Origin of the sequence: Paraburkholderia sp. MM5482-R2 (assembly GCF_050436125.1) — a bacterium.
GTDB lineage: Bacteria > Pseudomonadota > Gammaproteobacteria > Burkholderiales > Burkholderiaceae > Paraburkholderia > Paraburkholderia tuberum.
On record NZ_JBNDLP010000003.1, the window covers coordinates 1660221 to 1717891 of the forward strand.

General features: G+C 65.3%; 46 protein-coding genes and 2 pseudogenes (2 of these 48 cut by a window edge). 30 read left to right on the forward strand and 18 right to left on the reverse strand.

Annotated elements, in window-relative coordinates; genetic code table 11:
- From OKW37_RS29770 to OKW37_RS29800, 7 genes and pseudogenes are all read left to right on the forward strand, one after another.
- On the forward strand, positions 1-771 hold the end of the coding sequence (locus OKW37_RS29770) for a S10 family peptidase (protein ID WP_429403042.1). It extends 1044 nt beyond the left edge of the window; only the last 771 of its 1815 coding nucleotides appear in the window; the start codon falls outside the window, past its left edge; it ends in the stop codon at positions 769-771.
- Positions 772-865: 94 nt separating this feature from the next.
- Positions 866-1402 (forward strand): FadR/GntR family transcriptional regulator, encoded by a 537-nt coding sequence (locus OKW37_RS29775; protein ID WP_429403043.1) that lies wholly within the window; start codon positions 866-868, stop codon positions 1400-1402.
- Entirely contained in the window at positions 1399-2142 is a 744-nt protein-coding gene (locus OKW37_RS29780) for a (Fe-S)-binding protein (protein WP_018425278.1), read from the forward strand. The genes OKW37_RS29775 and OKW37_RS29780 overlap by 4 nt, the downstream gene beginning before the upstream one ends.
- Positions 2139-3543, forward strand: a pseudogene (locus OKW37_RS29785) (lactate utilization protein B). The gene OKW37_RS29780 and the pseudogene OKW37_RS29785 overlap by 4 nt, the downstream one beginning before the upstream one ends.
- Complete coding sequence (locus tag OKW37_RS29790) at positions 3530-4114, forward strand: LutC/YkgG family protein (protein WP_429403045.1); 585 nt, start codon at positions 3530-3532, stop codon at positions 4112-4114. The pseudogene OKW37_RS29785 and the gene OKW37_RS29790 overlap by 14 nt, the downstream one beginning before the upstream one ends.
- A 69-nt stretch (positions 4115-4183) precedes the next feature.
- Positions 4184-5953, forward strand: coding sequence for a VRR-NUC domain-containing protein (locus OKW37_RS29795; RefSeq protein ID WP_429403046.1), 1770 nt, complete (start codon positions 4184-4186; stop codon positions 5951-5953).
- The gene (locus OKW37_RS29800; protein WP_429403047.1) at positions 5950-8211 is read left to right on the forward strand and encodes an ATP-dependent DNA helicase; all 2262 of its coding nucleotides are present in this window, start codon (positions 5950-5952) and stop codon (positions 8209-8211) included. Before OKW37_RS29795 ends, OKW37_RS29800 begins: the two co-directional genes overlap by 4 nt.
- A 46-nt stretch (positions 8212-8257) precedes the next feature.
- Here the strand turns inward: OKW37_RS29800 and OKW37_RS29805 are convergent, their stop codons facing one another.
- From OKW37_RS29805 to OKW37_RS29815, 3 genes are all read right to left on the reverse strand, one after another.
- Positions 8258-10915, reverse strand: coding sequence for a mechanosensitive ion channel domain-containing protein (locus OKW37_RS29805; protein ID WP_429403048.1), 2658 nt, complete (start codon positions 10913-10915; stop codon positions 8258-8260).
- Between the two features lie 416 nt (positions 10916-11331).
- Positions 11332-12759: a sigma-54-dependent transcriptional regulator gene (locus tag OKW37_RS29810; RefSeq protein ID WP_184059977.1), complete on the reverse strand. Its 1428-nt coding sequence runs from the start codon at positions 12757-12759 to the stop codon at positions 11332-11334.
- Positions 12760-12778: 19 nt separating this feature from the next.
- Positions 12779-13048, reverse strand: coding sequence for a hypothetical protein (locus tag OKW37_RS29815; protein WP_143037282.1), 270 nt, complete (start codon positions 13046-13048; stop codon positions 12779-12781).
- 1035 nt (positions 13049-14083) lie between these two features.
- Here OKW37_RS29815 and OKW37_RS29820 point away from each other — a divergent pair.
- From OKW37_RS29820 to OKW37_RS29830, 3 genes are all read left to right on the forward strand, one after another.
- Positions 14084-14353, forward strand: coding sequence for a hypothetical protein (locus tag OKW37_RS29820; protein ID WP_184059979.1), 270 nt, complete (start codon positions 14084-14086; stop codon positions 14351-14353).
- 181 nt (positions 14354-14534) lie between these two features.
- The gene (locus OKW37_RS29825) at positions 14535-15737 is read left to right on the forward strand and encodes an AAA family ATPase (protein ID WP_429403049.1); all 1203 of its coding nucleotides are present in this window, start codon (positions 14535-14537) and stop codon (positions 15735-15737) included.
- 291 nt (positions 15738-16028) lie between these two features.
- On the forward strand, positions 16029-17468 hold the full coding sequence (locus tag OKW37_RS29830) for a nicotinate phosphoribosyltransferase (RefSeq protein ID WP_184059984.1): 1440 nt from the start codon (positions 16029-16031) through the stop codon (positions 17466-17468).
- A 125-nt stretch (positions 17469-17593) separates the two neighbouring features.
- Here the strand turns inward: OKW37_RS29830 and OKW37_RS29835 are convergent, their stop codons facing one another.
- Positions 17594-18226 carry a LysR family substrate-binding domain-containing protein gene (locus tag OKW37_RS29835; protein ID WP_429510001.1) on the reverse strand — a complete coding sequence of 211 codons (633 nt, stop codon included), beginning with the start codon at positions 18224-18226 and terminating at the stop codon, positions 17594-17596.
- Between the two features lie 313 nt (positions 18227-18539).
- Here OKW37_RS29835 and OKW37_RS29840 point away from each other — a divergent pair, with 313 nt between their 5' ends.
- The gene (locus tag OKW37_RS29840) at positions 18540-19019 is read left to right on the forward strand and encodes a nuclear transport factor 2 family protein (RefSeq protein ID WP_090809781.1); all 480 of its coding nucleotides are present in this window, start codon (positions 18540-18542) and stop codon (positions 19017-19019) included.
- A pseudogene (locus OKW37_RS29845) lies at positions 19020-19163 on the forward strand (2-oxoglutarate-dependent dioxygenase); the annotation flags it as partial.
- Positions 19164-19202: 39 nt separating this feature from the next.
- Here OKW37_RS29845 and OKW37_RS29850 read toward each other — a convergent pair.
- The 3 genes from OKW37_RS29850 to OKW37_RS29860 all read right to left on the reverse strand — a co-directional run bounded on the left by OKW37_RS29850 (position 19203) and on the right by OKW37_RS29860 (position 22586).
- Positions 19203-19640 carry a GNAT family N-acetyltransferase gene (locus tag OKW37_RS29850; protein ID WP_429403051.1) on the reverse strand — a complete coding sequence of 146 codons (438 nt, stop codon included), beginning with the start codon at positions 19638-19640 and terminating at the stop codon, positions 19203-19205.
- A 327-nt stretch (positions 19641-19967) separates the two neighbouring features.
- Positions 19968-21407, reverse strand: a complete 1440-nt coding sequence (locus OKW37_RS29855) for an MFS transporter (protein ID WP_429403052.1) — start codon at positions 21405-21407, stop codon at positions 19968-19970.
- Between the two features lie 294 nt (positions 21408-21701).
- Positions 21702-22586 carry an isocitrate lyase/PEP mutase family protein gene (locus tag OKW37_RS29860; protein WP_090810512.1) on the reverse strand — a complete coding sequence of 295 codons (885 nt, stop codon included), beginning with the start codon at positions 22584-22586 and terminating at the stop codon, positions 21702-21704.
- Positions 22587-22796: 210 nt separating this feature from the next.
- On the opposite strand from OKW37_RS29860, the gene prpR reads away from it, so the two are divergent.
- The 3 genes from prpR (at position 22797) to ahpF (ending at position 27301) form a co-directional block, all read left to right on the forward strand.
- Positions 22797-24818 carry a propionate catabolism operon regulatory protein PrpR gene (gene prpR, locus OKW37_RS29865; RefSeq protein WP_429403053.1) on the forward strand — a complete coding sequence of 674 codons (2022 nt, stop codon included), beginning with the start codon at positions 22797-22799 and terminating at the stop codon, positions 24816-24818.
- A 148-nt stretch (positions 24819-24966) separates the two neighbouring features.
- Entirely contained in the window at positions 24967-25530 is a 564-nt protein-coding gene (ahpC, locus tag OKW37_RS29870) for an alkyl hydroperoxide reductase subunit C (RefSeq protein WP_090809789.1), read from the forward strand.
- Positions 25531-25702: 172 nt separating this feature from the next.
- Entirely contained in the window at positions 25703-27301 is a 1599-nt protein-coding gene (gene ahpF / locus OKW37_RS29875) for an alkyl hydroperoxide reductase subunit F (RefSeq protein ID WP_429403054.1), read from the forward strand.
- A 111-nt stretch (positions 27302-27412) separates the two neighbouring features.
- Here the strand turns inward: ahpF and OKW37_RS29880 are convergent, their stop codons facing one another.
- Positions 27413-27826 carry a DoxX family protein gene (locus OKW37_RS29880; protein ID WP_018425254.1) on the reverse strand — a complete coding sequence of 138 codons (414 nt, stop codon included), beginning with the start codon at positions 27824-27826 and terminating at the stop codon, positions 27413-27415.
- A gap of 97 nt (positions 27827-27923) precedes the next feature.
- The gene (locus OKW37_RS29885) at positions 27924-28649 is read right to left on the reverse strand and encodes a pirin family protein (protein WP_429403055.1); all 726 of its coding nucleotides are present in this window, start codon (positions 28647-28649) and stop codon (positions 27924-27926) included.
- A gap of 137 nt (positions 28650-28786) precedes the next feature.
- On the opposite strand from OKW37_RS29885, the gene OKW37_RS29890 reads away from it, so the two are divergent.
- On the forward strand, positions 28787-29698 hold the full coding sequence (locus OKW37_RS29890) for a LysR family transcriptional regulator (RefSeq protein WP_429403056.1): 912 nt from the start codon (positions 28787-28789) through the stop codon (positions 29696-29698).
- 14 nt (positions 29699-29712) lie between these two features.
- Here OKW37_RS29890 and OKW37_RS29895 read toward each other — a convergent pair whose 3' ends face one another.
- Entirely contained in the window at positions 29713-30729 is a 1017-nt protein-coding gene (locus OKW37_RS29895; RefSeq protein ID WP_429403057.1) for a 1-aminocyclopropane-1-carboxylate deaminase, read from the reverse strand.
- Positions 30730-30869: 140 nt separating this feature from the next.
- Here OKW37_RS29895 and OKW37_RS29900 point away from each other — a divergent pair, with 140 nt between their 5' ends.
- The 9 genes from OKW37_RS29900 (at position 30870) to OKW37_RS29940 (ending at position 43236) form a co-directional block, all read left to right on the forward strand.
- Positions 30870-31385 (forward strand): Lrp/AsnC family transcriptional regulator, encoded by a 516-nt coding sequence (locus tag OKW37_RS29900; protein WP_026226668.1) that lies wholly within the window; start codon positions 30870-30872, stop codon positions 31383-31385.
- A 147-nt stretch (positions 31386-31532) separates the two neighbouring features.
- Positions 31533-32291 carry a peptide-methionine (S)-S-oxide reductase MsrA gene (gene msrA, locus OKW37_RS29905; RefSeq protein ID WP_429403058.1) on the forward strand — a complete coding sequence of 253 codons (759 nt, stop codon included), beginning with the start codon at positions 31533-31535 and terminating at the stop codon, positions 32289-32291.
- Positions 32292-32646: 355 nt separating this feature from the next.
- Positions 32647-33546 (forward strand): MipA/OmpV family protein, encoded by a 900-nt coding sequence (locus tag OKW37_RS29910; protein ID WP_184060007.1) that lies wholly within the window; start codon positions 32647-32649, stop codon positions 33544-33546.
- A 119-nt stretch (positions 33547-33665) separates the two neighbouring features.
- Positions 33666-35786: a catalase HPII gene (gene katE / locus OKW37_RS29915; protein WP_429403059.1), complete on the forward strand. Its 2121-nt coding sequence runs from the start codon at positions 33666-33668 to the stop codon at positions 35784-35786.
- Between the two features lie 259 nt (positions 35787-36045).
- The gene (locus tag OKW37_RS29920; RefSeq protein WP_429510063.1) at positions 36046-39639 is read left to right on the forward strand and encodes a response regulator; all 3594 of its coding nucleotides are present in this window, start codon (positions 36046-36048) and stop codon (positions 39637-39639) included.
- 34 nt (positions 39640-39673) lie between these two features.
- Positions 39674-40519, forward strand: a complete 846-nt coding sequence (locus OKW37_RS29925) for a CheR family methyltransferase (RefSeq protein WP_429403062.1) — start codon at positions 39674-39676, stop codon at positions 40517-40519.
- Positions 40520-40529: 10 nt separating this feature from the next.
- The gene (locus OKW37_RS29930; RefSeq protein ID WP_429403063.1) at positions 40530-41174 is read left to right on the forward strand and encodes a chemotaxis protein CheB; all 645 of its coding nucleotides are present in this window, start codon (positions 40530-40532) and stop codon (positions 41172-41174) included.
- A 9-nt stretch (positions 41175-41183) separates the two neighbouring features.
- The gene (locus OKW37_RS29935) at positions 41184-42311 is read left to right on the forward strand and encodes a hybrid sensor histidine kinase/response regulator (protein ID WP_429403064.1); all 1128 of its coding nucleotides are present in this window, start codon (positions 41184-41186) and stop codon (positions 42309-42311) included.
- A 100-nt stretch (positions 42312-42411) separates the two neighbouring features.
- The gene (locus OKW37_RS29940; protein WP_429403065.1) at positions 42412-43236 is read left to right on the forward strand and encodes a helix-turn-helix transcriptional regulator; all 825 of its coding nucleotides are present in this window, start codon (positions 42412-42414) and stop codon (positions 43234-43236) included.
- A 69-nt stretch (positions 43237-43305) separates the two neighbouring features.
- On the opposite strand, the gene OKW37_RS29945 is transcribed toward OKW37_RS29940, so the two are convergent.
- Entirely contained in the window at positions 43306-44247 is a 942-nt protein-coding gene (locus OKW37_RS29945) for a LysR family transcriptional regulator (protein WP_429403066.1), read from the reverse strand.
- 192 nt (positions 44248-44439) lie between these two features.
- Between OKW37_RS29945 and OKW37_RS29950 the strand changes: the two genes are divergently transcribed.
- The 3 genes from OKW37_RS29950 to OKW37_RS29960 all read left to right on the forward strand — a co-directional run bounded on the left by OKW37_RS29950 (position 44440) and on the right by OKW37_RS29960 (position 47587).
- The gene (locus OKW37_RS29950; protein WP_429403067.1) at positions 44440-45639 is read left to right on the forward strand and encodes an aromatic amino acid transaminase; all 1200 of its coding nucleotides are present in this window, start codon (positions 44440-44442) and stop codon (positions 45637-45639) included.
- Positions 45640-45737: 98 nt separating this feature from the next.
- Entirely contained in the window at positions 45738-46532 is a 795-nt protein-coding gene (locus tag OKW37_RS29955; protein ID WP_090809816.1) for a class II aldolase/adducin family protein, read from the forward strand.
- Between the two features lie 71 nt (positions 46533-46603).
- Positions 46604-47587, forward strand: a complete 984-nt coding sequence (locus OKW37_RS29960) for a 2-dehydropantoate 2-reductase (RefSeq protein WP_184060025.1) — start codon at positions 46604-46606, stop codon at positions 47585-47587.
- 107 nt (positions 47588-47694) lie between these two features.
- Here OKW37_RS29960 and OKW37_RS29965 read toward each other — a convergent pair whose 3' ends face one another.
- The 3 genes from OKW37_RS29965 to OKW37_RS29975 all read right to left on the reverse strand — a co-directional run bounded on the left by OKW37_RS29965 (position 47695) and on the right by OKW37_RS29975 (position 51302).
- Positions 47695-47889, reverse strand: a complete 195-nt coding sequence (locus tag OKW37_RS29965; RefSeq protein WP_429403068.1) for a hypothetical protein — start codon at positions 47887-47889, stop codon at positions 47695-47697.
- A 21-nt stretch (positions 47890-47910) separates the two neighbouring features.
- Positions 47911-49647, reverse strand: coding sequence for an FAD-dependent oxidoreductase (locus OKW37_RS29970; protein WP_429403069.1), 1737 nt, complete (start codon positions 49645-49647; stop codon positions 47911-47913).
- Positions 49648-49775: 128 nt separating this feature from the next.
- Positions 49776-51302, reverse strand: coding sequence for a PLP-dependent aminotransferase family protein (locus tag OKW37_RS29975; protein ID WP_429404316.1), 1527 nt, complete (start codon positions 51300-51302; stop codon positions 49776-49778).
- Positions 51303-51492: 190 nt separating this feature from the next.
- Between OKW37_RS29975 and OKW37_RS29980 the strand changes: the two genes are divergently transcribed.
- Entirely contained in the window at positions 51493-52242 is a 750-nt protein-coding gene (locus OKW37_RS29980; RefSeq protein ID WP_429403070.1) for an SDR family oxidoreductase, read from the forward strand.
- 202 nt (positions 52243-52444) lie between these two features.
- Here the strand turns inward: OKW37_RS29980 and OKW37_RS29985 are convergent, their stop codons facing one another.
- The gene (locus OKW37_RS29985) at positions 52445-53146 is read right to left on the reverse strand and encodes a carboxymuconolactone decarboxylase family protein (protein ID WP_429403071.1); all 702 of its coding nucleotides are present in this window, start codon (positions 53144-53146) and stop codon (positions 52445-52447) included.
- Positions 53121-53549: a (R)-mandelonitrile lyase gene (locus OKW37_RS29990; protein WP_429403072.1), complete on the reverse strand. Its 429-nt coding sequence runs from the start codon at positions 53547-53549 to the stop codon at positions 53121-53123. The genes OKW37_RS29985 and OKW37_RS29990 overlap by 26 nt, the downstream gene beginning before the upstream one ends.
- A 114-nt stretch (positions 53550-53663) precedes the next feature.
- On the opposite strand from OKW37_RS29990, the gene OKW37_RS29995 reads away from it, so the two are divergent.
- On the forward strand, positions 53664-54569 hold the full coding sequence (locus OKW37_RS29995) for a LysR family transcriptional regulator (protein WP_429403073.1): 906 nt from the start codon (positions 53664-53666) through the stop codon (positions 54567-54569).
- A gap of 64 nt (positions 54570-54633) precedes the next feature.
- On the opposite strand, the gene OKW37_RS30000 is transcribed toward OKW37_RS29995, so the two are convergent.
- Positions 54634-56613, reverse strand: coding sequence for an AI-2E family transporter (locus tag OKW37_RS30000; RefSeq protein WP_429403074.1), 1980 nt, complete (start codon positions 56611-56613; stop codon positions 54634-54636).
- Between the two features lie 389 nt (positions 56614-57002).
- Positions 57003-57671 carry the 3' portion of a UbiA family prenyltransferase gene (locus tag OKW37_RS30005; RefSeq protein ID WP_429404318.1) on the reverse strand. 546 nt of this gene lie beyond the right edge of the window, so the window shows 669 of its 1215 coding nt (coding positions 547-1215); its start codon lies beyond the right edge, outside the window; the stop codon is at positions 57003-57005.

A 57671-nucleotide genomic window follows, 5' to 3' on the forward strand; every position in this document is an offset into this window, starting at 1 on the left:
CTGCCGAGTTTCGCGGCGATCGCGTGGTATCACGACAAGGTCACACCGAAGCCCGCGAGCCTGCCGGCCTTTCTCGACGAAGCACGCGCGTTCGCCCGCGGACCCTATGCGCAGGCGCTCGAACAGGGCGATGCGCTGCCCGACGATCAGCGCGACGCGATCGCCGCGCGCATCGCGTACTTCACCGGATTGGACGTAGGGTTCGTGAAGCGTAACCGTCTGCGTCTTTATCCGTCGCGTTTTCGAAACGAGTTGCTGCGCAACGAGTCGCGCAGCGTGGGCCGCTACGATGCGCGTTTCGAAGGCCTGAACTACGACGATGCATCGGAGGATCCGGACTTCGATGCGTCGGTGAGCAGCGTGTCGAATGCGTTCAATGCGGCGCTTCATCAGCATCTGTCGGACGACCTGCACTACACGCCAACCGACCGTTACCTGGTGTTCAGCGACGACGCGTTGAAGCAATGGGACTGGAAACATCGCGAATGGTGGGGCGAACGGCTGGAGCTGCCCTACGCGGGCGGCGATCTGGCTGAAGCGATGCGGCAGAATCCGCAGTTGCGGGTGTTATCGCTGAACGGCTACTTCGATCTCGCCACGCCGTTCTATGCGACCGAATATGCGCTCGCGCATCTCGGCCTCGATCGGTCGCTGCGCGAGAACGTGCGCATCGCCTACTATCCGACCGGCCATATGGTGTATCTCGACGATGCCGCGCTGCACGCGATGAAGCGTGACCTCGTGAGCTTTTATACGGGGCAGCCGCGTTGAGATCGGCGAATCGTCGCATGGTGTCGAACGGTATAATTCCCGCACCCGTGGAGTAGCCGCGCGCTCTGTCAACCGGCTTCATCGTTCGCCGCTTATGCCATTCACCCCGATTCCGTCCTTCGCGCGCAAGCGCATTTCCGACGTGGTGTCCGACCAGATCAAGCAACTGATCTCGGAGGGCACGCTGATGCCCGGCGACCGTCTGCCGGCCGAGCGCGATCTCGCGGCGCAGCTCGGCGTGTCGCGACCATCGCTGCGCGAGGCGCTGATCCGGCTGGAGGCGGACGGTTACATCGAAACGTCGGGGCGCGGCGGTTTCACGGTGGTCGACGTGACCGCGCCCATCATCTCGAAGCCGCTTGCCGAACTGTTGCTGCAGAATCCGCGCACCAGTGCCGACATTCTGGAGTTGCGCCAGGGGCTCGAAGCGATTTCGTCGGTCTATGCCGCGCAGCGCGCAACCGCCACCGATCTGAAGAAAATCCGCGCGGCGTTCGAGGCGTTAAAGGCCGCGTCGCTCTCGCGCGATCGCGCGAATCTCGCCGAACTCGATGCCGCGTTTCATCTCGCGATCGCCGACCACGCCGGTCAACAGACATCGTCCCCGCCGCTTTTCCTGAAGAGCCTATGAAAGTCGCGCTGTTTATCCCGTGCTTTATCGACGCGTTCTATCCCGAGGTCGGTATCGCGACGCTCGAACTGCTCGAACGTTTCGGCATCGAGGTCGACTATCCGCAGCAGCAGACCTGCTGCGGCCAGCCGATGGCCAATAGCGGCGCGCATGCGGACGCCGCCGCCACGGAGCGACTATTCGCGCGCAACTTCGCGGGTTACGACTACATCGTCGGGCCGTCCGCGAGTTGCATTCATCACGTGCGCGAACATCTGACCGCGCTCGAGCAGACCGACGAAGTGAAGAAAGTACGCGCAGGCGCTTACGAACTGGTGGAGTTTCTGCACGACGTGATCGGCGCGCGCGAATTTCCGTGGGCCGAGTTTCCGCACCGCGTCGGTCTACACACCAGTTGCAGCGCGCTGCGTCATCTGAAGCAGGCGTCGGCGTCGGAAATCGCCGGCACGCCGTTTTCGAAGCCGCGCGCGTTGCTCGAAGGCGTGAAGGGCATCGAGTTCGTCAAGCCGGCGAGGCCCGACGAATGTTGCGGTTTTGGCGGCACGTTCTCGGTCACCGAAGAGGCGGTGTCGGTGCGCATGGGGCAGGACAAGGTGCGCGACCATCTGGATGCGGGCGCCGAGTACATCGTTTCGGGCGACATGTCGTGCCTGATGCACCAGCAGGGTTGCGCGGAACGCATGAAAGCCGACGCGCGCTTCATTCATATCGCGCAGGTTCTCAATGGAGCACGCGCATGAGCGGCGACCATCACCGCATCGATCACGCCAAAGCCGCGGGTTCTTTCATCAGCAAGACCGAGCATGTCGCGTTTCACGACAAGCGTCTGTGGGACCTGCGCGAGAAGCGCGACGCGCAGGCGCACGGCATTGCCGAATGGGAAACCGTTGCGCTCGCTGGCGTCGGGCATCAAGGAACACACGCTGTCGCATCTGGCCGACTACCTGGAGCAGTTCGCGGCGGCGGCCGAGGCCAATGGCGTGGTCGTGCATTGGGCAGCGAGCGCGGAAGAGCACAACGCGATCGTCCACAAGCTGATGTCCGAGCGCGGCATGACGACGCTCGTGAAGAGCAAGTCGATGCTGACCGACGAATGCCGGATGCGCGAGTATCTCGAACCGCGCGGCATTACCGTGATGGAAACGGACCTCGGCGAGCGCATCCAGCAGCTCGATCATCAGGACCCGAGTCATATGGTCGTGCCGGCCGTGCACAAGCTGCGCGCGGACGTGGCCGAGCTGTTCGGCCGGACCATCGGCACCGATCCGACCAATAGCGATATCCACTATCTGGCCGAGAGTCAGCGCATGAATACGCGGCCGTATTTCGTGCGCCAGAAAACGGCTGGCATGACCGGCTGCAATTTCGCGGTGGCGGAAACGGGCACGGTCGTCGTCTGCACGAACGAAGGCAATGCCGATCTTTCGGCGAACGTGCCGCCGCTGCATATCGCATCGATCGGAATCGAGAAGCTGATACCGAAGGTGTCGGATCTCGGCGTGTTCGTGCGCATGCTGTCGCGCAGCGCATTGGGTTCGCCGATCACGCAGTACACGTCGCATTTTCGTGCGCCGCGGCCAGGCACCGAGATGCATTTCATCCTCGTCGATCATGGCCGCTCCGAACGGCTCGCGATGGAGGACTTCTGGTACTCGCTCAAATGCATACGCTGCGGCGCGTGCATGAATACGTGTCCGGTCTATCGACGCAGCGGCGGCCTGTCGTATGGCGGCACCTATTCGGGGCCGATCGGCGCGATCATCAATCCGACGTTCGATCTGAAACGCTATAGCGCGTTGCCGTTCGCATCGACACTCAATGGCAGTTGCACGAATGTGTGTCCCGTGAAGATCAACATTCACGAGCAGATCTATAAGTGGCGCGCGGTGATCGCGGAGCAGCACGAAGTGCCGTTCGTGAAGCAGGAGGTCCTGAAGATGGCGGGGCGTCTGCTATCGAGTCCGACCTTGTATCGCGCGACGGTGTCGTCGATGGGCAGCGCGTTGCGGCGGCTGCCGAATTTCGTGCTGTACAACCCGCTGAATATCTGGGGCCGGCAGCGCGAATTGCCGGAGGCGCCGAAGATGACTTTTCATGCCTGGTACAAAAAGAATCGCGGAGGCGGCGATGACAACGCGTGAGGCTTTTCTCGCCAAGGTGCGCGCCGCCCAACCGGCCGCGCGGCCGCGTCCCGACGTGCCGCTGTTCGAGGCGGTTGGCGGCGATCTGCGGGCGCGTTTCACGGCGGCGTTGCAAACAATGGGCGGCACGTGCGTCGAAGCGGCCAGCGCGAGCGACGTCAGCGATCTGATCCGCGAGCGTTTTGGCGCGGCGGCATCGATCGCATCGGCGAGCGCCGAAGTGCCGGGCACGCGCGTGATCGGCGCGGATACGGACCCCGCATCGCTGCAGGACGTCGACGTCGGTTTGGTCCGTGCGCGCTTTGGCGTCGCCGAAACCGGCTCGGTGTGGTTCAGCGAGCGCGAATATGTGGTCAATGCATTGGGCTACATCGTCCAGCATCTGGTCGTGCTGCTCGATCCGGCGCACTTGCTGGATGGACTGCAAGACGTCTATCGTCGCGACGATTTCCGCAGGGCGCGCTACGCGGCGCTCGTTACCGGCCCTTCGGCCACCGCCGATATCGAGGGCGTACTGATTCGCGGCGCGCAGGGCGTGCGCTCGCTGACGGTCGTGTGGCTCGCGGGCTGATGCGCGGCGGTTGCAGCGCCGGACTTTGCTATCATCACTGTATAAACATACAGGTCCCGCACAAAGTCCGTGGCAACCGTCGCTCGCTCAGAGATCCGCTCTGAAGCCCCTTACTACCTGCTGAATTTCGAGCGCGCGCTTGCGTGGCTCGCCGCGCGTTACGACGATCTGCTCGACGACGAAGAGCACGCTTTTCTGGAAACTTTCGCGACGTTGCCGCAGGCATCGCGTGCGCTGCTCGTGCGCATGCTGATGCGCAAAGGCATGCTGTTCCGCGCGAGCCGCCTGGCTTACGACGAAATCGGCTGTCCGTTGCAGGCGGCGATGCCGATGACGGTGCATCGTTGGATCGACACCGAGCCGGCCCTGTCTCTCGACGACCTGTTTGCGCTCAGCACGCGCGCGCAATTGCTGGACATCTTCGCGGACGCGATCGCGCGGATTCCCGGCGCAAAGGCTTTGCGCAAACCGGATCTGCTCGAAACGCTGCGCGAGTTTTACGAAACCGCAAGCGGCGACGCGCAAGCGTGCACATCACGTCCGCTCGCCGCCTGGCACGACGCTTCTACGGACCGCGTGCTGCACGTCGCGATCGCGCCGTTGTGCGATCGCTTGCGCCTGATGTTCTTCGGCAATCTGCATCAGGACTGGTCGGAGTTCGTGCTCGCCGATCTTGGCGTGTTCCAGTACGAGAAGGTCGCGTTCGGGCCTTTGTCGCGCGCGTTCCAGCAACGCGCGGACGTCGACGTTTATCTCGCGCTGCACGCGTGCCGCGAAGCGCTCGAATGGCTACCGGTCGGCACCGGCACCCCCACCCTTCACGAACTGATCGCGACCGTCCGCTCGATAGGCACCGCGAATCCGTGGCTCGAAACGCGTCGCGCGAAACTACTGTTCCGGATCGGCCAGGATTGCGAGCGGCGCGGGCAATGGGACACCGCGCTCGCGGTGTACGACGCGTGCGCTTGGCCCGGCGCGCGTCTTCGACGCATGCGCGTGCTCGAGCGCAGCGAGCGTCACGGCGAAGCGCTGGCGCTGGCCTCGCAGGCCGATGCCGCGCCTGAGAGCGAAGAAGAGGCGCAGCGCGTCGCCCGGATGTTGCCGCGCTTGCGGCGCAAGTGCGGCGAGCCGGTGCCGCGCGCAGCAGCGGCGAGGCCTGTGGAGCGCGGCACGCTGGTGCTGCCGAAGCCTGATACGCCGGTGGCCGTCGAGTACCTGGTGCGCGATCATTTGAGCAGCGACGCCGCGCCGGTGCACTACGTCGAGAACGCGCTGATCAATTCGCTGTTCGGCCTGCTGTGCTGGGAGCCGGTGTTCACGGCGTTGCCCGGCGCGTTTTTTCATCCGTTCCAACGCGGACCGGCCGATCTGCACGCGCCGGACTTTCACGCGCGTCGCGCCACGCAGTTCGCCGCGTGCTTCGCGCAGCTCGATAGCGGCGTCTATCGCGACACGATTCTGCGGCACCTGCACGACAAGGCCGGCATGCAGTCGCCGTTCGTGTTCTGGGGACTGCTGACGCCCGAGCTCATCGCGCTCGCGCTCGACTGTCTGCCCGCCGCGCATCTGAAGCTGTGCTTCGAGCGCTTGCTGCGCGACATTCGCGGCAATCGTTCGGGCTTGCCCGACCTGATCCGATTCTGGCCGGCCGAGCGTCGCTATGAACTGATCGAGGTGAAAGGCCCCGGCGATCGTCTGCAGGACAACCAGATCCGCTGGCTCGCGTACTGCGCGCAGCACGGCATGCCGGTGCGCGTCGTCGACGTGCGCTGGGCCGGGCAAGAAGCGCAGAGCGAAGCGGACGCCGCGACGCAAGCCGCAGCGGAGCGCGTCGTATGAGCTACGTGGTGGCCGTCCGCGCGATGTGCGAATTCACCGCTCGGCGCGGCGATCTCGATCTGCGCTTCACGCCCGCGCCGACTTCGCTCGAAGGCATCGCGGGTCATCAGATGGTCGCCGGCCGTCGCACGAGCGGCTACGAAGCCGAACTCACGCTGACCGGCACACATCGCAGTCTGACCGTGCGTGGCCGCGCGGACGGCTACGACGGAATCGCGAACCGGCTCGAAGAAGTGAAGACGTATCGCGGCGATCTCGCGCGTATGCCCGCGAATCATCGCGTGCTGCATTGGGCGCAGGCACTCGTGTATGGGCATCTGCTGTGCCGGGCGCGCGGGCTCGGCGAGCTGACGATCGCGCTCGTCTACTTCGATATCGGCAGTCAGAAGGAAACCGTGCTGACGCAGCAGCACAGCGCGCGCGAACTCGAAATCTTCTTCGTCGACCAGTGTGAACGATTTCTCGATTGGGCCGTGCAGGAAGACGCGCATCGCGTCGCGCGCAACGCGGCGCTCGTCGCGTTGCAGTTTCCGTATGGGCGGTTTCGGCGCGGGCAGCGCGAGCTCGCGGTGGCCGTGTATCGCGCGGCACGCGACGGCAAGCCGTTGATGGCGCAGGCGCCGACCGGTATCGGTAAGACGCTGGCGACGATTTTTCCGTTGCTGAAAGCCTGCGGCGAAGAGCGGCTCGATCGCGTGTTCTTTCTGACCGCGAAGACGCCGGGCCGCGCGCTCGCGTTCGATGCGATCGACTCGCTGCACCAGAGCGCGCCGTTGCCGCTCAGAACGCTCGAACTCGTCGCGCGCGACAAAGCCTGCGAGCATCCGGACAAAGCCTGCAACGGCGAGTCCTGTCCGCTCGCGCGCGGCTTTTACGACCGTCTCGATGCGGCGCGCGCCGCCGCGTTGGCGACGCCACGGCTCGATCGCGCGGCGGTGCGCGAGGCTGCGCTCACGCACAATATCTGTCCGTACTATCTGTCGCAGGAGCTCGCGCGCTGGGCCGATGTGATCGTCGGCGATTACAACTACTACTACGACGGGAGCGCGATGCTGCATGCGCTCACGCAGATCAACCAGTGGCGCGCCGGCGTGCTGGTCGACGAAGCGCACAACCTGCTCGAACGCGCGCGGCGCATGTATACCGCGTCGCTAGATCAAAGCGCGTTCCGGCTCGCGCGCAAGAGCGCGCCGGTGGCGCTGAAGAAGCCGCTCGAACGCTTGCAGCGCGAGTGGAATGCGGTGAAGCGCACGCAGACGTCCAGCTATCAGGTGTACGCGGAGGTGCCCGGCAAATTGCTGTCCGCCGCGCAGAATCTGATCGGCGCGGTAACGGATCAGCTCGCCGACGCGCCGTTGTCGATCGACGAACATGCGCTGCGGGTTTTCTTCGACGCGATGCACTTCGTCGCGCTCGCCGAGCAGTTCGGCGAGCACTCGATGTTCGACGTGACATTGAGCGCCGACCGCTACGCGCCGCGCGACAAAACCAGTGCGACGCTCTGCGTGCGCAACGTGATCCCCGCGCCGTTCCTCGCGCCACGCTATGCGGCCGCGCGTACCACGGTGATGTTCTCCGGCACGCTGAATCCGCAGCATTTCTATCGCGACACACTTGGGCTAGCCGAGGACACGCAATGGCTCGACGTCGAGGGACCGTTTCGCGCGGAGCAGTTGCAGGTGCACGTGGCCGCTCATGTGTCGACGCGCTGGCGTGACCGCGAACGCTCGCTCGCGCCGATCGTGGAGCTGATCGCGAAGCAGTACGACTCCCAGCCCGGCAATTATCTCGGGTTCCTGAGCAGTTTCGACTATCTGCAACGCGTGGTCGCGCTGCTGCGCGAGCGGCATCCCGGCTTGCCGGTGTGGGCGCAGGAACCCGGCATGGACGAAGCCGCGCGCGATGCGTTTCTCGCGCGCTTCAGGACGATGAATCAGGGCATTGGCTTCGCGGTGCTCGGCGGCGCGTTTTCGGAGGGTGTCGATCTGACCGGGCAGCAACTGATCGGCGCGTTCGTCGCGACGCTCGGTCTGCCGCAGATCAACGACGTCAACGAGCAGATGCGCCGCGCGCTCGATGCGCGCTTCGGCAATGGCTACGACTACATGTACCTGTATCCGGGTTTGCAGAAAGTCGTGCAGGCGGCGGGGCGCGTGATCCGCACCGAAGAGGACCGCGGCGTCGTGCATCTGATCGACGACCGCTTTCGCAGGCCGGAAGTGCGGCGCCTGTTGCCGCGCTGGTGGCAGGTTCGCTAGCGCCGCGCCGCGCTAGCGAACCTTTACGCGCGCGACGCGCGACGCGTCACGCGTGCGGCGAGGTCGAGCCCGGATTGCCGGGCGTACCAGGGCCGCCGGCCGGGCTCGGATCAACCGGGATCTGGTCGTCGAGCGGCGCGTCGCCCTTGTGCGGAGCGTGACCGTCCCCCGCGGCGTCGCCGTCCGGCCGGTCGCCATGGCGTTCGCGCGGCAGGCCCGTATCGAACCTGGCCTTGCTCGCCGGGTCCCACGTGAGCAGATGACGCTGCGGATTCGCGATCTCGATGCCGAGTTCGCTGAAGCGCTCGAGGATGCGTCGGTTGAATTCGCGTTGCACGCCCCAGCGCGACGTATCGCGGCATTGCATCTGGCCGGCCAGCGTGATCGCCGAACCGTCGACCGCATCGACGCCCCAGAACGAGAAGTCCGCCAGGATGCCGTCCTTGAAGTTGTCGTCCGTGCGCAGCGATGCGCCGATTTCCTTCAGCGTCTCGATCGCGCGCTCGACGTCCTGGCCGAACACGATATTCACGCGCACCGCCGCGTTGCCGATGCCGCGATTCGTGTTGTTCACGGTCGACACCGAACTGAACGGCACCGTAAACAGCGAGCCGTCGCCGCCGCGCAGCCGCACGGTGCGAATCGACAGATATTCGACGGTGCCCGACACGCCCGCGAGCGTGACCCAGTCGCCGACCTGCATCGCGTTTTCCATCAGCAGAAAAATGCCGGTGATGAAGTCCTGCACGAGCTTCTGCGAGCCGAAGCCGAGCGCGACGCCGAAGATGCTCGCGCCCGCGAGCAGCGGGCCGATGTTCACGCCGAGTTGGCTCAGGCCGGTCAGCACGACGACGAGCGCGATCACGCAGAACAGCGCGGTGCGCAGCATCGGCATCAAGGTGCGCAGACGCGCGGCGCGCACCAGATCGCCGCTGCTCGTCCAGTTATCGAGGCGACGTTCGGCCGACACGTTGACGATCTCCCACACCACCAGCGCGATGATCGCGGCGACGGCGATCGTCGCGAGCGCCGAGGCGAGCCGGTGGCCGATCGTGCCGCTGCGGAACAGATCGACGACGTCGACGCCCCACGCCTGCAACAGCACCAGCGCGGTGACGCTGCCGATGATCCAGCCGATCACGCGCCGCAGCGCCGGATAGTATCGGTAGGCGTGCTGATGCACGAGCGAGTGTGACGCATCGTCCTGCACATGGAAGATGCGCGCGAGCGCGCCGAAGATCACGATCGACACGAGCCGCGCGCCGATCAGTATCGCGAGCGTCATGCCGCCGATATTCACGAGCGCGTGATAGCCGTTCCGTACGTCGAAGGCCCAGACGAACCACAGGCCCATCACGATGACCACGGTCACCACGGCCCACGCGTCCGCGAACGCGTTGCCGAACATCTCCAACGACTCGTGAGCGGCGAAGCGATTGCGGATCCTGTTGGCGACCGGTTTCGCGCAGTGCAGCACGAGGATCGAGATCATCACGTGACCGGCGAGTGCGACCACTTTCAGCAGCGCGAGATGCGCGGCGTCGTTCATGCCAAGCGCCTGCGCGACTTCGGCTAGCGCGACGCCGGCGCCGACCACGCTGACGATTCGCACGATCCAGCCGAGCACGAACGCGGCCCACGCGTCGCCCATGCGCAGCAGCCGCAGACGCGGTGCGCTCGGCTGCAGGAAGAACGCGCCGACGATCACGACGCAGCGGCACACCACATAGACGTCGATCAGAGAATCGAGCGCGCGATCCTGCGGCGTGCCGTTGCCGGTGAAGATCGACATCAGCGCGCTCGCCGCGCCGAGGAACACCGCGATCGGCACGAGCCGCACCAGCGTGATCAGCAACGCGCGGGGCAGACGTTGCAGCAGCGTCCAGTGGTGCGTCGCGTTGCGCTTGCCTTCGGCTTCGATGGCGCGGCCTTTGGCGGATGGCGTCGCGTACGGCGCGGCCGGGCGAGTCGTGACGGCTTGCGCCTCCGCTTCGAGCACTGACGGCGCTGATGACAGCGGGGGCAGCGGCGGCGTGCTGGTCGGCGGATGACCTGCCGGCGCGGCGCCGGCGGCGTGCGCGGGCGGCGGTGAGTTGTCGTTGTCATCCTGCAGCGCGGCTTCGCGGCGCGCGGCGATCACCCGATAGACGCGCCGCAGCAGCCGCCGCGCCAGCCATTCGAGCACCAGAGCGGGGATCAGCGCGGCCAGCAGCGACCACAGCACCTCGAACAGCACCGCGCGCGCGTGCGGATTGGCGAACTGCCAGTTCCACCATGCGCGCACCGACGCGACGTCGAGCAGCGCGGCGATCGAGCCGCGCAGCGAGGTCGCGAGATGGCCGGCGTAATGCGCGCCCTCGCGCGCGAGTTGCGAGGCGAGGCCATTGGATTTGAACGCGTCCGGCACGAGCGCGGCTGCGCCGCTTGCGGCGGCGGGCGCCGACGCCGCCGCCGGCGCGGATGCGGGCGGCGCGCTCAACGCGCCGGCCGCGGCGATCGCTTGCAGCGTATCGGCGACTTGCGCGCGGCGTTTGGGGTCGTTCAGGACAGCGAGCGCGTCGCGGGCCTGCTGAGGTGTCAGCGTGACGGCGGCGGAAGCGGGTGTCGCGGGCGTGGGATGGGCAGGTTCAGGCGCGGCGGCGAAGACGGGCGCCGCGCCTGTGAGCAGAAAAATGAAAAAACAGACACGCAGAAATTTTTGCATAGGGTGTAAAGCGGGATGAAGCCAGTGCGGACGATTGTGCCGGAACATGGGCTGTTTCAGCGGGGTGACCCGGGACCGACACGGGGCGGGGCGCTGAAGTTCCTGCGGCGGAGGCCCGCCGGACGGGCGAAAGGGCCGCGAGAGCGGCGCCCGTCAGGCGGGGCGGTGACCCGACAGGATAGCCGATGATGGCCGGCAGGCCTGTCGAAGGCAGCAGAAAGCTTGCCCGGAAAGCCCCGTGGGCGGGGCGGCGCAGGAGGTAGGAGGCCGCTTGCCGGGTGGCAATGCTGGCGGCGGCGCGAGGATGTTCTCGACGACCACGCTGCGTGCGGGCAGAGCGCGGAAAGTCGGGAATGCTCAATCGCCGTGACCGTGCGCTGCTAAGCGTTCACTACAAAAAACGCTTAAATCCGCGCTTATGCCACTGAAGAGGTCTGGCGCTCTGCTTCGTCATCGGCATGGGGGCCGCTGCTCGCGCCGCGTCCGGCCGGCTCCTGATGCAGCCGGTTCGCGTGCATCAGCCGGTACAGCGTCGCGCGCGAAATGCCGAGTTCGGCCGCCGCATCGGACAGCTTGTAGCCGTGCCGCAGCAGCGCGTTCTCGATCGCATCCTTTTCGGCCTTGCTGCGGATTTCCGCCAGCGTGACCGCCGGGCCATTGTCAGCTTCGGGTAGGCCGAGGTCGCTCGCGGTGATGAAGCGGCCCTCGCTCATCACGACCGCGCGGCGCACGCAGTTGATCAGCTCGCGCACGTTGCCGGGCCACGGATAGTTCGACATCGCGACGATCGCGTCGCTCGACAGGCCGCGCAGCTTGCGCGCGCCGTCCTGCTTGTACATGCTGAGCGCGTAATTGGCGAGTAGCTTGATGTCGCCGCCGCGCTCGCGCAATGGCGGCTCGACGAGGCGCAGCACGCACAGCCGGTGATAGAGGTCGGAACGGAAACGCCCGGCTTCGACGGCGCGCTCCAGATCGACGTGGGTGGCCGAGATCACGCGCACGTCGACGCTGATCGGACCGTTGCCGCCAAGCCGCTCGATCGTGCCTTCCTGCAGGAAGCGCAGCAGCACCGCCTGGCATTCGTGCGGCATGTCGCCGATTTCGTCGAGAAACAGCGTGCCTTCATGCGCGCTCTCGATCCGGCCGAGCTTGCGTTGCACCGCGCCGGTAAAAGCGCCGCGCTCGTGGCCGAACAGTTCGGCCTGCAACAGGCTCGGCGGAATCGCCGCGCAATTGATCGCGACGAACGTGCGGCCCGCGCGCGGCGAGCGGTCGTGAATAGCACGAGCGGTCAGCTCCTTGCCGGTGCCCGATTCGCCCGCGATGAACACCGGCGCATCGGTCACGCCGCATTTGTCGATGCGCCGGTAGAGCTGCTGCATCGGCTCGCATTGCCCGACCATGCCGTGGCGGCCGAGCGACGGCTCCGGCACGACGCGCGGCTGACGCAGGCTCGACAGCCCATGCGCGTGGCCGAGCGCGAACACGAGCCGCTCGTTGAGCCACGGCTGCGTGACGAAGTCGAAGCAGTAATCGAGGATGAAACGGCTGACCAGCTCGTTGTCGGCCTGGCCCGGCACGATCTGCGCGACCCAGTTGGTTTCGACGCGGCGCATGCACAGCGCGAGCGCGGACAGCTGCTGTGACGTGCAATCTTCGGGCAACTGAACGAGACCGACCTTGATGTTGCCGCGTTCGATCATGCGTTCCGCCACGGCCGTGCTTTTTGCGTGCACGGCTTGCCATCCCGACGCGGCCAGAAACTCGACGAGTATCTGGTCGGGCGCGTTCGCCACGTACAGAACCGTGCGTTCCATATCGGCCGGCGTGCAAGTCGTAGTCATGGTTCCCCCCGTTCGATCCTCAGGACTGCCGTGCGACGTTGTGAGATTCAGGCGGCCAGTTGCTGCACTCCGGCTGCGACGCATTCACGACAGCAGCAATCACGAACAAGGGACACGCTTCAAGCGCGGCGCGAACCGGAACGCGCTGCATGGCGGACCGATTCATGCAATGGCGGCGACCTTGTCGTTCATTGCTGAAACTGCCCGGCGATTTTTTCCCCGAACCGTGAAAACCACTTGAACCGTGGCTTGCCTCGTTGACCTGATAGAAGCGCTCTGATTGGCGCATGGCCTAACGATAAGCGAAAGCGCCTGAAAGCGCCAGACAAAGAAACATGGATGAAGAATGCGTCTTGGATTTTCGGATTAACACGGATCACTAATGAATAAGCGGTCAAGGCCGGTTATGCGCGCAATCGCACATTGCGTAGCAATTGTCCTGGTATTAAGGCGTGACTAAAACGGACGGGGCGCGAGCAGTCGTGTTTCACAGTTGCGACAGATTGGACAGCGCGAGTCGAATGCGCTTTACCGCGCCGGGTGGGGCGCTTTGCCAACCGGAAGGAGCGGCGAAGCCGCGTGTGGCCGGCCCCGCGGCCAGTCAGCAGGCTGGCGAGACGGAAGCGGGAGGCGCGCTTTGCGGCCAGCGCGCGGCGACTTGGCGTGTCAGAAACGAATCAATGCGCGCCACGCCAAAAATCGGGCCGGTTCGCACTGCGTCAAAAGCAAACCGATTTCTCGCCAGAGTGAAGCTTTGGCGGGTGCCTTACAAATTCGAATGCGTGTTGGCATAACCATTGCAATAAGGTCTGCACAGAAAAATGTTTTGCCGCCAGGTCGACGGTACGGGGAAAACCGGATTAAAAAAGACCGGCGGTAAAAAAGTCACTCGCAGACATGGTCGGGGAAGCCATCAGGTGTTTGCGGGAGCGCGGCGGGGCCTTCTAAATACGTTAGCAAACGGGTGAGTGGCGGACCGGTTTGGCGGCCATTCAAAACCGGACGAAAAAAGGCAACGACTTCGCCGTTTTTCCTTTTCGACTTTTTGTCCTCACGACGCGAAAAGGGTGGCGATAACGACAGGCAACGCGCTGGCAACGTTCGCGAGCGACGCGCCGCAAAGGGAAGGGGCAGCGCCGGATCAGGATCGGCCGGCGCGATGAAGCGGGGAGAGACGCTAGTCTCCACAGAGAGACGAATGTACGAGGTGAACCAGGGGCCGTGTCCGTCGGTTGGCACGGGCACGGCGACCTGGCCCAACGGCCGGGGCGCTGAGACCAGACGGCGTGACCTGGCGCAAATCTGCTCGACATCGGGGGCTGACATGAAACCACAACTGATTCGCAGGCCGGCCGCTTCGGGAGGAACCAGAAGCACTTACCGGCGGTATGTCGCGGCATCGCGCGCGCGCTTTTTCGCGCAGGCGGCGGGCTCGTCGGTCGATCTGCTGACGCTCGTCGTCGCCGAGGCGCTCGAGCGCCGAGCGCAAGCCGAGATCCGCCGCGACCTGCTGCGCGACGCGCTGTACGCCATGCCGGTGCGCGCTGAACGCAGCGCGGCGCAGCGGCGCGACGACGATGAAACCGACGTCTGACGCTTGCCGCTCGTCGGCTCGCAGCGACCGCGCAGGAATTCGATAACACCGTTTGCCGGCTCATGGTTTTCACGGGGGAGCGTCGCGGTAAGGAACTCGCGCCGAAGCCTGCGTCGTCAATCGTGAACAGACGACTGGAATAAAAGCCCGCGCATGACGCGCCAAGCGCCGCAGAGCTGCCATGATCGACATCTTCCTGATTGCCGCGAGCATCGAAAACGCGCAGCGAATCGTCGTGCGGCTCGAAGAGAGCGGCGTGCGTTACCGGCTGCGCACCGCGTTCGGCCCGGCCCGGCAACTGCCGATGCACGCGCGCGTGGTCCGCGGCGCCGACCTGCTGATCGTCGACGACGCCAATCTGAGCGTCCGCGGACTAGACGGCATCGAGGAAACGCTCGCCTGCGCGCCGACGCTCCATTGCATGCTGGTGACGCCGGCGCCGTCCACCGCGCTGATCGGCGCGGCGCTGCGTGTCGGCGTTCGCCAGGTGCTGTCGTGGCCGCTCGATCGTCAGGCCGTCGTCGATGCGCTTGCGCAGATCGAAGCGCGGCGCCGCGAGCCCGAGCGGCGCCACGCGCGCGTGGTCACCCTGGCGTCGAGCAAGGGCGGTAGCGGCACCACGCTGATCGCGGTCAACCTCGCGTGCGCGCTCGCCGCGCGGCGTGAGCGGCGCGTGCTGCTGATCGACCTGAGCCAGCAATTCGCCGACGCGAGCCTGCTGATGGCGAATCGCCCCCCGCCCATGACGCTCGTCGATCTGTGCTCGCGCAACGAGCAACTCGACCCGGCGCTGTTCGACGCGTGCGCGATGCACGTGTGCCCGAACCTGGATCTGCTCGCCGGCGCCGGCGATCCGTTGAAGGCCGCCGAACTGCTGCCCGGTCAGCTGGACCGGATTCTGACGCTGGTGCGCGAGCGCTACGACGCGGTGCTGATCGACGTCGGCCCGAGCCTGAATCCGTCGACGATCCGCGCGCTCGCGCATAGCGACGCGATCTGCATGGTGGTGCGGCAGAACCCGCTGTACCTGCATGGCGCGCGCCGCATGCTCGATATCTTTCGCGAACTGGGGCATCCGTCCAGCAAGGTGCGGGTCGTCGTCAACCAGTACGACAAGGACGCGCAGATCAATCTGCCGATGCTCGAACGCACGCTCGGCGCGAGGGTCGCGCATCAACTGCCGCGCGACGATCAGCACGTCAACGATGCGCTCAGCCGCGGCGTGCCGCTCGTCGCGTGCGCGCGCGACAGCGGGCTCGCGCAAGGTATCGTGCTGCTCGCGAACATGCTGTGGCCCGGGGGTGCGGAGCGCCGCAGGAGCATGCTCGGCAGGTTGCTCGCGACGTGGCCGAATCTGCCGCCGCAATTGAAGCCGGGGGGCTAGGACGACATCTACTCGCTGCTCTAGCCCGGTCTTCTACTGGTGAACCTCGAGATCCGGAGGATGATTGTCTGCGGCTGCAGTTGGCGCTGCGGGCCAGACTCATCCTGCGCGAAGAGAAGCTACAGTCCGACGACGAGCGCTATCGCGCATACCGTAGTAAGGTGAGATACAGAGTCATCCCCGGCATAGTCTGTAGGCGTAGAGCCGCGGCATCAGAGTTTCGAAAGCGTCGGGCAGGCTCGCGCCGTCCGGTCACTCCAGCGAGAAAATCACGTGAGCGCAGCACCGTCCATGCAAAACGCGCAGGGTTTCAGCGACCTCGCGTCGATCCTGTCCAATCCGATTCTGAATACGGATTCGTACAAGGCATCGCACTATCTGCAATATCCGCCCGACGCGACGGCGATGTTCTCGTACATCGAATCGCGCGGCGGACGTTACGGCCGCACGCTGTTCTTCGGCTTGCAGATGCTGCTGAAGGAGTACCTGTGCCGGCCGGTTACCGGCGCGATGATCGACCAGGCGCGGACCTTCTTCAGCGCGCACGGCGAGCCGTTCAACGAGGCGGGCTGGCGCTACGTCGTGCAGCGATACGGCGGCCATCTGCCGGTGCGGATTCGCGCGGCGCCCGAAGGCTCGGTCGTGCCCACGCACAACGTGCTCCTCACCGTCGAATGCGACGATCCGCAGGTGTTCTGGCTCACGTCGTATCTGGAGACGATGCTGATGCGCGTGTGGTATCCGATCACGGTCGCGACGCAAAGCTGGCATCTGCGCCAGACGATCCGCGCCTATCTGCTGAAAAGCAGCGACGATCTCTCGCAGCTACCGTTCAAGCTGCATGATTTCGGCGCGCGCGGCGTGTCGAGCGCGGAGTCGGCGGCGATCGGCGGCGCGGCACATCTCGTCAGCTTCATGGGCTCGGATACGGTGCTCGGCGTGGTTGCGGCGAATCACTACTACCGCGACCGCATGGCCGCGTTCTCGGTGCCGGCGGCCGAGCACAGCACGATCACGTCGTGGGGCCGCGAGCGCGAAGTCGACGCGTATCGCAACATGATCGCCCGCTTCGGCAAGCCGGGCGCGATCGTTTCGGTGGTGTCCGACTCTTACGACCTGTTCGCCGCGCTGAACGCATGGGGCGGCGAGCTGAAGCAGGCCGTGCTCGATTCCGGCGGCATGCTCGTGATTCGCCCGGACTCCGGCGATCCGTGCACGATCGTCCTGCACACGCTGCGCTCGCTGGAGGCTTCGTTCGGGTCGCAGACCAACAGCAAGGGGCGGCGCGTGCTCGACCATGTGCGCGTGATTCAGGGTGACGGCGTGAACCCGGATTCGATCGTCGCGATCCTCGCCGCGATGGACGAGGCCGGCTTCGCCACCGACAACATCGTGTTCGGCATGGGCGGTGCGCTGTTGCAGCAGATCAACCGCGATACGCAGCGCTTCGCGATGAAGTGCTCGGCGATCCGGCTAGGCGACACGTGGCACGATGTGTCGAAGGATCCAGTCACGGATCACGCCAAGCGCTCGATGAAAGGCCGGCTCACCTTGCTGCGCCATCGCCGCACCGGCGAGTACCGGACGGTCACGTTGCCGATCGCGTGGGACGGGAGCACGGTGGAGGGCGAGTGGGACGAAGCGCTCGAGACGGTGTTCGATGCGGGCCGCTTGCTGGTCGATACGTCGCTGGCCGAGATTCGAGGCCGCGCCTATGCGGACGAAGGTTGATCCAGCTTTCTGACGCATCGGCATGGTCACGAGCGTTGGTCATCAGCGCCCAGTGCTGCATGAAGGGCAGACCTACCGCAATATCCGACAGGACGGCGACCCCGATCAACGTAGCGACGCTGCCGTCAGCGTGAATCTTTATCATCGCGCGCGAAGCGCAGGAACGCCTTGACGGCGGGCGCTCTCTCGTGCCGACGAAACGCGAGCGCGATTTCGGACGCAATCGCCTGACCGGCTATGTCACGGTAGACGACGCCCGGCAGCGCGATGCAATCGGCGAGCGTATGCGGCACGGCCGACACATAACCGCCGAGCGACACGCAGGCGAGCACGGCCGCGAGCGTACCCGGACGCGGCCCGAGCCGAGGTGAGAAGCGCCCGCGCCGCGCGACTTCGAAGGTGCCTGACTCCTGTTCGGGCAGCACGAAACACTGGTCGCGCAGTTGCGAGGGCCGCACGCTGGCCGAGTCCGCGAGTGGCGAATCGGCTGGCAGCGCGAGCACGAAGCGGTCGCGATGCACGGTCGTGGCCTGAATGCCGACTGCGAGCGGCATCGGCGGACGCACGTAGGCCGCGTCGAGCAGTCCGTCGCCGAGCATCACGGCGACCGCGTCCATCGGCACTTCGCGGATCGATACCTCGACGCCCGCATGCGTGCCACGAAAGCCGCCGACCACCTTCTGCAACACGCCCGCGTACGCGGCCGACGCCACATAGCCGATCTCGATGCGTCCCACCTCGCCGCGTCCGGCGAGCAACGCGCGCTGCGCGGCACGCTCGAAATGCAGCTTCGCCGCGGGTTTTGCGGCGGCGCTGGGGGTAGCGGCGCTCGTCGCGGCGTCGGTGGCGGCGGTGGTGTGGAAGCTCGCCGGGCGGGGGAGGTGGTGCGCTTCAAGGGAGCGGTATCGGAAGGGTAAAAGCCGTCGTCGGCTCGCGCCGGCCCCCTTTCACGCCGTTTTCCGATATCGTGTGCGCCATCCCCGCCGCCTACCGCGCGCGGGCTGTTTTTCCGGAGCGCGACACGACGCTGCGCGTGCATGACGCGCTCCCGCAATACACCATACGACATCAATGAGCCATCCCAACACCGAGCTGATCGAACGTTTCTACACCGCCTTCCAGCAACGCGACGCCGAGACCATGGTCGCCTGTTATGCCGACGACGTCGTCTTCAGCGACCCCGCTTTCGGCGAGCTGGTCGGCGACGAAGCGCGCGACATGTGGCGCATGCTCGTCAAGCATGCGCAAGACTTCACGCTGAGCTTCAGCGACATCGAGGCGGACGACCATACCGGCCGCGCGCAGTGGGTGGCGCGCTACCGTTTCGTCCAGACGGGGCGCGACGTCGTGAACCGGATCGAGGCGCGTTTCGTGTTCCGCGATGGGCTCATCGTCGAGCATCGCGACCGCTTCGATTTGTGGCTGTGGATGCGCCAGGCGATGGGCGTGCGCGGCACGCTGTTCGGCTGGTCGCCGTTCGTGCAGCGGATGCTCCGGCAGCAGGCGCGCCGAGGGCTGCTGCACTATCGCGGGCAGTTGACGCGCGACTAGGCGCGCGCGGGCGGCGCGGTGTATTTCTGCTACATGAACGGCCAGCGCCAGCTCGATCCGTCGACTCTGCACGGCGGCGCGCCGGTGCTTGCCGGCGATAAGTGGATCATGACGAAGTGGATGCGCGAGCGCGCGTACGGCTGAGGCTGGGTCACATCAGTGGGAGGCGTGCCGAGGCGGGGCCTATTCGGCCACTTTGTAAACATCCGGTCGATGCAGCTCCATATACCGCTCGGGGTTCTCGAGCGACGTGAACCCATGCGGCGCATAGACGTGATGCGCGTCGGTCGTGACCAACATGATTCTGCGCAGCGTGACGAGCGAAGGGCTCGCAAAGATATGTTTCATCAACGCCGACGCATAGCCCTGGCCGCGATACGCGGGCAGCACGAACACGTCGCATAGGTAGGCGAAGGTCGCCTCGTCGGTGACGAGGCGCGCGAACGCCATCTGCTTGCCATCGACAAACCCGCCGAAGCACAGCGACCCGGCGACGGCGCGCTCGAAGGTCGCGCGTGGCATGCCTCGCGCCCACGGCGTTTCCTGCGACAGGAATGTGTAGACGAGGTCGAGGTCGAGATCGTCGATGCGGCTGGAAATCGTCAGTTCGCCTGCTTGCACGGCACGTCTCCTTTTGATCGCGCTGCGCTTGCGCGTCCCATAGGGTCTGTTCACGCTAATAACGGGCTTGCGCTGGCCGCCAGAAGGGCCGAGCGCAAGGATTGCGACGCAACGAATACTCGACGTATTCGCAAGGAGCATGACGCGGCGATCGGCCCTTCTGGCGGCCAGCCCCTTGAAGGTTTTTTTAAAACAGGGGAACGTGCCTTTGCGCCCGTATTGCGGCGTCGGTCGTCGCTTGTTTGGCTCGGCCAAACGGCGCTCCTCTCTCCTTGCACTACGCGCGCAAAGGCACGTTCGCAAGCCCGTTATTAGCGTGAACAGACCCTAGCTCTTCGCCGGAGTTTCGCCGCCGCGCGAACCCCCACCGATACTCTGCCCAGCATTGCGGGCGAGCCCCATATATCCAAGCACGGACAGCAGCGTCAGCACGCCCGCGAACAGGAACGCGAGGCGGAAATCGTCGAGCGTGAACACGTGGCCGGTCGTCTCGCCGTTGAACAGCGCCGCGACGCGCAGCGACACCGCGCCGAACGCGATGCCGAGACCGATCGTCATCTGCGCGGCCGCGCTCCACAGCGTACTCGCCGCGCTCATCTGCGGCTGCGGGATGTCGGCGTAGGCGAGCGTCGCGAGCGTCGAGAACTGCATCGAGCGCGCGACGCCGTACACGAACACGACGATCAGCACGAACACGAGCGGCACGTCCGGCGTCAGCAGTCCGCACGCGATGATGAAAATGCCGGCCACCGCCACGTCGACGATCGACACCATCCGGAAGCCATAGCGCTGCAGGATGCGCGTGGTCAGCGCCTTCATGCCGAGATTGCCGAGCGCGCTCGCGAGCAGCAGCAGCCCCGAGCGGAACGCCGACAGCCCGAAACCGACCTGGAACAGCAGCGGCATCAGATAGGGCACCGCGCCGATGCCAATGCGCGTGAACGAACCGGTGATGACCGTCACGGAAAACGTCGGCACCTTCAGCGTCGATACGTCGACGAGCGGATACGGATGACGCTTCGCATGCTGGAACGCGAGCGCGCCGACCAGCAGGCCGCCCGCCACGATCGAGACCGCGAGCCACGGATTGGTGGCCGGCTGGCTCGCGAGTTCCGCGCCGTACAGAATCGCGGTCAGCGCGACGCCGCTCAGCAGCAGGCCGACGACGTCGAGCGGCTTGCGTTCAGTGCCGCGCAGGTTCGGCACGATGGCGAGCGCGATGGCAATCGCCGCGAGGCCGAACGGCACGTTCAGCAGGAAGATCCAGCGCCACGACGCGTAGGTCGTGATGAAGCCGCCGATCGGCGGGCCGACCACCGGCGCCGCGATCGCCGGCCATGTGATCGTCGAGATCGCCTGCATCATGCGAGCTTTCTCGGTGCTGCGGACCACGATGAGACGGCCGACCGGCACCATCATCGCGCCGCCGATGCCTTGCAGCAGCCGCGCGGCCGTGAACTCGGGCACGTTCTGCGACAGTCCGCACAGCACCGACGCGACCGTGAACACGCCGATCGCGCTGACGAACACGGTGCGCGCGCCGCAGCGGTCGGCGACCCAGCCGCTCGCCGGGATGAAGATCGCGAGCGCGAGCATGTAGGCGGTCATGCCGAGACTCAGGCTGTTCGGGCCGACGCCGAACGAACGCGCCATCTGCGGCAGCGCGGTGGCGATCACCGTGGTGTCGAGGTACTCCATGAAGAAGGTAGCCGCGACGATGTACGGCAGCCAGCCGACGTGCGCGGTGCGGGTGCCGCTGCGGTTCATCGGGCGAGCTCCCGTGCTGCGCGCGTGCGCGCTGAAAGACAATTGACGAGCCCGCGCGGGGCGCGTGAAGAGTTTGACTTCATGGTGCTTGCGACTACCTTTCGTTTGCGTTTTTGTGCTTCTGCCGGCAGCCGGGAGAGCGGCCCCGCGGACGAGGCCGGCGCCGCGAATGGTCGCGGCGGGCTGACGCGAACATCAGCGTGCCTGATTGCCAGCCCTGAATCCTAACGCAATAAAGGGTCCCATATCGCGCAGGCATGCAGCGCGTCGCACCGCTGCGCCGCCGCCCGAGCGTCAGTCCTTCCCCGCGTACTCCTTGTCCAGCCGGTCATATAGCGGCTTGTTGACGAGCCGCTGGCGCTCGCTGAATGGCGCGACGATCGTCGCGTCCTCGTCGAGGCGGCCGTTGCTTTGCAGCGTGCCGAGCGCGCGCTGCATGCCGAGCACCGCGCCCTGCAGCGCCGCATTCGCGTACAGCACGATGCCGTAGCCGAGCTTCGCGAGCGCGTCGCGCGACTGCACCGGCGTCTTGCCGCCGATCACGATGTTGATCAGCTGCGGCACATTGAACAGCCCCGGCAGACGCTCGATGTCGGCGAGCGATTCGGTCGCCTCGATGAACAGGATGTCGGCGCCCGCCTCGATGAAGCGATGACCGCGCTCGATCGCGTCCTCGATGCCGTGGACCGCGGCCGCGTCCGTGCGCGCCATGATCTGCAGGTTCGCGTCTTCGCGCGCGTCGACAGCCGCGCGGATCTTGCCGACCATCTCGCTCGCCGCGACGACTTCCTTGCCCGAGAAGTGGCCGCATTTTTTCGGCATCACCTGATCTTCGAACTGGATCACGTCGGCGCCGCTGCGCTCGAGCACGCGCACGGTCTGGCGCACGTTCAGCGCGTTGCCGAAGCCGGTGTCGGCATCGACGATCAGCGGCAGCGCGACCGCGTCGCGGATGCGCGCGGTGTGCTCTGCGACTTCGGCAAGGCCGATGAAGCCCAGGTCGGGTAGACCGAGCGACATGTTGGTGACGCCCGCGCCGGTGATGTAGACCGCCTCGAAGCCGGCGTCCTCGATCACGCGCGCGCTCATCGCGTTGAACGCGCCGGGCACGAGCAGGCCCTGACGCTGATTGACTTTGGCGCGGAACGCGGCGCGGCGGGTGGCGGAAGTGGTGGTCATGATGGAGGTCTCCAGAAGGGAAATCGGTAAGGGAACGCGGCCTACATTCTGCAGGAAGCGTGCCATTGAACGGCATTGAACGGCAGTTCGCCGGTCGTGCCGCTGGAACAAGGGTTTGCGCGATATGACCTCCTGCCTGGACGTTCATGGCACAATCGGTGAAACGTTTCATGAAACGTTTCGAGGAACGTTTCAATCAAGGAGAGCTGCGTGTCCACGTTCACCCCATTTGTCGCGAATCCTGGCCCCGCCGTCGATGCCGGGCGGCCCGGTGTCGCACTCGTCAGTATCAGCCGACTGCAGTCGCTTTGCGAGGCGGTGGCGCCGCGCTACGCGGGCCGGGCGAAGTTCTTCACGGTGCGGGAGGGCTACGGCGCGGCCGTCGCCGCGTTGCAGGCTTACGTGGACGCAGGTTCGGTCGACGTCGTACTGTCCGCCGGCTCGAACGGCGCGTACCTGCGCGAGAACCTCAGCGTGCCGGTGGTAATGGTCAAGGTGAATGGCTTCGACGTGTTGAGCGCGATCACGCGCGCGACCGCCACATGGCCGCAGGCGCGCATCGGGCTCGTGCTGCACGAAGCAATCGCACAGGAGCTGGCCGACCTGAGCCCGCTCTTGAACGTCGATCTGCGGCAGCGCGCGTATCGGTCGCTCGACGAAGTGCGGCTCGCAGTCGATGAACTCGCCGTGCAGGGCTGCCGCGTGGTGGTCGGCGCTGGCATGGCCTGCGATCTGGCGCAGGAGGCCGGCATGGAAAGCGTGTTCCTGTATTCGCTTGCCGCGGTCGAGGAAGCGTTCGAGCGCTCGGTCGAACTGGCGCGGGTGAGCCGCCAGAAGGAATCGAAGCGGGTGCGCCTGAACACGATCGTCGCGCATCTGCGTGACGGCGTCGCCGCGTTCGACGAAGCCGCCCAGCTCGAAGCCGTCAACCCGGCAATGCTCGAACTGCTCGGTCTAGGCGCCGCGCAGGCGGTCCCAAACGACGACGAAGACACCCCCGCGCGAGTGGCGCGCGCGCTCGCGCCGCTGCTGCGCGAGACGCGCGCCGCCGACCAGCCGGTCGACGAACGCATCGAACAGATCGGCGGCCGCGCACTGATCGTCGGCTGTGTGCCGATCGTCGAGCAGGGCGCACGCGCCGGTTTCGTCGTGACGGCGCAGGACGCGCTCGTTGCGCAGCGGATCGACCGTTCGCTGCGCACCAGCCAGCGGCCGAGGCATCTGGTCGCGCGGCACCGGCTCGACGATCTGATCGGCGCTTCGGCGGCGCTCGAGCGCGTGCGCCGGCTCGCGCGCGCCGGCGCCGCTCACGACGCGACCGTGCTCCTGAGTGGTGAAAGCGGCACCGGCAAGGAACTGGTCGCACAGGGCATCCACAACGCGAGCCGGCGGCGCGGCAATCCGTTCGTCGCGTTCAACTGCGCGGCGGTGCCCGAGGGGCTGATCGAAAGCGAACTGTTCGGACACGAGGAAGGGGCGTTCACGGGTGCGCGGCGCGGCGGCAAGCCGGGGTTGTTTGAAATCGCGCACACCGGCACTATTTTTCTCGATGAGATCGGCGAAATGCCGGCCGCGCTGCAAAGCCGGCTATTGCGCGTGCTGCAGGAGCGCGAGGTGATGAAGCTCGGCGCCGGCCGCGCGACGCCGGTCGACGTGAGGGTGATCGCCGCGACGCACCGCGATCTGCACGCGCTCGTCGAGGAGGGCGCGTTTCGCGCGGACCTGTATTTCAGATTAAATCTGCTTCAGATAAAATTGCCGCCGCTGCGCGAACGCCGTGCCGACATCGCGCCGCTGGCGCGGCATCTGCTGGAGCGCAGCGCGCTGCAGTACGGCTTGTCGGCGGCGGGGCTCGAGCGGGTGCTCGTGTTTCTCGCCCCGCTTTTTGCGGATTACGCGTGGCCCGGTAACGTCCGTGAACTGGAAAATCTCCTGGCCCGCGCGGCGATTTATATCGGTGAGCCAACCAACGAGATGTCCGGGAACTTGATTGCCGACGCCTTGCCAGATCGGCAGGCCGTGTTTCCCGAGTTCTTCCGGATCAGGGCGGTCGAGGTCGAGCAGATCACACAGGCGCCTCCGGGCCCTGCGCTCGGCAGTACGGCGCCCCGCGCTACCCCCAGCCGTGAGGCTGCGCTGCGCGCTCTCGAACAATCGGGCGGCAATCGCGCCGCCGCGAGCCGAGCGCTCGGCATCGGCAGAACCACGCTGTGGCGGCTTCTGAAGGGCTGAAACGCCCGGCAAATCGTCCGATAGTTTCAACCGACGACATGAATAGTGTGTGACTATCTAACTCATTAACACAATCCACTTTACCTATTAAGCGCAGTCTGACATACTGGCTCCACTTTCCAACCCCCTCAAAGAGAGGATTTAGCAAATGCCGATCATCAACAGTCAAGTCAAACCGTTCAAAGCACAGGCTTTTCACAACGGCGATTTCCAGACCGTCACTGAAGAAAGCCTGAAGGGCAAGTGGTCGGTTTTCGTGTTCTACCCGGCCGACTTCACGTTCGTGTGCCCGACCGAACTCGGTGACCTGGCCGATCGTTATGAAGATTTCAAGAAGCTGGGCGTGGAAATCTACAGCGTGTCGACCGATACGCACTTCACGCACAAGGCTTGGCACGACACGTCGGATACGATCCGCAAGATCAAGTACCCGATGCTGGCTGACCCGACGCTCGCTATCTCGCGCAACTTCGACGTGCTGATCGAAGAAGAAGGCCTCGCGCTGCGTGGCACGTTCGTGATCAACCCGGAAGGCGAGATCAAGCTGTGCGAAATCCACGACAACGGCATCGGCCGTGACGCTGGCGAACTGCTGCGCAAGGTTCAGGCTGCTCAGTACATCGCCAAGCACCCGGGCGAAGTGTGCCCCGCCAAGTGGACGCCGGGCGCGCAAACGCTGACCCCGTCGCTCGACCTGATCGGCAAGATCTAAGGTCCGCGCAGCTCACGCTGCACCCGCAGTCTGCATCTGCCGGGATCTTCCCGGCGCTTCACCGCGCGAATCGCCTGATACGGCGCTTCGTGCGTCCCCGGGCCCAACACGTCCTATCCGGATGCGTGCGGCGCCGGGACACCCACACCCCTCGTCACGGAATCGCAACGCCATGCTCGACGTCAATCTCAAGACTCAACTGAAGTCGTACCTCGAAAAAGTTAGCAGCCCTATCGAGCTCGTCGCGTCGATCGATGACAGCGCGAAGTCCCAGGAGCTGCTGGCCCTGCTGAACGACATCGCGACCTTGTCGGAGCGCGTCACGGTGATCGAGCGTCGCGGCGACGACGAACGCAAGCCGTCGTTCTCGATTGGCGAAGCGGGCAAGGAAACCGGCATCCGTTTCGCCGGCATTCCGATGGGGCATGAATTCACGTCGCTCGTCCTCGCACTGCTGCAGGTCGGCGGCCATCCGGTCAAACTGGACGATGCGGTGATCGAACAGATCCGCAGCCTCGACGGCGACTATCAATTCGAAACGTATTTCTCGCTGTCGTGCCAGAACTGCCCGGAAGTCGTGCAGGCGCTGAACGTGATGGCGTTGATCAATCCGCGCATCCGTCACGTCGCGATCGACGGCGCGCTGTTCCAGAACGAAGTCGACGCGCGCCAGATCATGGCGGTACCGACGATGTTCCTGAACGGCGAAACCTTCGGCCAGGGCCGCAGCGGCGTGAAGGAAATCCTCGCGAAGCTCGATACCAACGCCGGTGCGCGCGCCGCGAAGCAACTGGAGAACAAGCCGGTGTTCGACACGCTGATCGTCGGCGGCGGCCCGGCGGGCGCGGCGGCGGCGATCTACTCGGCGCGCAAGGGCATTGCGACCGGTGTCGTGGCCGAGCGTTTCGGTGGCCAGGTGCTCGACACGCTGTCGATCGAGAACTTCGTCTCCGTGACCGAAACCGAAGGACCGAAGTTCGCGACCGCGCTCGAACAGCACGTGAAGACCTATGACGTCGACATCATGGACGTGCAGCGCGCCGAAGCGCTGATTCCGGGGCGCATCATCGAAGTACGTCTGGCCAACGGCGCGGTGCTGAAGGCGAAGACGATCATCCTCGCGACCGGTGCGCGCTGGCGCGAAATCAACGTGCCGGGCGAGCGCGAGTATCGCAATCATGGCGTCGCGTACTGCCCGCACTGCGATGGCCCCTTGTTCAAGGGCAAGCGCGTCGCGGTGATCGGCGGCGGCAACTCGGGCGTCGAGGCGGCGATCGACCTCGCGGGTCTCGTGCGCGAAGTGACGCTGCTCGAATTCGGTGCGACGCTGCGTGCCGACGAGGTGCTGCAACGCAAGCTGCGCAGCCTGCCGAACGTGACGGTGCTCACGCAGGCGCAGACCACGGAAATCACCGGCGACGGCAAGAAGGTCAACGGTCTGGTCTACAAGGACCTCGCTTCGGGCGAAGTGAAGAACGTCGAACTCGAAGGCGTGTTCGTGCAGATCGGTCTCGTGCCGAACACCGAATGGCTGAAGGGCACGGTCGAGCTGTCGAAGCATGGCGAGATCGTCGTCGATGCGCGCGGCGCGACGTCGGTGCCGGGCGTGTTCGCCGCCGGCGACGTGACCACGGTGCCGTTCAAGCAGATCGTGATCGCGGTGGGCGAGGGTGCGAAGGCATCGCTGTCCGCATTCGATCACCTGATCCGCAACAGCGAAGAAGTCGCGGCGGTCAGCGAAGCGGAAGCGGAAGCCGAAGCAGCGGTTTGATTCGGTAGCTCAGAGAGGCAAACGGCGGCCCGCGGGCCGCCGTTTCAGTTTGCGCATGCAACAAGGCCCGCATTCGTGCGGGCCTTTTTCGTTAAAGCACGGGAATCGGTATCACCGCCGGTCGAACGAATACTTGCCGGGGCCGGTCACGCACAACAGCAGCAACCCGCCGATGATGCCGATGTTCTTGTAGAAATGAATCATATTGTCGTACTGCATCGCGCCGGTCATGTTCCAGTAGTGATGGCCGATGATCGCGGTGCCGAGCGTATACACCGCAAGCAGCAGCGCCAGCGGTCGCGTGAAAAATCCCACTAACAGCGCGACGCCCACCACAAGCTCCATCACCACCGCGATAACAGCCGAGAACGCCGGCACGGGCGCGCCGGTTGACGTCATATAAGCGACGGTGCCGGCAAAGCCGGTCAGCTTCGACCAGCCGAACATCACGAACAGCACCATCAGCAGGATTCGAGCGACGAGAACGACGACGTCTTTCTGGTTTTCAAACAGTGTGTAGCGCATGATTTTTCCCGATAGGGTAGAGGGATGAAGCTCGCTGGAAATCGTCGTCCAGCGAGCCGCGTTCAGGTTTGAGTCAATAGCGGCGCAAGCGGAGCGCTTATGCCCACAACGCCGAGGTTTCGATATTACGCAGGTCGAACACGAGCACTTCCGCATCGCGGCCCTGCGTGAACGTCAGCGCTTCTTCACCCCGCACCCGCGCGCCGTCACCCTCGCCAAGCTCGACGCCATTCACCGTGACGCTGCCGCGCGCCACCTGAACATATGCATAGCGGTCCTTCGCGAGTTCGAGCCGCGCGGTTTCCTCGCCGTCGAACAGACCGGCATACACGCGCGCATCCTGTTGCAACTGCAGCGAACCGTTCGCACCGTCCGGCGACAGCACGAGCCGCAGCACACCGCGCTTGTCGGCCGCGCCGAAGTGCAGTTGCTGATAGCGCGGCTTCGTGCCTTGCTGGGCCGGCGCGATCCAGATCTGCAGGAAGTGCACCGGCTCGCTCTTCGAATGGTTGTATTCGCTGTGCGCCACACCGGTGCCCGCGCTCATCAACTGGATGTCGCCCGGCACGATCACCGAGCCCGTGCCCATCGTGTCCTTGTGTTCGAGCGCGCCTTCGAGCACGTACGAAAAGATCTCCATGTCGCGATGCGGATGCTTGCCGAAGCCCTGCGCCGGCGCCACACGGTCGTCGTTGATCACGAGCAGGTCGGAGAAGCCGTTCTGCTTCGGATCGTGATAGTTCGCGAACGAAAACGTATGCCGCGAGCTGAGCCAGCCGTGTTCCGCGCGGCCACGTTGGTTGGCGTGTCTGATTTCGAGCATGCTCTTTCTCCTTGAGTTTTGTCGTGCGATCCGGGCCAGATATTTGGCTGCGATCCATGAACGACAGTGTAGGTCAATCAGCATGGCTATAATCATGATAAAACTGGAAACACTGTCGCATTGGAGTGGACAATACGATGCAACTCGATGACATGCGCATCTTCGTCGCGACCGTCGACGCCCACAATTTCACCGCCGCGGCGAACCGGCTGTCGCTGTCGAAACAGTTCGTGAGCCGCCGTGTGATGGCGCTCGAGGAAGCACTCGGTGTGCAACTGCTGATCCGCAACACGCGCAAGCTGGCGGTGACCGATCTGGGTCAGGAGTTCTACGAGCGCGCGAAGCGCATCCTCGGCGAGGTCGAGGACGCCGAGCAGGCCATGTCGCTGCGCCGCGCCGGGCCGCGCGGGCTGCTACGCGTGAGCGCGCCGATGTCGTTCGGCATGATGCATCTGTCGCCGCTCGTCGCGGCGTTTCTGCGCGAGCATCGCGACGTGCGCTTCGACATGGAACTGAGCGACCGCGCCGTCGATGTGGTCGGCGAAGGCTTCGATATGGCGATCCGTATCGGCACGCTGGCGGATTCGTCGCTGATCGCGCAAAAGCTGATCGATGTGAAGATGGTGGCGTGCTGCAGCCCCGGTTATCTGCGCCGGCGTGGCAGCCCGGCCGTGCCTGGCGATCTCGCGAACCACGAATGTCTGCTGTACGGCCACGGCGGCGCGGTGAGCTGGGACTTCAGCGTCGAGGGCGTGGTGAAGAGCGTCGAGGTGCGCGGGCCGTTACGCGCCAATAACGGCGATCTGATTCGCGATGCGGCCGTCGCGGGACTTGGAATCGTTCGGCTGCCGGATTTCATCGTCGCCGATGCGCTCGCAAGCGGACAACTCGTGCCCGTGCTCGAAGCGTTCCTGCCGGCGGCGACGGGCGTCTATGCCGTGTATCCGCAGCATCGGCAAAGCTCGGTCACGATCCGGGCATTCGTCGAGTTTCTGCGCAGGCATCTGAGGAAGAAGCTCGCGACCGAACCGCGGACGCCCGTCGGCTAATCGCCTAAACCCTATCAACCGTTGCGGAAGATAAAGCTGTACGCGCTCAACGCCGGCACGCCGCCCAGGTGCGCATACAGCACGCGCGAGCCGGCCGGAAATTCGCCGTTGCGCACCTTGTCGATCATGCCGTGCATCGACTTTCCCTCGTACACCGGATCGGTCAGCATGCCTTCGAGCCGCGCGCACAGACGGATCGCCTCGAGCGTGCCGTCGTTCGGCAGACCGTATTCCGGGCCGCCGTAGCGCTCGTCGAGCACGATGTCCTTCGCGGTGATGTCGCGGCCCAGTTCGACGCTCTCGGCGGTCCGCTTCGCGATGCGTGTGATCTGCTCGCGTGTCTGCGCCGGTTTCGCCGATGCGTCGATGCCGATAACCCGATCGGCGCGGCCGTCGGTGGCGAAACCGACGACCATGCCAGCCTGCGTGCTGCCCGTCACCGAGCACACGACGATGTAGTCGAACCTGAAGCCTAGTTCGGCTTCCTGCTGACGCACCTCTTCGGCAAAGCCGACGAAGCCGAGGCCGCCGAGCGGATGGTCCGAGCAGCCGGCCGGAATCGCGTACGGCTTGCCGCCGGCCGCGCGCACGCTGTCGAGCGCGTCTTCCCAGCTCTTGCGAAAGCCGATGTCGAAGCCGTCCGGCACGAGCCGCACGTCGGCGCCCATCATGCGCGACATCTGGATGTTGCCGACGCGGTCGTACACCGCATCCGAGTAGTTGACCCAGTTCTCCTGCACGAGCACGCACTTCAGGCCCAGATGCGCGGCAACCGCCGCGACCTGGCGCGTCTGGTTCGACTGGATGCCGCCGATCGACACGAGCGTGTCGCAGCCCTGCGCGAGCGCGTCGGGGATCAGATATTCGAGCTTGCGGGTCTTGTTGCCGCCGAACGCGAGGCCGCTATTGCAGTCCTCGCGCTTGGCATACAGCTCGACCTTGCCGCCGAGATGCTCGCTCAGACGCTTGAGCGGTTGAATTGGCGTCGGTCCGAAGGTGAGCGGGTAGCGGGGGAATCGTTGCAGGTTCATCGCGGCTCCGTGGTGGGGTGATTTCCATGAGTTCATGTTAGGAAAAACCGCCAGAAATGAGCTTGCGAAAAAAATCGCCTAGACGTATTTTTCGAAATCAAAGAATGTCCACCTCCTAATAAAACTTCGTACATATGGTCATGAGCGCAACGAAAGTTCGTGCTGGAGCGCCACCTTCGGGCATCGGCGCGATTCACCACCCGCTCGATCGCATCGATCGCGCAATCCTGCGGCAGTTGCAAACCGACGCGTCGATTTCGAACGTGGCGCTCGCCGCGAAAGTGAAGCTGAGCGCGCCGGCGTGTTTGCGGCGCGTCGAACGCTTGAAGGAATCGGGGCTGATTCGCGGCGTGGTCGCGCTGCTCGATCCAAAGGCGGCCGGCGCGGGCATGCTCGTGATCATCGGCGTGGTACTGGATCGCTCGACGCCCGAGTCGTTCGCCGAGTTCGAGAAGGCCGCGCAGAAAGTGGCCGGCTGCATGGAGTGCCACGTGGTGACCGGCGAGTTCGACTATTTCATGGTGATCCGCACGCGCGACAGCGACAGCTTCAATCGACTCCACGCCGAGCAGTTGCTGTATCTGCCGGGCGTACGGCAGATCCGCTCATTCATGGTGCTGAAGGAAATCCTGTCGACCACGAAATTTCCGCTGTGAGTCGCGCGGCCGCGCCGCCGGCCGCGAAAGCGCGCATGCTGTCATAAACGCCGCACCCGCGCGACCAAGCTTCGGCGCACCCGCATGCGGCCGTGGCAGCACCGTGCCAACGCGGGCGGGCGCCGGCACTTTTCCGGAGCGACCATCATGACTCGCAACAGAGCGCAATTCCTTACATCGTTCGGCGGCACCTCGAAACGCACGCGCGCGGCCGTGTTGTCGTTGCTGCTAGGCGCGGCCGCGCTCGCGTTGCCGCTCGCGCAGCGCGTCGCGTTCGCGGCGGAGAGCGCCGTCGTGATCGCGCCGCCCGCGCTCGACGAACCGATCCCGGCCAGCACCGCGCACGAGGAAACCGCGGTGTTCGCGGGTGGCTGCTTCTGGGGCGTCCAGGGGGTGTTCCAGCATGTGCGTGGTGTCACGCGGGCGGTGTCCGGCTACTCGGGCGGCTCACGCGACACCGCGCAGTACGAGACCGTCAGCGGCGGCGAGACGGGGCACGCCGAATCGGTGCAGGTCACGTTCGATCCTGGCAAGGTCACCTACGGCCAGTTGCTGCAGGTGTATTTCTCGGTGGTTCAGGACCCGACCGAGCTGAATCGTCAGGGGCCCGACAGCGGCACGCAATACCGCTCCGCGATCTTTCCGCTGAACGACGCGCAACGGCACGTCGCGCAAAGCTACATTGCGCAGCTCGACAAGTCGCACGTGTTCCCCGCGCCGATCGTCACGAAGACGGAGCCCTACAAGGGCTTCTATCCGGCCGAGTCGTATCACCAGAACTATCTGACCTTGCATCCCGATTCGGCCTACATCGTGTTCAATGACATGCCGAAAATCGCCAACCTGAAACGCCTGTTCCCCAACCTGTATCGCGACAAGCCGGTGCTCGTCGAAGCAGGGCAATAATCCCTCTGAACGGCGGCGCCAGCGGCGCCGCCGCAGCGCCGGACCGTCTTCGGGTTACGCCTTGCGTCGCGCTCGTCACCAATCTTCCACAGAGTTGGCGCATATCTTGCGCAGCAATGCTCCGTTGGCCATTGTCCACGTCACCGCGGCGCGCAAGGACTATGCGCAGTGGCCACACGAGCGCGGGGGTCATGCGGGCTCGCCGCGCCTCGTGCACATCGCGCTGCCCGCTTCATCGATTGGAAAAATTACACGCCGTAAGTAACAGCGCGGCGGTCGTCCGCGTTTTTGGGTCCGCGCTGGACCCCGGGCGCAAACCTAACCTCATCGCGACGAGCGAAATTGGAGGCTTCCGGTGGTCAACAGCCGTAGAAAGAAGCGGGGCGCCATGCCTCGCCATAAACAAACCGGCATCGCGGCGGGCTCGCTCGTCGCCGCGACCTTGGGCGCGATGGCCTGCGTGCCGGGTGTGGTCTTCGCGCAGACGCCGTCGCCGCTCGGCGAATGGCAATATTCGGTGGGCATTCCGCTGCAGAAGATGTGGCAGCCGAACATTCCCGACTGGCAACTGCGCTTCGGCGTGGCCACGTCGTTCCAGCCGCGCTTCGAAGGATCGGACCGCTATCACCTGGTGACCGGCCCGAGCATCGACGTGCGCTACAAGGATCTGTTCTTTCTGTCGAGCGGCGAAGGCTTCGGCGTGAATTTCGCACAGGGCGAGAACTGGCGCATGAGTCTCGCCGCGGTCTACGACCTCGGGCGACGCGGCCAGGACGATCCGCAGGAACTCAACGGGCTCGGCAACATCAACCCGGCGCCCGGTCTGAAGCTTTCGGGCGAGTACGTCGTGTCGAAGGATTTTCCGCTCGTCCTGCGCGCCGATATCCGCCGCTATTTCGGCGGATCGAACGGCTGGATCGGCGATCTCGGCGCCTATATGCCGATGCCCGGCAGCACGAAGCAGTTCATTTGGTTCGCCGGCCCGAACGTGGTGCTCGCGGACTCCAATTACATGAACAGCTGGTTCGGAGTCAATCAGGAGCAGGCCGCGCACTCGCAGTATCCGCAGTATCACGCGAGCGCGGGCTTCAAGTCGGTGGGTTTCGGCGTCAGCGCGATCTGGCTGTTCAGCAAGCACTGGTTCGCGACCGCCGACGGCGCGTTCGAGCAGCTCGTCGGCAGCGCGGGCAACAGTCCGATCACGCGCAGCCGCGCGACCGGCGTCGCCGACGTGTCGATCAACTACCGGTTCTGACGCACCGCCGCCGCGCAGCCAATGCGCCGTGACTTGGTGGGAATAGCCCTTGCTGACTCTGTGATCGCGCGCCGCGACGCCTCCGTCGCCGCGCGCCTGAACACAAGGAGTCGATCCCCATGGCAGGTAAAGCGAATACCCAGAAGGCCGCGGCCCAGGCAAACGGGGCAGCGCAGTCGAACGACGCGAAATCGAACGATCTCGAACGCAATCGCGTGAAGCCGCAAGGCGAGGCCCTGAGGACCAATCAGGGCGTCAAGATTGCCGACAACCAGAACACGTTGCGAGCGGGACCGCGCGGTCCATCGCTGCTCGAAGATTTCATCATGCGTGAAAAGATCACGCACTTCGACCACGAGCGCATTCCCGAACGGATCGTGCACGCGCGTGGCTCGGCCGCGCATGGTGTCTTCAAGGTCTACGAATCGATGCGCGAGTACACCAAGGCCGCATTTTTGCAGGACCCGGCCGCCGCAACGCCGGTCTATGTGCGTTTCTCGACCGTGCAAGGTCCGCGCGGCTCTGCCGACACCGTGCGCGACGTGCGCGGCTTCGCGACGAAGTTCTACACGCAGGAAGGCAATTTCGATCTGGTCGGCAACAACATGCCGGTGTTCTTCATCCAGGACGCGATCAAGTTTCCTGACTTCGTGCACGCGGTGAAACCGGAAGCACCGAACGAAATGCCGACCGGCGGGTCCGCGCACGACACGTTCTGGGACTTCGTCTCGCTCGTGCCCGAATCGGCGCACATGGTGCTGTGGACGATGTCGGACCGCGCGATTCCGCGCAGCTTTCGGACGATGGAAGGCTTCGGCGTTCACACGTTCCGCTTCGTCAATGCGCAGGGCAAAGCTCGTTTCGTCAAGTTCCACTGGCGTCCCGTGCTCGGCTCGTATTCGCTGCTGTGGGACGAAGCGCAGAAGCTCGCGGGCAAGGACCCGGACTTTCACCGCCGCGACCTATGGGAAGCGATCGAGCGCGGCGATTATCCGGAGTACGAACTGGGGGTGCAGATCGTCGAGGAAGCCGACGAGCACAAGTTCGATTTCGACCTGCTCGATCCGACCAAGCTGATTCCGGAAGAGCTGGTGCCGGTGAAAATCATCGGCAAGATGACGCTCAATCGCAATCCGGACAACTTCTTCGCCGAGACCGAACAGGCCGCGTTCCATCCGGGGCATATCGTGCCGGGCATCGATTTCACCAACGATCCGTTGCTGCAGGGGCGTTTGTTCTCGTACACGGACACTCAGATCAGCCGCCTCGGCGGCCCGAACTTTCACGAGATTCCGATCAACCGGCCGGTCTGTCCATCCGTCAACAATCAGCGCGATGCGATGCATCGGCAGGCGATCCATGTCGGCCAGGCGTCGTACGAGCCGAACTCGCTGAACGAGGGCTGGCCGAAGGAAACCGATCCGGCCGCTGAAGATGGCGGCTTCGACAGCCATCAGGAACGCGTCGAGGGCACGAAGATTCGCGTGCGCAGCGACTCGTTCGCCGATCATTTCTCGCAGGCCGCGTTGTTCTACAACAGCATGTCGCAGCCGGAAAAAGACCATATCGCGGCGGCCTATCAGTTCGAGCTCGGCAAGGTGACGAAGGCCGAGATTCGCGCGCGTCAGGTCAACGAGATTCTCGCGAACTTCGACGCCGATCTCGCCGCGAAGGTCGCCGAAGGACTCGGCTTGCCGGAGCCGAAAAAGGGCACGGCGAAACTCGTCGGGCCGAAGACGTCGCCGGCGTTGAGTCTGCTCAATCGCGTGAAGCCCGGCATCAAGACCCGCAAGATCGCGCTGCTCGCCGCACCCGGCTCCGATGGCGCGGCGATCAAACAGTTGCAGCAGGCGCTCACGGGTGAAGGCGCAACGCCGATGCTGATCGCGCCGACGCTCGCCGAGATCGATGGCCTCGCGCCCGACGCGACGATCGCCGGGCTGCCATCGGTGATGTTCGACGCGGTGATCGTCGTCGGCGGCGAGGAGGGGGCGAAGGCACTGTCGCAATCGGGCGATGCGCGGCACTTCGTGCTCGAAGCGTTCAAGCATCTGAAGGCGATCGCGGCGCTCGGCGCGGGGCGCGACCTGCTCGCGGCCGCGCAGTTGCCCGCGCAGCCGGAGGGCGTCGCGACCGGCGAGGACTCGCAGTCCGCCGATGTGTTGAAGGCGTTCATCAAGGCCGCCGGACAGCATCGCGTGTGGTCGCGCGCGGCGCAGGCGGAATCGGTGCCGGCCTGAGCGGGCCGAGCCGGTTGCGCTGATGCGCTGCCGCGTTAGCCGCTGAACGGTGCTGAGCGTAGCTGAAACGCGGCGCGTCGATACGCGTCGATGCAGGAGCCTGGCCGGTGTTAGCCGGCCAGGTTCTTTTTGCATTCCGCGTCGCGCGTGCGGGTCGTCCTTGTATGATGACAGCGGTCGCATCGCGGCACTCGACACCGTGCGCAGACCCGAAAGATATTCCGCATCGACCCGATTCGCCATGCCACTTACAGAAAAAATGACCGCATCGCCGGCCGTCGATCAACTCCGTTTCCGCCGCATCCTTCGCCGCAATATCGCGCTGCCTTTGGGCGTCGGCCTCGTCACGATGGCGCTGTTCGTCGGCTTGATCGCGTATCTCGTGTCGACGATGAACTGGGCCGAGCACTCCGGGCGCGTGATCGGCGACGCCAACGAAATGCTGCGGCTCGCGGTGGATCGCGAATCGTCGATGCGCGGCTTTCTGATCACCGGTAACGAGAGTTTCCTCGCGCCGTATGAAAACGGCGGCCCGAAATTCAAGGCACAGCTCGAAGCGTTGAAAAAGCAGGTCGCCGACAACCCGCCGCAAATCGAGCGGCTCAAGCAGATCGAGGCCTCGCAGGAGCGTTGGAGCCGCTTCGCCGAACAGATCATCGACGCGCGCCGCCGCAACCAGGACTATGAGAGCGCGATCGCAGCGGGGCGCGGCAAGCTCGAATTCGACGAAACGCGCCGCGAATTCGGCGATTTTCTCGACGTCGAATTGCGCTTGCGCCAGCAGCGCGTCGAAGCGACGCGCAACGTGACGGCGACGCTGGTCGGCATGTTCCTGCTGTTCAGCCTCGTCGTCAGCGGCCTGCTAGCGTGGCGAGGCCGTCGCGAACTGCTGGACCTGTCCGGGACCTACGACGACGTGCTGCGCCGTCAGGCCGAACAGACCGCGCTGCTCGAGCAGCAGGTCTGGTTGCGCTCGGGCCAGCGCCTGCTCGCGGACAAGGTCGTCGGCCAGACGAGCGCGCCGCTCGTCGGCCGCGCGATGCTCGAGTTTCTCGCCCAATATCTCGATGCGCTCGTCGCCGCGCTGTACGTGCGCGACAGGCAGAGCGGCACGCTGCGCCGCATCGCCGCGTACGGCTATAGCCGTGACAGCGAGCAGACGGCCGCTCCGAGTTTCGAGGAGGGTGAAACGCTGGTCGGCCAGGCCGCGCGCTCGCGCCGCACGCTGGTGTTGCGCGACGTGCCGGCCGATTACGTGCGGGTCGTGTCGGCCACTGGCAGCGGCGCGCCGCGCAATCTGCTGATCCTGCCGATCGACAACGACGGCCAGGTCAACGGCGTCGTCGAAATGGGCTTCCTGCGCGAGGTGACGCCGCGCGACGAAGAGTTCATGGAGCTGATCCGCCACAGCATGGGCAATTTTCTCGAGGCGGCGCTGTATCGCGAACGCCTGCAGGATGCGCTCGCCGAGACGCAGCAGCTGAACGAGGAGTTGCAGGTCCAGCAGGAGGAGTTGCGGGTCTCCAACGAAGGGCTCGAGGAACGCGGCCGCGCGCTGTTGGAATCGCAACGGCGCCTCGAAGCGCAGCAGGCCGAGCTCGAACAGACCAACGTGCGGCTCGAGGAATACGCGCTGCGGCTGGAGCGGCAAAAATCGGATCTGCTGCGCGTGCAGAACGATCTGGCGGCCAATGCGGAGCGCCTCGAACAGTCGAGCCGCTACAAGTCCGAGTTCCTCGCGAACATGTCGCACGAATTGCGCACGCCGCTGAACAGCTCGCTGATTCTCGCGAAGCTGCTGCAGCAGAATCGCAGCGGCAATCTGACCGACGAGCAGGTGCGCTACGCGGAGACGATCCACGCGTCGAACAGCGATCTGCTCGTGCTGATCAACGACATTCTCGACCTGTCGAAGGTCGAGGCGGGTCAATTGACGGTCGAGCACGAAACGGTGTCGATCGAGGCGACGCTGCAATCGCTCGAAGAAATGGTTCGTCCGATCGCGGCGACCAAGCACTTGCGTCTCGCCTTCAACAAGTTGCCGGGCACGCCCGATACGTTCGTCACCGATGGCCAGCGGCTCACGCAGATCCTGCGCAACCTGCTGTCGAACGCGGTGAAGTTCACCGAGCGCGGCGAGGTCACGCTCGAGGTCGCCAGGGTCGAGGACAACGTGCTGCGCTTCGACGTGCGCGATTCGGGCATCGGTATTCCGGCCGACAAGCTCGACCTGATCTTCGAGGCGTTCCAGCAGGCCGATGGCTCGACGAGCCGTCAATATGGGGGCAGCGGCCTCGGGCTGTCGATTTCGCGCGAGTTCTCGCGGTTGCTGGGCGGGCGCATCACGGTGGCGAGCGAAGTCGGCAAGGGCAGCGTGTTTTCGCTGCGGCTGCCGCTCGATGCGCGCGAGGCGCGCGTGAGCGCGGACAGCGCGATGACGAGCGCCGCCACGCTGAACGCGCTGAACCCGCTGAACGCGGGCATGGGCGCGCAGGCGACGGCGCAAGCGCCGTTGCTGCGCACGCCGCTCGACACCGCACCCGCCGCGGTGATCCCGCCAGCGAATGGTCTGGCAGGCCGGGCGCCGCCCACCGCGTCGCGCGAAGCCTTGCTGCCCGGCGCCGCCGAGCCCGCCGCCGCGTCGATAGCCGACGATCGCGACAATCGCACCCGCGCGGGCCGTCTGATCGTCGCGGTCGAAGACGATCCGCCGTTCGCCGCGATTCTGCGCGATCTCGTGCACGAACTCGACTTCGACTTCGTGCACGCGAGCGATGCCGCGAGCGGCCTCGCGCTGGTGCGCGACATGCGGCCGGCCGCGGTGCTGCTCGACGTCGGTCTGCCGGACCGCTCGGGCCTCACGGTGCTCGAATGGCTGAAGAACGATCCGCTGACTCGCCATATTCCGATCCATATCGTGTCGGCCACCGATCACGCCGACAAGGCGCTGCACCTCGGCGCGATCGGCTACACGCTGAAGCCGACCGCGCGCTCGACGATGGAGGCCGCGATCCGCCGCCTCGAAGCGCGGCTGCAACAGCGCCTGAAACGCGTGCTGGTGATCGAGGACGACGGGCCGATGCGCGAAAGCATCCGCGCGCTGCTGCAAAGCGAGAACACCGAGATCGTCGCGGTCGCGACGCTCGCCGAGGCATTCGAGCAACTGTCGGCGCTGACGTTCGACTGCGTCGTCACCGATCTCGCGCTGCCGGACGGCACCGGCTACGATCTGCTCGAACGCCTCGCCGCGAACAGCGCGCATGCATCGCTGCCGGTGATCGTCTACACGGGCCGCATGCTGTCCGACGAAGAGGAGCACCGGCTGCGCCGCTACTCGAAGTCGATCATCATCAAGGGCGCGAAATCGCCGGAGCGTCTGCTCGATGAAGTCACGCTGTTTCTGCATAGCGTCGAGTCGTCGCTCGCGCCGGAGCAGCAGCGCATGCTGCGCACCGTGCGGCAACGCGACAACGCGTTCGAGGGCCGCACGATCCTGCTCGCCGAAGACGACGTGCGCAACATCTTCGCGCTGTCGCACGTGCTGGAGCCGCTCGGCGCGAAACTGCTGATCGCGCGCAACGGCCGCGAGGCGCTCGATCAACTGGAGAACGGGCCGGAAGTGCATCTGGTGCTGATGGACATCATGATGCCCGAGATGGACGGCCTGACCGCGATGGGCGAGATTCGCCGCAATCCGCGCTTCGCGCATCTGCCGATCATCGCGCTGACCGCGAAGGCGATGGCGAACGATCGCACGCGCTGCCTCGAAGCGGGTGCCGACGACTACGTGTCGAAACCGATCGACGTCGACAAGCTCGTCGCGCTGTGCCGCGTGTGGCTGCGGCAGCGCTGACGGCGCGAGCGTTGGCACGCAAGCGAGCAATGCGATGAAACCGTCCGCATCTGAGGTACCGCACCGCATCAGCGATTTCGACATCGAGCTGCGGCTGCTGCTCGAGGCGATCTATCTGAAGTATCAGCACGACTTTCGCCACTACGCGATGTCGTCGCTGCGCCGCCGCCTCACGCAGGCGCTCGATGAATTCAACGTGGAGACGCTGTCGCAATTGCAGGACCGCATCATGCGCGACGGCTACGAGTTTTCGCGGCTGTTCCGCTACCTGACCGTGCAGGTCAGCGACATGTTTCGTGATCCGTCGTATTTCCTCGCGCTGCGCGAGCACGTGCTGCCGCGTTTGCGCACCTACCCGTCGATCAAGGTGTGGGTCGCCGGATGCAGCACCGGCGAGGAGCTGTGGTCGCTGAAGATCCTGTTCGACGAGGAGGGTCTCACCGAGCGCACGCTGTTCTACGCGACCGACATCAACCCCGACGCGCTCGCGCGCGCGGAGGCGGGCATCTACGCGCTCGAACGCATCCAGGGCTTCACGCAGAACTATCTGGCGGCGGGCGGCACGCGTTCGCTGTCGGACTACTATCATGCAGCGTATGGCGGCGCGCGCTTTGCCGGCTCGCTCAAAGAGCGCGTGGTGTTCGCCGATCACAGCCTGTCCACCGACGAAGTGTTCCTCGAAGCGCATCTGGTGTCGTGCCGCAACGTGCTGATCTATTTCGATCGCGGCTTGCAGGATCGCGCGTTGGGGCTGTTCGAGGACGCACTGGTGCGGCGCGGCTTTCTCGGCCTGGGCAGCAAGGAAACCCTGCGGTTTTCACGTCACTACCCGGCGTTCGACGAGTTTCGCGCGGCCGAACGCATTTATCAGAAGCGTTAGCGAGGTCGCGATGCCACGCTCGACCAGTGAACCCCCGCCCACCCAGGCCGCCGACGCCGGCACCGCCGCGCGGACACACGCGCGGCGCGGCTATCAACTGGTCGTGATCGGCGGGTCGGCGGGCGGCATCGAGGTGCTCAAGGTGCTGCTCGCCGCGCTGCCCGCGCGCTTCGCGGCGGCCGTGATGATCGTCGCGCATCTGCCGCCCGATTCGCCGAGCTATCTGGTGCCGGCGATCGCGCATCGCTGCGCGCTGCCGGTGCTCGAACCCGATGCGGGGGAGCTGATCCTGCCGGGCCGCGTGTACGTCGCGCCGGCCGGTTATCACATGCTCGTCGAAGTGGACCGCACAGTCGCGCTGTCGACCGCTGCGGCGGTGCGCTTCTCGCGGCCGTCGATCGACGTGCTGTTCGAATCGGCCGCCGCGGTGTACGGCGAGCGGCTGCTCGCGATCCTGCTATCCGGCGCCAACGACGACGGCGCGCAGGGGCTCGAACGCGTGCGCGCGCTCGGCGGCACCGCGTGGGTGCAGGACCCCGGCAGCGCCGGTGCACCGGAGATGCCGCGCGCGGCGATCGAGCGCGGCGCGGCCGACGCGATCTACAATCCCGAAACCCTGGCGAAGCGCCTTGCCGCGCTGCCGACTTCCCTCTGATCCGGTGCCATGACGAACTCACCTGTGAACATCCTGATCGTCGACGACATCGTCCACAACATCACCGCGCTGGAAGCGTTGCTCGCGCGGCCCGACGTCGCGGTGCTGGTCGCCGACTGCGGCACCGCCGCGCTCGATCTGCTGCTCAAGCACGAAGTCGCGCTGGCGATTCTCGACGTCAATATGCCCGGCATGAACGGCTTCGAGCTGGCCGCGCTGATGCGCGGCAGCCCGCGCACGTCGCACGTTCCGATCATCTTCCTGAGCGCGACCGCGCAGGACGCGTCGCGCACGTTCCGTGGCTATGAGGCGGGCGCGGTCGACTTCCTGTACAAGCCGTTCGATCCGCGCATCCTGCAATCGAAGGTCGACGTGTTCGTGCAACTGGAGCAGCAGAAGCGCGAGCTCGCCGCGCAACTGGTGACGACGCGCCAGATGCTCGAAGCGAACGAAATGCTGATGGCGGTGCTCAGCCATGACCTGCGCACGCCGCTCGGCGCGGTGCTGGCGTCGGCGGAATACCTGATGCGCACGGCCGCCGACGAGCAGACCGCAACCGTCGCCGCGCGCGTGAAGAACAGCGCCCTGCGCATGGCGCGGATGGTCGATCAGCTGCTGAACCTCGCGCGCCTGCAAGGCGGACGTCTGCCGTTGCAGCCGCGCTCGATCGAGCTCGCGACGCTGTGCCGCTCGGTCATCGACGAATTCGCATCGCAGAAGAGCGGCAAGCAGATCGTGTTCACCTGCACCGGCAATACGGCCGGCGCGTGGGATACCGATCTCGTGTGGCAGGCGGTGTCGAATCTCGTCAGCAATGCGCTGCATCATGGGGCGCCGGAGGGCGATATCGGCGTGGAGGTCGATGGCGACGCCGAGGATTGCGTGCGCCTGAAGGTGTCCAATCGCGGCACGATTCCGGCGGAGGTGTTTCCGCATCTGTTCAAGGCGTTCGCGTCGAACGGCAACGGCGCGCGCTCGCGCGAAGGGCTCGGGCTCGGTCTGCATATCGTGCAGGAGATCGCGCGCATGCATGGCGGCGACGTCAGCGTCGTATCCACGGACGAGTCCGGCACGACCTTTACGATCGAATTGCCGAGGACGGTGCCGTTGCCGCGGGGGGCGTTTACCCGGCGATAAAGCATCGCCAGGCCGGCGATCACGCCGGTGGGCCACCGCGTGCCCGCTGTGCTACGCTTGCCGCAACCTCATTCACGCAGCGCAAGCACGAATCCCCATCATGCGTTCCTGGCGCCTCGCATCACCGCAGCGCAGCGGTCAGATCAGCACCGCGCGCGCCACCGACCTCGTCATGGCAATCTCCCACCCGGATGCCGACGCGCTCGCCGCGAGCATTCTGCTGACGGTTGGCGAATCGTTGTCGCTGCCCGTCTCGCAGTGCACGATCTTCGCGTATGAGTTCGACGCGCGGCCCCGTACGGTGTCGGCGGCCGACCATCGCGGCGGGCATTTTCTGCGCGACGTCGCCGAACGCTACGCCGCGCATTTCTATGCGCTCGACGGCAATCGCGCGGTCATCGGTCAATCGAACCACCGCCGGCGCACCGCTTCGCGCGATGCGCTGGTGCTGCATCAGCAGCGCGGCGACGAAATCGAAAACGAAGCGTATCGCGCGGCCTGCTACGCGCAGCCGAACGTATCCGACCGGCTGTCGTTGCTCGTGCAGCCGGCGGATAGCGTGTGGCTGTCGATCAACCTGTATCGCGACCGCGCGTACGGCGTGTTCGCGCCGGGCGAACTGGAGCGGATCGAAAGCGTCGCGCCGCTGTTCGCGCATGCGGCGAAGGGCCAATACGCGCTGAACGGGCAACATCAGCAGGGCACCGGTGCGGCGATGCTCGCGCGCGTGCGGCGCGCATGTCCGACGCTGACGCCGCGCGAGCTCGACGTATTGCGTGGCACGCTCGATGGCGCGAGCGCGGCCGAGATCGCCGGGCAGATGGGCGTGAAGCCGGCGAGCGTCGTCACGTACCAGAAGCGCGCGTACGCGCGGCTCGGGATTTCTAATCAGCGGCAACTGTTCGCGTTGTGTATGCAGCCCTAGCTGCACATCTGTCGAAACTCACGCCGAAGCGCGCGTCGCATCGCGCTTCGAGTTCGCTTCAACTCCGCTTCAACTCCGCTTACCCCGCGCCTCGGCCTGCGCCTCCCGATCCCAGCGTTTCAACCACGGCATCACGAAATCCGCGAAGCCGTCGGCCGATGGCGACAGCGCACGCTCGGTCGATCGATACACGCACACCTCGCGAATCGTTTCAGGTTCGACGATGCGCTTCATCACGAGCCCGAAGGTCCGCGCGAGCGGTGCGACATAGGCTGGCGCGAGCGTGACCGCCAGACCTTGCGCGGCGAGGCCGAACGCGGTGGTCACGTTGTCGACGACATCGACGGGAATGATGCGCGCCTCGACCGGCAGATTGGCGAGCATCTGGTCGACCGCGCGCTCGTGGTCGCGGCCGGTCGCGACGATCGGCATGTCGCGCGGATGCTGCCACTGCACGCGGCGGCGCGCGGCGAGCGGATGCGCGGCCGAGCACCACATGACCCACGGACTCGCGAACGCGGGCTCGGAGCGCACGCGCGGCCCGCTTTGCCGATCCGGGCCGATCGCGAGATCGATGTCGCCGCTCTCGACGCGCTCCACCAGTTGCTCGACCACGGTATCGCAGACGCGCACGACCACCTTCGGTTTGTCGCGCGCGTATTCGGCGATCGCCGCGGGCAGCGCCGTCGACGCGATGACGAGCGGCGCGCCGACCCGCACGATGCCGGCCGCGCGGTTGCGGATATCGTCGGCGGATTGGGCGGCTGCGCGCACGTGGCGCAGCACCGATTCGGCCGACGCCAGAAAGTCCTGCCCCGCGCTGGACAGCGCGACGCGCCGCGTGGTGCGATCGAACAGCCGGAAGCCGAGCTCCGTTTCGAGTTCGGCAAGCAACTGGCTGACCGCCGACGAGGTCAGCCCGAGCCGCTGCGCCGCCGCGCCGATGCTGTGCAGATCGACGATGGCGAGGAACGCTTCGAATTGACGGATCGTGACGCGGGTAAGAGGCATACGATCGATTCTAAAGAAAAACTTACGAAGCGTGAAAAATCGATTGATTGTGCGCGGCGCATCGACGACCGACACTCGTGCGGGTCGACTTGGCCCGGCAAACCCGCTTAGACTCAAGGTTTGCCCTGTCGTCCCGCGGCGCGCGGACGACCGCTACAACAGGCCTGCAGAGGCCGTCTTCAAGGACCCGTCATGTTCGACCATATTCCCGCCTATCCGGGCGACCCGATTCTGAGCCTGAACGAAGACTTTCAGCTGGACCCCCGGCCGAACAAGGTCAACCTCAGCATCGGCATCTATTTCGACGACGCCGGCAAGCTGCCGGTGATCGACGCGGTGCGCCGCGCCGAAACCGCGCTGCTCGACGCGATCGGCCCGCGCTCGTATCTGCCGATGGCGGGTCTGCCGCTCTATCGCGACACCGCGCAGGCGCTCGTGTTCGGCGCCCACAGCGCGGCGCGCGCCGAAGGCCGGATCGCGACGCTGCAAACGCTCGGCGGCTCGGGCGCGCTGAAGGTCGGCGCCGATTTCCTGAAGCGTTATTTCCCCGGCTCGCAAATGTGGATCAGCGATCCGAGCTGGGAAAACCATCGCGTGGTGTTCGAAGGCGCGGGCCTCACGGTCAACACCTATCCGTACTACGACGCGCAAACGGGCGGCCTGCGTTTTGCCGAAATGCTCGCCGCAATCGACGCGCTGCCGGAAAAGAGCATCGTGCTGCTGCACGCGTGCTGCCATAACCCGACGGGCGTCGATCTGAGCCCGTCGCAATGGGCGGAACTGGTGCCGGTTTTGCAGCGCCGCAAGCTGATCGCATTCGTCGACATGGCCTACCAGGGTTTCGGCGCGGGCCTCGAAGAAGACGCCGCGCCGGTGCGCCTGCTCGCCGACGCGAACGTGCCGCTGATCGTCGCGAACTCGTTCTCGAAGAATTTCTCGCTTTACGGCGAGCGCGTCGGCGCGTTGAGCGTGGTCTGCAAGAGCGCCGACGAAGCGGCGCGCGTGGCGGGCCAGCTGATGTCGGCGGTGCGCGCGAACTACAGCAATCCGCCGACGCACGGCGCGCGCCTCGTCGCCAACGTGCTCGCCGATGCGACGCTGCGCGCGTCGTGGGAAGCCGAGCTCGGCGCGATGCGCGAGCGCATTCTGGCGATGCGCAAGGTGATCCACGCGGGGCTCGACGGACGCGTCGATGAAGTGATGCGCGCGCGCTATGTCGCGCAGCGCGGCATGTTCACGTATACGGGCCTGTCCGAAAGCCAGGTCGAGCGTCTGCGCAACGAATACGCGGTGTACGTGCTGCGCTCGGGCCGCATGTGCGTCGCCGGGCTGAACGCGCGCAACGCGGACTATGTCGCGTCGTCGATCGCGGCGGTGGTGTCGGGCGCCTGAAGCGCTCCGGCGCTCGGGCCGCTGTTGCGGCACGCGTGAATATGATGGGCGGCGCGCACGGGCGCGCCGTCACAACGACAAACTTGGAGACACCGACGATGGCCACGACCCTCGAAGCGCAACCGGCGAGCCCGCCCAGATCGGCCGCGATGCATCCGGACGAATGGCAGGCGCGCGTGCAACTTGCCGCGTGCTACCGGATTTTCGATCTGCTCGGTTGGACCGAGATGATCTACAACCACATCACGCTGCGCGTGCCCGAAAGCGTCAGCGGCCCGGAGCGCCAGTTCCTGATCAATCCGTTCGGGCTGCACTACAGCGAAGTGACCGCGAGCAATCTGGTGAAGATCGACGCGCAGGGGCGCGTGCTCGATGGCTCGCCGTATCCGGTGAATCCTGCTGGCTTCGTGGTGCATGCGGCGCTTCACGAGGGCTTGCCCGACGCGCACTGTGTGATGCATACGCATACGACGGCGGGCGTCGCGGTCGCCTGCCTCGAAGAGGGCCTGCAGCAGACCAACTTCTATAGCGCGCAGTTGCACGACCGGATCGCGTATCACGACTTTGAAGGCATCACGATTCATGCGGAAGAGGGGCCGCGGCTGCTCGCGCATATCGGCGACAGGCAGGCGGTGATCCTGCGCAACCACGGTCTGCTATCGTGGGGCCGGACGTTGCCGCAGACCTTCGCGATTCTGTGGACGCTGAATCGCGCGTGCGAAGTCCAGGTGGCGACGTTCTCGATGGGCCGCGCTCGGCCGGTGCCGGAGGAGGTCGCGATTCGCTGCTCGCGCGACGCGCTGCAGTTCGATCCGCGCCACGGCGCCGGGCAGGACGTGTTCGATGCGCTGGTGCGGCGGGTCGACCGGATCGATGCGAGTTTCCGGCAATGATTGAAGCCACGCGTAAAAGAGCGCGACAATCAACGCTGCAATGATCACAGCAACAGGCAAGGATTCAGGCGATGAAAGTAGCGATCTACGGCGCCGGCTCGATCGGTGGCTGGATGGGAGTGAAGCTCGCGCAGGCGGGCCATCGGGTCAGCGTGGTCGCGCGCGGCGCGACGCTCGACGCGGTGCGCCAGCATGGTCTGCGGCTGATCGAAGGCGGCGTGATCTACGCCGAGCAGGTGAAGGCGAGCGACAAGCCGGCCGATCTCGGCGTGCAGGAACTCGTCGTGATAGCGGTGAAGGGCCCGGCGATGGCGACCGTGGCCGCGCATATCAAACCGCTGCTCGGCCCCGAGACGATCGTGCTGACGGCGATGAACGGCGTGCCGTGGTGGTTCTGTGACGGCCTGGGCGGCGAACTCGCCGGCCAGCGCCTGAAGACGATCGATCCCGACGGCGCGATCACCGCCGCGATCCCGGCCGCGCAGACGGTCGGCTGCGTCGTGCATGCCAGTTGCCTGATCGACGCGCCCGGCGTGGTCCGGCATCACCAGGGCAACGGGCTGATCGTCGGCGAGGCGTCGGGCAAGCCGAGCGAGCGTGTCGAGCTGCTCGCCGCGCTGTTGCAGGCGGCGGGCTTCCATGCAACGGCTTCGGCGCAGATCCAGCGCGACGTGTGGTTCAAGCTATGGGGCAACATGACGATGAACCCGGTCAGCGCGATCACCGGCGCAACGACCGACCGGATCCTCGGCGACGAACTCGTGCGCGGTTTCGTCACGCACATCATGCTGGAGGCGAAGGAAATCGGCGCGCGCTTCGGCATCCCGATCGACCAGGCGCCCGACGACCGTCACGCGGTCACGCTGAAACTCGGCGCGATGAAGACATCGATGTTGCAGGACGTGCAGGCCGGCAAGGCGGTCGAACTCGATGCGCTGGTCGGCGCGGTGCGCGAACTCGGGCAACTGACGCGCGTGCCGACGCCCTATACGGATGCGTTGCTCGGACTCGCGCGGCTGCATGCGAGTACGTTGGGCTTGTATCCGAGGCAGTGAGGTCGGTCTGCCAGCGCCCGTTTTGTTGTGATGGCTGTAATTCCCTCGCACTGCTGCGGCATTGCCGTTACCGCCTCTAGCGAACCGCCTCCAGGGAGGCGGTTTTTTTACCCGCGCCAGGCCGTGGCGGCAACCGGCAGCTTCGCCGCTTCGATCAACGACAACGCGCGCCGCGAGTCGTCGAGTTCGGTCAGGCACAAGAGCGCAAGACGCGCGAGATACAGCGACGCCTGCGCCTCGCCTTCGTGGGTCAGCGTGTTGCACAGCGTCGTATAGATGAGGTCGAGATCGGAATCGGTCATGATGTCGAAGGTCCTTACGCGTTAGTTCTGCTGTGTCAGCGTGGCATCGAGCGCGCGCAGAACGGCCGCCGCGCTGCCGTTGCGCCAGCGCGCGAGTACGTGGCCGTCGGGGCGGATCAGATAGACGGTGCCCGGCTGTGCGTCGAGCATGTCGTGCAGGCGGCCGGTTGGGTCGATCGCTCGAGGGCTGTTTGCCGATTGCGCTTCGGCCGTGACGATATCGATCAGGTTGAACGGAACGCCTTGGCTGGCTAGCGTGCTTTGCAGTTGCTGCCACGCGTCACCATCGTTCGCGAGGTCTGCGTCGAAGCGCAGCGCTGTGAAGCACGGTCCGAGCAGATCGGTTAGATGAATGCCGAGCCGTGCGCCATCTTGCGATTGTTTGAGCAGCCTGCCCTCGGGCAGCACGGTACCCGGCGCGGGGCCGCGATCGAACGCATCGGCTCCGTCACCTGCGAAGTTCAGCGGCGATTGTCGATACGCGATTGCATGCGTCTGGCGCGGATTGATCAGCGGCCGCACCGCCGCATGCCGCTCGGCGAGCCCGAGCACGGCCGTGCGCAGCAAGTCGAACGCGAAGGTCGGCGGCGCCATGAACTCGGTACTTTTCATGCCGTAGCTCAGGTTCTCGCGCGCCGCGTACACACGTTCGTCGCTATAGCTATCGAGCAGCGCTGGCGACGCGCTCCGATTGATCACGCAGCCGAGCTTCCAGCCGAGATTGTCGGCGTCGTCGATGCCGGAGTTCGCGCCGCGCACGCCGAAGATCGGCACCAGATGCGCGGCGTCGCCCGCGAATAGCACGCTGCCATGCCGATAGCGTTCGAGCGTCAGCGCATTGGCCTTGTAGATCGTGATCCAGATCGGCGACCACGCGCCGGCTTCGCCCATCGAGTCGAGCAAGTTTTGCACGCGCGGTATCACGTTCTCGGGCAGCACGGCGGCGTCGGGGTCTTCGTCGTCGCGTAACTGATAGTCGATGCGCCACACGTTGTCAGGCTGCTTGTGCACGAGCACCGTCGAGCCCGGATTCGACGGCGGATCGAAGTACGCGAGCCGTTCGGTCGCGCGCGTGCTGTCGAGTTCGATATCGACGATCACGTAGCGGCCTTCGTAGGTCGTGCCTGTGAGCTTCAGCCCGAGCAGGTCGCGGATCGTGCTGCGTCCGCCGTCGCAGGCGACGACCCACGCAGCGTCCATCTGCCAGCTTTTGCCTTGCGGATCGGCAGGATCGGCGCTGCGCAAGGTCAAGCTCGCGCCGCCCTGCGGCCGTTGCTCGAGGCCCGTCACACGCGTTTGCCAGCGCACGTCGATCAGATCGGCGTGCCGTTCGATCTCATCGAGCAGCAACTGCTCGATCTGATACTGCGCGATATTGATCATCGGCGGCAGCGACTGCTCGTCGTCCTGATGCATCGCGAAGCGGAACACCTCGGTGTCGCGATAGAAACTGCGCCCGCCGGTCCACGCCAGCCCCTTTTGCAGAAAACCGTCGACGACGCCGAGCCGCTTGAAGATTTCGAGGCTGCGTCGCGAGATGCAGATCGCGCGGCTGCCGGTGCACACGCTGTCGTCCGCCTCGATCAGCACCGAGCGCACGCCCTGGCGCGCGAGCGCAAGCGCAAGCGTCATGCCGACCGGACCGCCGCCGACGATCGCGACGGCGCGCGCTTGTGGATCGCGTCCGTCGATGAGCGGCGGCACCACGGCCGGATAGCGGCGCGGGGCGAACGGATAGGGCTTGAACGGGCGGGTCATGCGTGTCTCCAGTTTGCTTGCGTTATCGGTGCAGTATGCGTCGGCGTTCGCGCGCGGCTGTCCTCATTTTGGGTATAACGCCGCGCGCGAGCGTGACGAGTGGTAGAGACCTGGACCTTCGCCGCTCGTTAGCCGTCCAGACAGGCGCGCAAGCTCCGCGCGAGGTGGCCCGCTTCACCTGCATTGGCGATGTTTGCGAAGCCCATCACAACGCCACGCGGCGTGCTACGCGTGCGACCATTCGCGTACCAGACCGAGAGCGGCAGAACGGCGAGCCCCGCTTCGCGGGCGCGCGCCGCAACCGCGACGTCGTCGACAGGGCCATCAGGGCCCTCGACGAACTGTGCCGCGAACTGGATTCCCCCTGGCGGCAGTTCGACGATCAGCCGTTCGCCGAACGCCTGCTCCAACGCGCGCACGATCAGCACGCGCCGCTCGGCGTATAACGCACGCATGCGCTTCAGATGTCGCGCAAAATGCCCCCGCTCGATGAAGTCGGCCAAAGCGGCCTGCAACACGGTTGGCGATCCGGCGTTCATGCTGCGCGCCACCCGCCCGACGCGCTCGACGGCCCGCTCCGGCACCACCGCATACGCGAGCCGCAAGCCGGGAAACATCACCTTGCTGAATGTGCCGCAGTAGATCACGTGATCGCGACGATCGAGGCTCTTCAATGCCGGCAATGGCCGGCCCAGATAGCGGAACTCGCTGTCGTAATCGTCTTCGACGATCCAGCTGGACGCTTGCTCTGCCCAGCCCAGCAACGCCATGCGTCGGCGGAGCGATAACGTGTGCCCGAGCGGGCTCTGGTGCGACGGCGTGACCAGCGCGAAGCGCGCCTGCGCATCCAGCCGTATGCCGTGTTCGACGTCGATCCCTTCTTCGTCCACCGGCACTGCGACGAGCTGCACGCCGGTTTCGGCGAGAAAACCGCGCGCGAGCAGATAGCCCGGATCTTCGTACCACACGCTGTCGTTCGGGCGGGCGAGACTGCGCAACACGAGCTCGAGCGTCGCACGGTAGCCGCCCGTCACGAACACCTGGTCCGGCAGGCAGGTCACCCCGCGCGACAGCCCAAGATACGTGGCGATGTGTTCGCGAAGCGGCCGGTAGCCGACAGGATCCGGGTACGCGAGCATCGCGCGCTCGCCGCTGCGCGCGCGATGCGAAACGAGACGATTCCAAACCTTGAGCGGAAACGCGTCAAGCGCGGGCAGCCCGGGTTGCAACGGCCGGGGCTCGCCGCTCATGGCGGCGGCAATGGCAAGCTGGCGCGGCGCCGGTTGAGCGCCGTGCGATTCGCCTGGCGTCTGAGCTGCGGTAGCCGGTTTAACGCTCTGCGTGCCGTTCGAACTCTTTGTGCTTTGCGTACGCGAGCGCGTCACTGAAGCGGGCAGCGAGGGCGACACGAACGTGCCAGCCGCACCGCGCATCTGGAGGTAGCCTTCGTCGACGAGGACCGTATATGCCAGTTCAACCGTGCCGCGCGCCGTGTTCAGTTGCGTAGCCAGGCTGCGCAGCGCGGGCACGCGATCGCCTGGACGCAGATGCCCTGCGGCGATCGCGGTTCTGAAGCGCGCGCAGATCTGCAGGTAGATCGGCAACTGGAGCTGCCGATCGATATCGACGGTGAATGCGGTAGGCGATACGGTCATCACGGTCTTGCCGGCAAGCAGACCGGAATCACGATGTCCTGGTCCGATCGACAATTCTTGGCACTTTTCGATAGTTCATGATCTTCTCACAATAGCCTCACACGATGCGACGGCGGCGAGTTCTTTCCCGCGATGCAACGGCCGCCAGCCGCCTGCCCGTGTCAACTGACTCTCATCTGGAGAATGTGCCATGAAGATCGTCGTAATCGGTGGTTCCGGCCTGATCGGCTCGCGCCTCGTCACGCTGCTCGGCGAGGCGGGTCATGAGGCCCTTGCTGCGTCGCCGCGTACCGGTGTGAACGCCGTGACGGGGGAAGGTCTGAGCAACGCGCTAGCGGGCGCGGACGTCGTAGTGGATGTGGCGAACGCCCCTTCCTGGGAGCCTCAGGCGGTGCTCGACTTTTTCCGCACCTCGACGCGCAACCTCGGCAAAGCCGAAGTGGCTGCAGGGGTACGCCATCACGTCGCGCTTTCCATCGTCGGCTGCGACCGCACGCCGGAAAATGCGTATTTCGTTGCCAAGGTCGCGCAGGAAGAGGCGATTGAAGCGGCGGGCGTGCCCTATACGATCGTGCGCGCGACCCAGTTCATGGAATTCATCGGCGCGATTGCTGATTCCGGCGCAGAAGGCGGGACGGTGCGCGTTGGGGACGGACTGTTCCAGCCGATAGCCGCGGACGACGTCGCAGCGATCCTCGCGCAGGTCGCTCTCGCCACGCCACTGAACGGCACAGTCGATATCGCGGGCCCGGACCGTGAACCGTTTGCCGCCATCATCAGACGTTATCTGAAGTCCGTCAGCGACCCGCGCCCTGTTGTGACGGATCAGGGTGCGCGCTATTACGGCGGCCGCGTCGAGGAACAGTCACTCGTACCGCTCGGCGAGGCGCGAATCGGCCGCGTGAGCCTGGACCAGTGGCTGGCGCAAACTGCAAACTGAAAAGGGGTGATTTCAGGTCGATGCGAAAGCAGAATCAGCATGTCTGCGAATATGTTCGAGAACCGGTATGAAGTGAAGACGCGGTCCCTAACTGATGTTTGTTCGAGCTTCCGCGGTGCCAGTGCAGCATCCGGGCCGACGAGCTTCCACCTCGGTTGGAAAAACGCGGCTTCCCAACCGGTGGACGATCCGGCATCGACGTTTATGCCGCTCGCTTCGCGAATACATCCTTGAACACGGGCATTGCCGAAAAGACGTTCGGCCAGCCTGCGTAAAAGGCGAGCTGCGTCAGCATTTCGGACGCCTCGTCCTTCGTCAGACCGTTGTCCAAGGCACGGCCGAGGTGATACGGAATCTGCGCGACCTGACCGCTGGCAACCAGGGCGCTCACCGTGACCAGGCTCCGGTCGCGTGGAGCGAGTCCTGGACGCAGCCAAAGGTCGCGGAAAAGCACATCGGTCGTGTACTGAACAACGCCGGGAGCGACCGAGCCGAAGCTTTGCTCGACCGCCTGCGCACGCTGTTGCTCTGCGACTTCGTTCAGTGGTAGCGGCTCGACGTCGGCCCGAGGGACCTGATCGATACCGATGCCACGTTCATCGAAGATGCACTTCGCGACGACAGCCGCTGCGGTCGCATTTCCCCAGCCGGAATAGAAGGCGAGGTGCGTGATCATTTCCGAAATCTCGGCAGGCTTCACACCGCTATCCAGCGCTAACCGGAGATAGAAAGGCATCTCGATGGTCTGGTGGCGGGCGATGAGCACCGACAGCGTCACGATGCTCCGGTCTCGCGGTGACAGTCGCGGCCTCTTCCAGAGGCCGCCGAGCACGGTCTGGCTCGTATAACGCGCGAATGCCGGAGAAACGAGAGTGAGATCAACTTGTGACAATGGATCTTGCATGTTTCCAGTCCTTTCCATACTGCTCGTCCGTGACCTTCTCCAGCCATTCGACGTTCTTGCCGTCGAGCGCTTCCTGAATGGCGATATGTGTCATCGCGGTCGTCGAAGTTGCGCCATGCCAATGCGTGTGGCCAGGCGGGCACCAGATCACGTCGCCAGCCCGGATTTCGACGCGCGGCTCGCCTTCGCACTGGGTCCAGCCACAGCCGGCCGTAACGATCAATGTCTGGCCGAGCGGGTGGGTATGCCAGTTAGTCCGCGCTCCCGGCTCAAAAGTGACGCTCGCGCACGAAACGCGTGCCGGCGGAGGCGGAGCGTTCAGCGGGTCGAGCCGCACCGTGCCCGTCAACCATTCTTCAGGGCCTTTCTTCGAGGGCTGGGAGCCCGCGCGTTTCAATTCCATGACTGTTCCTCGTCGGTATCGTCGGGGCGATATGCCACTGCTGTTAATCTAACTCCTGGCAATTGATGCGACTAGATCGCAATATCGGGATGCCCTTATGCTGTGGAGCATTAATTGAAAGAGGATTTCAACGATCTGGTCGGCTTCATGAACGTCGCGCGTGAGCGCAACTTCACGCGGGCGGCCGCGCAACTGGGAGTCTCGCAGTCGGCCTTGAGCCGGACGGTTGCCGGCCTTGAAAAGCGGATGGGCCTTCAGTTACTGATGCGCACTACCCGGAGTGTCTCGTTGACGGAGGCAGGCGAACGGCTACTGGCGGCGATTGCACCGCGCTTTCAGGAAATCGAAGCGGAGGTCGATTCTTTGCGCGCGATGACGAGCCGCCCAGGCGGAACTGTCCGGATCACGACCACCGACTACGCGGCAAACTCGTACGTTTGGCCGCGTCTGCAACCGTTGCTGCGCCAGTATCCGGATCTGAAGATTGAATTGCTCAATGACTACGGGTTAGCCGACATCGTCGCGGATCGGTACGACATCGGCGTGCGGCTAGGCGACCAGGTGGCCAAAGACATGATCGCGGTGCGAATCGCGCCTGACATGACGATGGCAATCGTGGGCTCTCCAGGCTACCTGCAATCGACCGCACCGGCGAAGACGCCGCAGGATCTAACGCTGCACAACTGCATCAATCTCCGATTGCCAACGCGAGATTCACTGCTGCCGTGGGAGCTACGGAAGGGGCGCCGAGAACTGCAGGTGCGGGTCGAAGGGCAGCTCACCTTCAATAGTGTCTACCAGATGATGGACGCAGCGCTTGGCGGGTTTGGCCTCGCGTACGTGCCCAAAGACCTGGCTGAGGCGCATGTCCGGGCCGGGCGCTTGAATTGGGTGCTGGAAGACTGGTTTCCCACGTTCGTCGGACATCACGTCTATTATCCAAGTCGCCGCAAATCATCCCGGGCAGTCGAGCTTGTGGTGGACGCATTGAAGAGCGGTTATCAGCGTCGAGCGCAGTGACCGGCAAATGGCGATCACGACGCAGATTTTCACCACTGCGGTCACGGCGTCAGCCTACCCAGCCTCAGCCGGCACTGGCCGTCTGCGACGGCTGCCGCATGGGCTGCCCAGCCGTCGCCGCGTGACATGCCTCGATCATCGCGCGGAACGTCGGCGACGCATGCAGTTCCCCGCCCGCATCGAGTTCGACGCTGCCGTCCGGCGCGTCGCCGACGCCGACGCCGACCACCAGCGTCGCGCGTGGCCGCCATTCGCGCGTGCGCCGCAGCATGTTGCGCAGGTACAGCGGCGACTCGGGCGCGTCGAGCGACACGATGCAGATGATCGACGTGTCCTTGAAGCTCGGCTCGTCGGCGCGTGCGCTGCGATAGCCCGAGTGCGTCGCCATCAGCGGCGCGAAGCCCTGGCGGTTCAGCAGTTGCACAGCGATCGCGGTCGTCACTTCGTCGAACGCGCCGCGGCCGGGCACGCACAACACCGCGGCCTTGCCCGCTCCGTCCGGCTGTTGCGAGCGCGCGAGCAGATCGCTGCGGTATCGCTCCGTGGCACCCGTGCCCGGCGACGCCAGGTCCGGCGCCCCGGCAAGCAGCGCGTTACCCGCGTCCGCCGGTTCGGCGGGCGACAGCGAATCGCGCAGCCCTTCGGCAATATCGAGGTTCTCGACGATATCGACGAGCGCGTCGTTGATCCGCTGCAACTGGTCGGGCATCAGCACGCCGCGCTGCGCGTCGTTGCGCGCGAGCCGCAGGCCTTCGAGCGCGACCTTGTCGTAGTAGTCGATCAGCGACATCTCGCGCAGCAGCCGTTCGGCCTGCACGATCGCCTCGTGCGGATCGTCGGCGAGCAGGCGCTGATAGAAGTTCTGCGCGGGCGTCAGCGCGGGCTGATCGCCGAGCAGCACGGTCAGGAAATTCAGCCGGTCCGCGTAGCGCCCGAGCGTGACGACGCACAGCGTGAGCGGCGTCGACAGCACGAGGCCGATCGGCCCCCACAGCCAGCTCCAGAAAATCGCCGCGACCACCACCGCGAGGGGCGACAGGCCCGAGCGATGACCGTACAGCAGCGGCTCGGCGATCTGCCCGGCGACCACGTCGACGACGATGAACAGGATCAGCGTGAGGACCGCCATCGTCCATTGTGGCTGGATCGCGGCCGCGAGAAAGAATGCGAGGATCGCCGCGATCCAGATGCCGATGTACGGCACAAAGCGCAGCAGCGCGGCGATCACGCCGAACAGCAACGCCCCCGGTACGCCGATGATCGCGAGCCCGATCGCGATGATGCCGCCCGCGCTCAGATTCACGCCGAGCTGCGCGACGAAATAGCGTGACAGGCGCCCGGCGGCGTCGTTGATCGCGGTAGTCGTGCGGTGCAGGTCGCGCGAACCGAACAGGCTGATCAGACGGTCGCGCAAATCCTCGCGCTGCAACAGGATAAAGATGGTCACGACGAGCACGATGAAGGTCGTCTCGATCGGCGCGATGGCCGGCGTCAGCGCGCGCTGCGCGAGTTGCACCGGCGTCGGCGCGGGCTGATGAACCTCGACCTGTTGCGGCACCTGCGGCGCGTTGCGCGCGGCCCGGCCGGTCGGGCGCGGCGGTGCGGGGCGCGATGGCGCCACGCGCTGCAGCGCGCCGGCAGCGCTGCTCATCAGGGCGTCGGCGCGGCCCACGGTCTTTTCCTGCACGGTTTCGATCTTCTGCTCGATCGCTTCCTGGTACTGCGGCAGCGCGTCCGCGAGCTGCACGAGCTGCGCGCCGATCAGCGCGCCGATCGCGAGCAGCGAGGCGAGAGCGAACAGCACCGCGATGAAGATCGACGGCAACTGGCCCATGTGCAGACGCCGCAGCATTTGCACGAGCGGCGCGAGCAGGAAGCTCAGCAGCACCGATAACGTGATCGGAATCAGTACCTCCCGCCCGAAGTACAGCCCGCACACGACCACCACGCCGGTGATCAGCGACACGAGGCCATGCAGGCCCGGCGTGCCCGGCGGGTAAACGCGGTTGGGCCGCCCCTGCGGTGGCGGTAGCGATATTTTCATGTAAGCAGAATTCCGGTTGGGACGCGTTGACGACCGAGCGGAGCACTGGTCCTCAGCAAGACAGATGCCCGAATTGTAGGTGGTTTGATGGGGTGGGGGTGCTTTGCCACGTCGTGGCGACCGGTAAGAGGCCGATTCAGATCGCCGGCCGCGCATCGTCTGGTTCCAGGAGGGCTGGTACGACGTACGCCGCCTGCACAGTAGGATTGGCTACCGTTTGACGCTCGAACTCGAGAACGCCAACACCCAACGGCGAGACCGTGAGCGAAGGGCGACGCATGCCAGGGTCACCAAAGGCAACATGGCGTCAGCGGCTGTCGAACTTATCGACACATTCCGACATGCGACACGATGAACGCGTGCGCCGGTCACGCAACATGCGTCGCGGGCTAGATCGCAATGAGCACTGCAACTACGCACAGCACAATGGTCAGAAGGCTGGAGCGGTTTTTTATTGCGTAGGCGATCGGGTCGTCGTGCATCTCACCGCGAAATGCAACCATCCAGACGCGGCTGATCCAGTACAGGAGCAGGCAAAACAGTATCCACAGCCGATGGGGATGGCTGTACAGCACCGTCACGTCGGTGGATTTCATGTAAAGCGCAAGGACTAGCACTGCAACATAGCCCGAGGCCGATCCGAATGAGCGAAGAATGTTCATGTCAGCAGTCAGATAGCCCCGGCCCGCTGCTGAGCCCTTGCCCTCTCGCTGCATCTTGTCGAGCTCTGTATAACGCTTCACCATGGCGAGACTGAGGAAAATCATGACCGAAAACATGATCAACCAGTCAGAGAGTACGACATCAACGGCAGCTCCTCCAGCCACGATACGGGTGGTGTACAGTGCAGCCAGCACGAACGCGTCTACCAGCATGATCCGCTTGAGGCGGAATGAATACGCGAGCGTCATCGCCACATAGCCGACCAGCACGAGTTGAAACGCTACCGGCAGCAGGGCGGCAAGGGCTGCCGATGCCAGCATCAGAACGAACATCAGAAAGATGCCCGCGGCAAGCGGCAGTTCACCGGATGCGAAGGGGCGCTCGCGCTTTCGGCT

Coding starts and splice junctions, on each gene's coding strand:
- OKW37_RS29965 (WP_429403068.1), bottom strand. CDS start 47,889: ATGACCGATTCCGATCTCGACCTCATCTATACGACGCTGTGCAACACG.
- OKW37_RS29925 (WP_429403062.1), top strand. CDS start 39,674: ATGAAACCGTCCGCATCTGAGGTACCGCACCGCATCAGCGATTTCGAC.
- OKW37_RS30000 (WP_429403074.1), bottom strand. CDS start 56,613: ATGAAAATATCGCTACCGCCACCGCAGGGGCGGCCCAACCGCGTTTAC.
- OKW37_RS29880 (WP_018425254.1), bottom strand. CDS start 27,826: ATGCGCTACACACTGTTTGAAAACCAGAAAGACGTCGTCGTTCTCGTC.
- ahpF (WP_429403054.1), top strand. CDS start 25,703: ATGCTCGACGTCAATCTCAAGACTCAACTGAAGTCGTACCTCGAAAAA.
- OKW37_RS29775 (WP_429403043.1), top strand. CDS start 866: ATGCCATTCACCCCGATTCCGTCCTTCGCGCGCAAGCGCATTTCCGAC.
- OKW37_RS29930 (WP_429403063.1), top strand. CDS start 40,530: ATGCCACGCTCGACCAGTGAACCCCCGCCCACCCAGGCCGCCGACGCC.
- OKW37_RS29895 (WP_429403057.1), bottom strand. CDS start 30,729: ATGAACCTGCAACGATTCCCCCGCTACCCGCTCACCTTCGGACCGACG.
- OKW37_RS29935 (WP_429403064.1), top strand. CDS start 41,184: ATGACGAACTCACCTGTGAACATCCTGATCGTCGACGACATCGTCCAC.
- OKW37_RS29885 (WP_429403055.1), bottom strand. CDS start 28,649: ATGCTCGAAATCAGACACGCCAACCAACGTGGCCGCGCGGAACACGGC.
- OKW37_RS29920 (WP_429510063.1), top strand. CDS start 36,046: ATGACCGCATCGCCGGCCGTCGATCAACTCCGTTTCCGCCGCATCCTT.
- OKW37_RS29790 (WP_429403045.1), top strand. CDS start 3,530: ATGACAACGCGTGAGGCTTTTCTCGCCAAGGTGCGCGCCGCCCAACCG.
- msrA (WP_429403058.1), top strand. CDS start 31,533: ATGACTCGCAACAGAGCGCAATTCCTTACATCGTTCGGCGGCACCTCG.
- OKW37_RS29840 (WP_090809781.1), top strand. CDS start 18,540: ATGAGCCATCCCAACACCGAGCTGATCGAACGTTTCTACACCGCCTTC.
- OKW37_RS29985 (WP_429403071.1), bottom strand. CDS start 53,146: ATGCAAGATCCATTGTCACAAGTTGATCTCACTCTCGTTTCTCCGGCA.
- OKW37_RS29940 (WP_429403065.1), top strand. CDS start 42,412: ATGCGTTCCTGGCGCCTCGCATCACCGCAGCGCAGCGGTCAGATCAGC.
- OKW37_RS29805 (WP_429403048.1), bottom strand. CDS start 10,915: ATGCAAAAATTTCTGCGTGTCTGTTTTTTCATTTTTCTGCTCACAGGC.
- ahpC (WP_090809789.1), top strand. CDS start 24,967: ATGCCGATCATCAACAGTCAAGTCAAACCGTTCAAAGCACAGGCTTTT.
- OKW37_RS29890 (WP_429403056.1), top strand. CDS start 28,787: ATGCAACTCGATGACATGCGCATCTTCGTCGCGACCGTCGACGCCCAC.
- OKW37_RS29960 (WP_184060025.1), top strand. CDS start 46,604: ATGAAAGTAGCGATCTACGGCGCCGGCTCGATCGGTGGCTGGATGGGA.
- OKW37_RS29830 (WP_184059984.1), top strand. CDS start 16,029: ATGCAAAACGCGCAGGGTTTCAGCGACCTCGCGTCGATCCTGTCCAAT.
- OKW37_RS29950 (WP_429403067.1), top strand. CDS start 44,440: ATGTTCGACCATATTCCCGCCTATCCGGGCGACCCGATTCTGAGCCTG.
- OKW37_RS29855 (WP_429403052.1), bottom strand. CDS start 21,407: ATGAACCGCAGCGGCACCCGCACCGCGCACGTCGGCTGGCTGCCGTAC.
- katE (WP_429403059.1), top strand. CDS start 33,666: ATGGCAGGTAAAGCGAATACCCAGAAGGCCGCGGCCCAGGCAAACGGG.
- OKW37_RS29900 (WP_026226668.1), top strand. CDS start 30,870: ATGAGCGCAACGAAAGTTCGTGCTGGAGCGCCACCTTCGGGCATCGGC.
- OKW37_RS29815 (WP_143037282.1), bottom strand. CDS start 13,048: ATGCGCCAATCAGAGCGCTTCTATCAGGTCAACGAGGCAAGCCACGGT.
- OKW37_RS29970 (WP_429403069.1), bottom strand. CDS start 49,647: ATGACCCGCCCGTTCAAGCCCTATCCGTTCGCCCCGCGCCGCTATCCG.
- OKW37_RS29945 (WP_429403066.1), bottom strand. CDS start 44,247: ATGCCTCTTACCCGCGTCACGATCCGTCAATTCGAAGCGTTCCTCGCC.
- OKW37_RS29825 (WP_429403049.1), top strand. CDS start 14,535: ATGATCGACATCTTCCTGATTGCCGCGAGCATCGAAAACGCGCAGCGA.
- OKW37_RS29800 (WP_429403047.1), top strand. CDS start 5,950: ATGAGCTACGTGGTGGCCGTCCGCGCGATGTGCGAATTCACCGCTCGG.
- OKW37_RS29980 (WP_429403070.1), top strand. CDS start 51,493: ATGAAGATCGTCGTAATCGGTGGTTCCGGCCTGATCGGCTCGCGCCTC.
- OKW37_RS29860 (WP_090810512.1), bottom strand. CDS start 22,586: ATGACCACCACTTCCGCCACCCGCCGCGCCGCGTTCCGCGCCAAAGTC.
- OKW37_RS29820 (WP_184059979.1), top strand. CDS start 14,084: ATGAAACCACAACTGATTCGCAGGCCGGCCGCTTCGGGAGGAACCAGA.
- OKW37_RS29955 (WP_090809816.1), top strand. CDS start 45,738: ATGGCCACGACCCTCGAAGCGCAACCGGCGAGCCCGCCCAGATCGGCC.
- OKW37_RS29810 (WP_184059977.1), bottom strand. CDS start 12,759: ATGACTACGACTTGCACGCCGGCCGATATGGAACGCACGGTTCTGTAC.
- OKW37_RS29990 (WP_429403072.1), bottom strand. CDS start 53,549: ATGGAATTGAAACGCGCGGGCTCCCAGCCCTCGAAGAAAGGCCCTGAA.
- OKW37_RS29780 (WP_018425278.1), top strand. CDS start 1,399: ATGAAAGTCGCGCTGTTTATCCCGTGCTTTATCGACGCGTTCTATCCC.
- OKW37_RS29975 (WP_429404316.1), bottom strand. CDS start 51,302: ATGACCGTATCGCCTACCGCATTCACCGTCGATATCGATCGGCAGCTC.